The organism is Variovorax sp. (assembly GCF_035634955.1).
Taxonomy (GTDB): Bacteria; Pseudomonadota; Gammaproteobacteria; order Burkholderiales; family Burkholderiaceae_C; genus Variovorax.
Map to the genome: position 1 here is coordinate 54,258 of NZ_DASQBZ010000015.1, position 56,500 is coordinate 110,757.

The following is a 56,500-nucleotide window of genomic DNA, read 5'->3' on the forward strand; positions in this document are numbered from 1 at the left end:
GTTGAGCGCGCGCAGCGAGCCCCAGTGCATGTGGTTCGGGTCCTGGTAGTCGCCGAAGGAAAAGCTCAGGCGCGCCTGCAGCCAGTCGTTCTCCATGGCGCCGCGCTGGTGTGCGCGGCGCGTGTTCTGCTCGCCGAGGATGCGGGGCGTGGAGGCTTGCTTGTACACGGCGTCTATACAATCGTCAGTGTGCTAACAAACGGGATCCGCTGTGGCAACCAGGAAGCGTGAATCGGCGCCGGAGGCCGACGTGCAGGCGCCGGAGATCGGCATGACGACGGTCGATCCCGCGAAGGATCTGCTGTTCGCGCGGCCGGGGTTCCTGGTGCGGCGGCTGCACCAGATCCACGTGGCCATGTTCTTCGAGGAATGCCAGTCGCAGAACGTGACGCCGGTGCAGTACGCCATCCTCACGGCGCTGTCCGTCATTCCGGACCTGGACCAGACCTCGCTGGCGCAGGAAGTGGGGCTCGACCGCACCACGACGGCGGACGTGGTCAAGCGGCTCGAGGAGCGCGGCCTGGTGGTGCGCCGGCCGAACCCGAGCGACAAGCGCCTGCGCCACGTGCGCCTTACCGCCGAGGGCGAGACGGTGGTCGCATCGCTGCGCGGCGACATGGCGCGCGCGCAGGAGCGCCTGCTGGCGCCCCTGCGGCCGGCCGAGCGGACCATGCTGATGGACCTGATGCGCATCCTCGTGGAAGCGAACAACCAGTACAGCCGCACCGTCATGCGCACGATCTGAGGCGCCTTGGCTCACAGCGGGTAGACCAGGTCGTTGGCGATCACGGTGGAGTCGTAGATGGCCTGCCGCTCCTTGAGCAGCAGGCGCTCGCCCACGCGCACGAACCTGTCGTAGAAGGTGCCGGCCATGTGGATCGTGCTGGGCCCTTCGACCAGCGTCTGCAGCAGCACGAAGTTGGCCTGCGCCTCGATCTCGCCCGCTTCGGTCTCGGCGGTGACGCGGGTGTTGCTCACCAGGTGCAGCATGTAGCGCGGCGCGAACATCTGCGTGCGGGCAATGGCCACGGCGCGGTCGTGCATCATGTTGCGCCCCTCGGCATAGACCAGGCCGACCGGCATGCCGAGTTCGGCGTTCTCGCGCGCAGTCACGCGGTAGATGCCGTCCTCGGTGAAGAACTCCGGCCAGGCCTCGATGTCGCCGGTGTCGAGCACGGCGCAGTAGTCGGCGTTGAATTCCTCGATGTCGGCGCGCAGCTCGCGCGCCCGTGCGGCATCGATCCGGCGGTCGCGGTACAGCGACAGGGTTTTGGCTTTCATGCTGCTTGGAACCCCATCACTTCGCGGTAGTAGCTGTACATCGCCCGGATGGCGCTTTCCGAGATCAGCGAGCTGGACGTGCCGACGTTGCCGCTGTCGAGCTTGATGATGTTGGTGTCGGTGCTGGAGCGGCGCACGCCCTCCTGCACGAACTTCATCGCCTCGTTGTCCTCCAGCCCGAGGAAGCCCGAAGGCCCCATCAGGTTGCCCTGGCGCAGCCGGTGCTGCGTCATCTCCTCGGTGTCGTCCTCGTAGCCGAACATGGTCCATTGCATGAGCATGCTGTTCGGGCCGTTGGGAACGATCTGCCGCACGCCCAGCGTGTTCATCTCGCGCTGCACGATCAGGTTGGGCCAGATGGTCTGCATGGTCACCGACCAGGGCGAGTCGAACTCCTTGACGAACTCCAGGAACCGGTCGTCGCGCAGGCGCATGCCGTCGTGATAGGAGCGCATCTCCTTCTTGTTCTCCTCGCTCACGGCGGCGTATTTGTCCTCCTTCTTGGCCGAGGCCATGGTCCCGTGGCGGCCGTGCACCGGGTCGGCGATCATGGCGGCGTCGTTGCCCGCCACCAGCAGGCCGAACACGACCAGGAAGGAGTGCAGCAGCGTCGCGTGGTACGGGTCCTTGAGGTTCTCGTGGTACATCTTCCAGTTGCAGGGCAGTTCGTTCTTGTAGTAGCCCAGCACCTTCAGGCGCTTGCCCGGGAAGACGACGTCGAAATCCTTGAGGATCTCGGGCGTCATGTAGTCCTCGAGCGACTCCATGTCCGCGCAGTACGAGGCGAACACCACGCCGTGGCGCGTGGCCACGTGGAGCTTGCGCAAGCCGTGGTCCTCGTTGCGGAAGTCCTTGGGCATGCCGCCCTGGCGGTTGACGCCGCGCTTGAAGGGCACGCCCTGCAGGTTGCCCTTGAGGTCGTACGACCACTGGTGATAAGGGCAGACGAACTCGGTGGCGTTGCCCTGGCCGTGGCGGCAGAACTCCGCGCCGCGGTGGGCGCAGCGGTTCTCGAAGACGCTGATGGTGCCGTCCTGCGCGCGCACCACGACGACCGGGGTCGCCCCGACGTACGAGCGCTTGAAGTCGCCGACCTCGGGAATCTCGGCCTCGAGCGCCACGTAGCTCCATGAACGCCCGCGGAAGATCTTTTCCATCTCCTGGTCGTACACCGCTTCGCTGGTGTAGACCCAGTCGGGGATCGTGTGCAGGGCGTCTTCGGGCCAGCGGCAGGCGGCCAGTTCGGCGTCCTTGGCGCGTGGTGTGCGATCGATGATCGCGTGGGTGCTGTACATGGTGGCTCCGGTCAATGAAGGGCGGGGGCGGCTGCCGCGAGCGCGTCGCGCACGGCTTGCCGCAGGGAAACGGACGGATCGACGAGGCGCGAGGCATCGCAGGGCGTGCCCTGCTCGACCAGGCTGCGCAGGGGCCGCAGGTCCGCGCCGGCGTTGACGGCAATGACGCGGCGCACGCGCGCCTGCGCATCGCTGCCGATCAGGACGAACCGGGGCGCGTCGCCGTCGGCGCTCATGTCGCCGCGGCAGTCGTAGCGAAGCCCGGCGGCCGGCAGCCCGACCATCTGCACGTTGCAGCCGAACTGGTCGGTCCAGAACCAGGGCGTGGCCGCGGGCTCGGCCGGCACGCCGAGGATGGCGGCGGCGGCGATGCGGCCCTGCTCGTTCGCGTTCTGCCACGACTCGAGCCGCAGTTCGTCGCCGAGCAGGGCCTGGTGCGCGCTGGTGCAGTCGCCGGCGGCGAACACGCCCGCGGCGCTGGTGCGGCATTGCGCATCGACGCGGATGCCGCCGTTGACCGGGTGCAGCGCGATACCGCTGGCGGCGGCCAGCGCGACCTCCGGGGCCTGCCCGATGGCGACCAGCAGCAACTGCGTGCGGTGTTCGCTGCCGTCGCCAAAGGTCAGCGCGATGTGGTCGGCGTGCGGCCTGACGGCGCTGCATGGCGTGCCCAGCCGCAGCGCCACGCCTGCGCGCACTGCCCGCTCCTGCAGCCAGCGCGAGAACAGGTCCGGCACTGCGCGAGCGAGCACCCGTGGCGCCGGCTCGACGACCGTCACGTCCAGGCCCAGCGTGCGCGCGGTGGAGGCCACTTCCAGACCGAGGAAGCCGGCGCCCAGCACCGTGATTGCGGTGGCGCCCTGCAGCGCCGCGCGCAGGCCCTGCGCGTCGGCGAGTGTGCGGATGTAGTGCACCCGCGGCGTGCCGGGCGCGGCGTCGGGCAGCACGCGTGCGCTGCCGCCCGTGGCGATCAGCACCTGGCGGTAGGCAATCGATTGGCCGTCGCTGCAGTGCGCGACGGCGTTCGCGGTGTCGAGCGAGGTGACCGTGATGCCGGTGCGCAGCTCGATGCCCTTGTCTTCATGAAAGCCGGCCGGATGGATGGCCAGCCGCTCTTGCGCGGCGGCGTCGAGCAGCACGGCCTTGGATAGCGGCGGGCGCTCGTACGGCGCGCCGGGTTCGTTGCCGACCATCACGATCGGGCCGTCGTGGCCCAGGGCGCGCAGGCTGGCGGCCGCGGTGGCGCCGGCCTGCCCCGCGCCGACGATGAGGATGGGAAGCGGATGGGCCATGCGCGCCTCAGGCGTCGACGAAGACGTCGGTGCCCTCGATGCGCACCGGGTAGACGCGGATCGGCTGCGTGGCCGGCGCGCACCTGGCCTCGCCGGTTCGCAGGTCGAACTGCGCCTGGTGCAGGGGGCATTCGACGCAGCCGTCTTCCACGTAGCCGTCGGTCAGCAGGGCGTACTGATGGGTGCAGACGTTGTCCGTCACGTGGAACGCGCCGCCGCTGCGAAACAGCGCCAGCTGGGCGTCGCCGATGTTGATCGGCATCGCCTCGTCCTCCTGAAGCTGCGTGGTGGCGGCGATCTTGATCCAGGGCATGGGTCCGGCTCCTTTGAGACGTGTACTGATTCGATATCGTCAGTGTACTGAGGATAATTTGAGTTGGCGAGTGATTTTTTTGAGACGTCACGGACGGCTGCGGAATCAGGCGGTGCCGTGCGAATCAACCACCGGAAATCACCGAAACCTAGGGAAATCTCCAATGGGAGCGATGCACATTCTTCGTGCATTAGTACGCCCGTCGCGCACCCATTCGAGGCGTGCATTGCGAAGACGGTGCATTTCTTTACGTTTGAAAAAATGTCGTTGACACTCACAAATAAGCTCAGCATACTGACAAATCATGAGCCGACGCGACGCATGAGCCGGGTCGCTCATGACCCCATTGATTGACCCTCACCTCACAGGATCGAACCCATGCAACGACGCCGCTTTTTCCAGCAGACTGGGGCCGCCGCCGGCCTTGCCACGCTCGCCATCCCGGCATTGGCGCAATCGGCGCCGGCCGTGAAATGGCGCATGTCCACAAGCTGGCCCAAGAGCCTGGACACGATCTACGGTTCGGCCGATCGGATGTGCAAGCGCGTGGCCGAGCTGACGGACGGCAAGTTCGAGATCCGTCCCTTCGCCGGCGGCGAGATCGTTCCGCCGGCGCAGAACATGGAAGCGGTGAGCAACGGCACCATCGAGTGCAACCACGTGCTGGCCTCGGCTTTCATCGGCAAGGACACGGCGATCGCCTTCGACACCGGCCTGGCCTTCGGACTCAACGCCCGCCAGCACAACGCCTGGATGCACTTCGGCGGCGGCATGCCGCTGGTGCGCGAGATGTACAAGAAGTACAACGTCGTCAACTTCGTCGCCGGCAACGTCGGCGTGCAGATGGGCGGCTTCTACCGCAGCGAGATCAAGTCGGTCGCCGACCTCAACGGCCTGAAGATGCGCATCGGCGGTATCGGCGGCATGGTGCTGTCGAAGCTCGGCGCCGTGCCCCAGCAGATTCCGGCGTCGGACATCTACTCGGCGCTCGAGAAGGGCACCATCGACGCGGCCGAATGGATCGGCCCCTATGACGACCAGAAGCTCGGGCTGCACCGCGTCGCCCAGCACTACTACTCGCCCGGCTGGTGGGAAGGCAGCGCATCGATCACCTCGATGGTCAACGACAAGGCCTGGGCAGCACTGCCGGCCTCGTACAAGGCGGCGTTCGAATGCGCGGCCGCCGAGCAGACGATGGCAATGCTGGCCGACTACGACGCACGCAACCCGGATGCGCTCAAGAAGCTCATCGGCGAAGGCGCAAAGCTGGCCTACTTCCCCAAGGACGTGATGCTGGCCGCCTTCAAGGCGTCCGAGGAACTGTGGGTCGAGCTGTCGGCCAAGAACCCGGCGTTCAAGGCGATCTACCCGAAGTGGAACCAGTTCCGCCAGAACGAGGCCAGCTGGTTCCGCGTGGCCGAAAGCCCGCTGGACAACTTCACCTTTGCCGAAGTGGCGAAGCTCAAGACCTGAGCGGGACCTGCTGCCATGGAGAAACTACTGGGCGTCTCGCGCGCCATCGACGCCCTGAACCGCGGCGTGGGCCGGGCCACGTACTGGCTCGTCCTCGCTGCCGTGCTGATCAGCAGCGGCAACGCGGTCGCGCGCAAGACCTTGAGCATGAGCTCGAACGCCATGCTCGAGATCCAGTGGTATCTCTTCGCGGCGATCTTCATGCTGTGCGCCGGCTACACGCTGCTGAGCAAGGAGCACGTGCGGGTCGACCTGATCCACGCGCGCCTGTCGCGGCGCCACCAGCTCATGGTCGAGATCTTCGGCACGCTGGTGTTCATGCTGCCGGTCACGACGCTGATCCTGGTGCTTTCCTGGGCGCCCTTCGTGGATGCCTTCACCAGCGGCGAAGTCTCTCCCAACGCCGGTGGCCTGATCCGCTGGCCGGTCAAGCTGCTGATCCCCGTCGGATTCGGGCTGCTCCTGCTGCAGGGGCTGTCCGAGATCATCAAGGACGTCGCCGAGCTGCGCGCCTTGCGCCGCACGCATGACGCGCCCCGCTGAAGGCCGCGCAGCCACGACCCGGACCCCACGATGATCGAATTCCTCACGGCCTACCTGGCCCCCATCATGTTCGCCTGCCTGGTGCTGCTGCTCCTGGTCGGCTATCCCGTCGCGTTCGCCGTTGGCGCGAACGGCCTGCTGTTCGGCGCGGTCGGCGTCGCGCTGGGGCTGATCGACCTGTCGCTGTTCCAGGCCCTGCCCGAGCGCGTGTTCGGCATCATGTTCAACGAGACGCTGCTGGCGATCCCGTTCTTCACGTTCATGGGGCTGATCCTCGAGCGCAGCGGCATGGCCGAGGAACTGCTCGACACCATCGGCCAGCTGTTCGGCCCGGTGCGCGGCGGGCTGGCCTACGCGGTGATCCTGGTGGGCGCCCTGCTGGCGGCCACCACCGGCGTGGTCGCGGCCTCGGTCATTTCCATGGGCCTGATCTCGCTGCCGATCATGATGCGCTACGGCTACGACAAGCGTCTGGCCACCGGTGTCATCGCGGCATCGGGCACCCTGGCGCAGATCATTCCGCCGTCGCTGGTGCTGATCGTGCTGGCCGACCAGCTCGGCAAGTCGGTCGGCGACATGTACGCCGGCGCCCTGGTGCCCGGGCTGGTGCTGACGGGCCTGTACGCGCTCTACGTCTTCGTCTACTCGATGCTCAAGCCCGGCTCGGCACCGGCCCTGCCGCCCGAGGCGCGCACCCTGCGCGGCGCCGCGCTCGGCCTGCGCGTGCTGACCTCGCTGGTGCCGCCGCTGGTGCTGATCTTCCTGGTGCTCGGCACCATCTTCATGGGCATCGCGACGCCGACCGAGGGCGGTGCGATGGGCGCGGTCGGTGCCCTGGCGCTGGCCCTGGTGCGGCGCAAGCTGTCGATGCCGCTGCTGCGCCAGGCGATGGACAAGACGGCCAAGCTGACCTGCTTCGCCATCTTCATCCTGGTCGGCGCCACGGTGTTCGGCCTGGTCTTCCGCGGCGTCGACGGCGACATCTGGGTCGAGCACCTGCTGACCAGCCTGCCCGGCGGCCAGCTGGGCTTCCTGATCGCGGTCAACCTGCTGGTATTCGTGCTGGCCTTCTTCCTGGACTTCTTCGAGCTGGCGTTCATCATCGTGCCGCTGATCGCGCCGGTGGCGGACAAGCTGGGCATCGACCTGATCTGGCTGGGCGTGCTGCTGGCCGTGAACATGCAGACCTCGTTCATGCACCCGCCGTTCGGCTTCGCGCTGTTCTACCTGCGCTCGGTGGCCGGCAAGGAGATCGCCACCGGCGACATCTACCGCGGCGCCATTCCCTTCGTGGTGCTCCAGCTCGTCATGGTCGGCCTGGTCATTGCTTTCCCGGGCATGGTCACGGGCAACCTGCACAAGGCCAGGAAGCTCGACCTGGACACCATCAGAATCGAGGTGCCCCACGCGGGCGGGGCCGACCCGGCCGCCTACCCGGGCAGCAGCGGCGGTGGCGCCTTCGAGCCCCCATCGCCGTTCGAACAAGCCAAACCATGACCAACGAATCCAACGCACACCACGCGGCGCCCGCAGGCCAGGGCGTGGGCGCCCGCGTCCTTCGCAAGGAGGACGCGCGCCACCTGCACGGCAAGGGCAACTTCGTCGCCGACATGAGCATGCCCGGCCTTTCCGAGGTGGCCTTCCTGCGCAGCCCGCTGGCGCACGCGACGATCGTCGCGGCGCGCCTGCCGGCCCAGGACGCCGAGCGCGTCATCCTGCGCGAGGCAATGGCCGACGCCCGGGACATCGTGGCCGACTCGACGCTGCCGACCTACCAGCGCTCGGCGCAGCCGCCGCTGGCCGCCGGCAAGGTGCGCTTCGTCGGCGAGCCCGTGGCCATGGTGTATGCGCCCACGCGGGCGCAAGCCGAGGACCTGGCCGAGCTGGTGGAGGTGGAGTACGAGGAGCTGCCGGTCTATGCAGACGCCGACACCTCCCGCGCCGCCACCGGCGAGCTGATGCACCCGGGTTGGCGCGACAACACCTTCGTCACGCTGCAGGCCGACAAGGACTTCGAGGCCCACGCCAAGGGCGCGGCCCTGGTGGTCAAGCGCGAGATCTCGCTGGCCCGCCAGTGCATGGTCCCGATGGAAGGCAAGGCCGTCCTGGCCTACTGGGACCACCAGGCGGACCAGCTGGTGGTGGTCAGCGCCACGCAGGTGCCGCACATGATCCGCACCGTGCTGGCCGAATGCCTCGAGCTGGACCAGGCGCGCGTGCGCGTCATTTCGCCGGACGTCGGCGGCGCCTTCGGCTACAAGTGCGTGCTGCAGCAGGAAGAGCTCTGCGTGGCCTGGCTGGCCAAGACGCACCGCAAGCCGTTCCGCTACATAGAGGACCGGCGCGAGCACCTGATCGCGGGCGCCAACACGCGCGAGCACAAATACGAAATGACCGCCTACGCCGACGAGCGTGGGCGCCTGCTGGCACTGGACGCGCGCATCACCATCGACGGCGGCGCGTACTCGGTGTGGCCGTTCACCATCGGCCTGGAGCCGGGCCAGGCCGTGGGCAACCTGCCGGGCCCCTACGCATTCCGCGGCTACCGCTGCGTCACCGAATGCGTGGCCACCAACAAGCCCGGCTTCGTGCCCTACCGCGGCGTGGCGCGCACCGGCGTGTGCCTGGCCATGGAACTGACCATCGATGCCATTGCCCGCGCGGTCGGCCGCGAGCCCTGGGAAGTGCGCCAGGACAACCTGGTGCCGGCCAGCGCCATGCCCTACGTCAACGTGGCGAACAAGCATTTCGACGGCGGCGACTACCCGGCCAGCCTGCTCAAGGCGCGCGACATGATCGACTTCGCGTCGGTGCGCCAGCGCCAGCGCGAGACCCGCGACGACGGCAGGCTGATCGGCATCGGCTTTGCGACCTACACCGAGCAGTCCGCGCACGGCACCTCGGTCTTCGCGACCTGGGGCACGCCGGTGATTCCCGGCTTCGACCAGGCCACGGTGCGGGTCACGCCCGACGGCGGCCTGGAGATCCGCGTGGGGGTCCATTCGCATGGCCAGGGCATGGAGACCACCTTCGCCCAGATCGCGCACGAGATCCTGGGCGTGGACATCGCCCGCATCAAGATGCTGCACGGCGACACCGGGCAGACGCCCTTCTCGACCGGCACGTATGCCTCGCGCTCGCTCGTCATGTCCGGCGGCGCGGTCTCGCGCGCCTGCAAGGCCCTGGCGCCGCGACTGCTTCAAATCGGGGCGCACCTGCTGGGCGAGGCGGACGAGGCGGTACGCTTCGAAGCCGGGCACGTGGTCGGCGCGAGCGGCCGCGTGTCGGTCGCCGACGTTGCCCGCGCCTGGTTCATCGACCCGAGCCGGCTGCCGGCCGACGTCGACCCGACCGGGCTCGAGATCACCATCGGCTACAAGCCCAAGGTGGACACCGGCGCCTTCACCTATGCCAGCCACGCCGTGACGGTCGCGGTCGACCCGCAGACCGGCCACGTGGAGATCCTGGACTACGTGATCGTCGAGGACTGCGGGACCATGATCAACCCGATGGTGGTCGAGGGGCAGACCTTCGGCGGCGTTGCGCAGGGCATCGGCACCGCGCTGTACGAAGAGACGCCTTACGACCGCAACGGCCAGCCGCTGGCCTCCACGCTGGCCGACTACATGCTGCCCGGCGCCACCGAGGTGCCGCACATGCGCATCCATCATTTCGAGACGCCTTCGCCGCACACCGAGTTCGGCGCCAAGGGCATGGGCGAAGGCGGTGCGATCGCGCCGCCGGCGGCCATCCTCAATGCCGTGAACGATGCCCTGCGCCCGCTGGGCGCCGAGGTATCGCAGACCCCGCTGTCGCCGCGCCGCCTGCTGCAGGCGATTGCCGACGCGCAGGTGGTCGGCACCCGCAAGGCCGCATGAGGACCGGACGATGAAAGCAGCCTCTTTCGAGTACCACCGGCCCGCTTCCCTGGCCGACGCGCTGCGGGCGCTGGCGGCCGCCCCCGGCACCGCCAAGGTGATGGGCGGCGGCCAGTCCATGGGCCCCATGCTCAACCTGCGCCTGACGCGCCCGAGCCAGGTGATCGACCTGTCCGCCCTGCCTGAACTGCGCCAGGTGGCCAGGGACGGCGACAACATCCGCATCGGCGCGGCCGTGACGCATGCCGAGATCGAGGACGGCGTGCATCCGGCGCTGCGCGCGGGGCTGCTGCAGTCCGTGGCCGGCGGCATTGCGTACCGCGCCATCCGCAACCGCGGCACCGTGGGCGGCAGCCTGGCGCATGCCGATCCCGCGGCCGACTGGGTGCTGGCCATGTCGGCGCTGGGCGCGCAGATCGAGATCGCCTCGGCCGCAGGCACGCGCCGCGTGCCCATGGACCGCTTCATGCACGGCGCCTACACCACCGACCTGGCGGAGGGCGAAGTCATCGCCGCCGTCCGGGTGCCGGTGCTCGGCGACGCCGCGCGCTGGGGCTATCACAAGTTCTGCCGCAAGACCGGCGAGTTCGCCGAGGCCAGCTGCGCCGCGGTGTTCGACGCCGAGCGCAAGCTGGCGCGCGTGGTCGTCGGCGCCCTCGACGGCGCGCCTCAGGCCCTGCCGGCGCTCGCCGCGCAGGTGGCGCGCAGCGGCGCGCTGCCCGAGCGCGCGGCCGTCGAGGCCGCCGTGGCGACCGCCGCCGCGACCAAGGATGCGATCGATCGCAAGCTCCTGGTCGCCGCGGTGGAGCGCTGCCTTCAACAGGTCCTGAACACGGAGACCGTGCAATGACGTCGATTGCCGTCGAGATCAACGGCCGGGAAATCCGGCGCGACGTGCCCGCGCGCATGCACCTGGCGGACTTCGTCCGCGAGGAAGGCCGCCAGACCGGCACCCACCTGGGCTGCGAGCATGGCGTGTGCGGCGCCTGTACCGTGCTGGTCGACGGCCAGCCCGTGCGCTCGTGCATCACCTTTGCGGTGGCCTGCGACGGGGCCCAGGTGACCACCGTCGAAGGCTACGACGCCGACCCCGTCATGGCCCTGCTGCGGCCGGCCTTCTCGCGCCACCACGCCCTGCAGTGCGGCTACTGCACGCCGGGCATGCTGGCCACCGCGCGCGACATCGTGCTGCGCTTTCCGCAGGCCGACGAGCAGAAGGTGCGGCTGGAACTGTCGGGCAACCTGTGCCGCTGCACCGGCTACGTCGGCATCGTGGCGGCCATCCGCGACGTGCTGGCCCAGACGAGCGGCGACGCGCATCCGCAGATCGCCGCGCTGCGCGAGGCCACGCGCGCCATTCGCGGCGCAGCGGTCATCCCGATCGCCAAGGCGGCCTTCACGCCGTTCGAGGCGGCGGACACGGGCAATGCCGCCGCGCCGGCCGACAGCCCGGCCCCGGCCGCCGAGCCCGCCGCCGAGACCGGCGCCACGGCCAACGGCACGCGCATCACCGGCAACTTCACGGTGCCCTATCCGGCGGACCAGGTCTGGCAGTTCATGGCCGACCTTCCGGCGGTGGCCGCCTGCCTGCCGGGCGCGGAGCTGACCGAGCATTCCGACAACCGCGTCAAGGGCCGCGTGGCGATCAAGTTCGGGCCGATGTCGGCCAGCTTCAACGGCGCGGCGCGGCTCGAGCGCGACGAAGCCGCGCGTTCGGCCGTGCTCAAGGGCGCGGGCCAGGACACGCTGAGCCAGTCGCGCGCGAACGGCGACGTGGCCTATCGGCTGGTCGAGCTGTCGCCCGCGTCGACGCGGGTCGACGTCGACCTGCTGTACGCGCTGCAGGGCCCGCTGGCGCAGTTCTCGCGCTCGGGCCTGGTCAAGGATTTCGTCGGGCGCCTCATCCAGGAGTTCGGCAAGAACGTGGCGCGGCGCATGGACCCCGCGCGCGCGCCCGGTGCGCAACTGCCGCCCGCCCGGCTCAACGCGATGAGCCTGGGCTGGAGCGTCCTGTGGTCACGGATCCGGCGCCTGTTCGGCCGCGCCGACTGAAGAAAGAGCCGACAACCCGTCCCCCCATCCCCCTTCGCGGCGCCGGCCGGAAACCGGCGCCATCGGCGGAGCCTTGCCCATTCAATTCGTTCTGGAGGTCCAATCGTCATGACTGCATCGATCCCGAAGCTCGTCGCCCGCCTGCTGGCCGGGTGCATGGGCCTGGCCCTGGCGGCCAGCGCCGCCGCGCAGGCGCCCGAGAAACTCAAGGTCCGCCTGGACTGGACGCCCTGGGGCGTGCATGCCGCCTTCCACCTGGCGCAGCAGAAGGGCTGGTTCAAGGCGGCCGGCCTGGACGTGGAGATGGAGGACGGCAACGGCTCGGTCACCACGGTGCAGATCGTCGGCGGCGGCGAGCAGTTCGACGTCGGCCATGCCGCGCTGGCCTCGATGATGATCGCGCGGGACAAGGGGCTGCCGGTCAAGGCCGTTGCCGTGTTCGCACGCCTGAGCGACGTCGGGCTGCTGGTGCCGCAGGGCGCCGGCATCAAGGGCCCGCAGGACCTCAAGGGCAAGAAGGTGGCCTACACCGCGGGCTCGCTGGAGGCGCCCTTCATCGACGCGTTCCTCGCCGCCGGCGGCCTGAAGAAAAGCGACATCGAGCTGATCAACGTCGATGCCGCCGGCAAGGCCGCGACCTATGCCGCCGGACGCACCGATGCGGCCTTCTCGACCATTCCGTTCTTCCTGCCGGTGGTGTCGCAGACGCGGCCTTCCGAAGGCATCCGCTTTGCGGACTACAAGCTGAACATGCCCAGCTTCGGCCTGTTCGCACCCGAGTCGAAGCTCGCGACGCGCCGCGAGGCGATTTCCAAGTTTGCCAGCGTGGTCGGCGCCGCCTGGCAATACGTCTATGACGGCCACGAGGACGAGGCGGTCGATGCGATCGTGGCGCAGCGCCCGCAGGCCAAGCTCGACAAGAAGGTGCTGCGCGGACAGATCGACGCCTTGCGCGGCTTCTTCCAGCTGCCCCCGCCCGCGGGCCAGCCGCTCGGCGCGCCGGTGGCCGCTGACTGGGCCACGGCCGTCAAGACGCTGACCGACGCCGGGCTGCTCAAGACGATCAAGGACGGCAACGACTTCTTCGTGCCCGGCATGGTGCGAGCCGTGGCGCCGGCAGGCGCCACCGCCACGAAGTAGGCCATGGGAGCGGCGACGATCCGCGCCAGGGGCGTGCGCAAGGTCTATCCGGGCGAGCGCGCGCTCACGGCGCTCGACGGCATCTCGCTCGACGTGCGGCCGGGGGAGTTCATCAGCATCCTCGGGCCCAGCGGCTGCGGCAAGAGCACCTTCCTGCGCTGCGTGGCCGGGCTGGAGGACATCACCGGCGGCGAACTGCAGGTCGATGGCCGGCCGGTGGCGGGCCCGCCCGACCACGTCGGCATGGTCTTCCAGCGCGACGCGCTGCTCGAGTGGCGCAACATCGAGCGCAACATCCTCCTGCCGGTCGAGTTCGCGCGCAAGCCCGCGCAGGCCTACCGGGCGCGCATGGCGCAGCTGCTGCGGCTGACCGGGCTGTCCGAATTCGGCGACCGCTATCCGCGCGAACTGTCCGGCGGCATGCGGCAGCGCGCCGCGATCTGCCGCGCCCTGATCGACCAGCCCAGCCTGCTGCTGATGGACGAGCCTTTCGGGGCGCTCGATGCGCTCACCCGCGACCAGATGAACGTGGAGCTGCAACGCATCTGGCTGGAGACCCGCAACACGGTGATGTTCGTCACGCACGGCATCGCCGAGGCGGTGTTCCTGGCCGACCGCGTGGTGGTGCTGTCGCCGCGGCCCGGTCGGATCGCCGACATCATCGAGGTCGACCTGCCGCGCCCGCGGCGGCTGGCCGTGCGCGAGACGGCCGCCTTCGGCGCCTACACCGGCCATATCCGCCAGCTGTTCCACGAGATGGGCCTCATCAACGAGGAACCGGACGCCGCGCAGCAGGAGGTGGCCGCATGAGCACGCTCAGGCAGAAGGGGCGCCAATGGGGCCTGGGTGCCCTCACGGCGGTGGTGTTCCTGCTGGCATGGGAGGCGCTGGTGCGGCTGATGCACGTGCGGCCCATCACTTTGCCGCCGCCCAGCGCGGTGCTGCTGGAGCTGGCCCATGAATGGCGCTGGTATCTCGAGCATGCGGGCTTCACGCTGCTGACCACGCTCGGCGGCTTCGCGCTGGCGGTGATCATCGGCGTGCTGCTGGCCATGCTGCTGGTGGCGTCGCGCCGCTTCGAGCATGCGGTCTACCCGCTGATCGTGGCGCTCAACAGCGTGCCCAAGGTCGCCATCGCGCCACTGTTCGTGATCTGGCTGGGCACCGGCTCGCAGCCGAAGATCGCCATCGCCTTCCTGATCGCGGTGTTCGCCGTCATCGTCGACGCGGTGCACGGCCTGCGCTCGGTGCCGCAGGACGTGCTCGACCTGGGGCGCGTGCTCAAGGGATCCACGCTCGACTTCTTCCTCAAGGTGCGCCTGCCCTGCGCGCTGCCGTCGATCCTGACCGGCATGAAGGTCGCCATCTCGCTCGCGCTGGTCGGCGCGATCGTCGGCGAGTTCGTGGCGTCGCAGCGCGGCCTGGGCTACGTCATCCTGAGCGCGCAAGGCACTTTCGACACCACGCGTGTGTTCGCGGCGATCGTCGTGCTCGCGCTGATGGGCATCGGGTTGTACGGCGGCCTGGCCTGGACCGAGCGGCGCGTGACGCCGTGGCGGAAGGTGGATTGAGCGGGGCGCGGGGCCCGCAGAGCTACGCCTTGCGACGCGTCTTGGGCTGGGCAGTTGGCTCGGCTCGCAGCGTCTGCAGCAGCAGCTCGGCGAGCTCGGCCCGCCTTGCAGCCGACATGCGCGGCTTGATGGAGGCAATCGACACGGCGGCGAACGGCGTGGCGCCGCCGGCGAGGATGGCCGCGCCGACGCCGGCAACGCCTTCGGTCACCGTGTCCAGCATCTCCGAGTAGCCGCTGCGGCGGGTGCGGGCGACGACTTTCGAGAGGCGTTCGGCAGTGAGTCCCGCGGCCTCGAAGGCGGCCGCGTGTCGGGCCGTGATCTGCTCGATCTCCTCGTCCGGCAGCGCCGCCAGCATGGCCATGCCGCCCACGCCGATGCCGAGCGGGCGGATGTCTCCGACGCGGGTGCTGAAGATCTTCACCGGAAAGGCGCCGTCTTCCCGCTTCAGGCACATGCTGTAGTCGCCCTGCCGCACCAGCAGGAACACGGTGTCCTCGGAAATGCGGGCGAGGCGCTGCACGTGCGCCTCGTAGGTGGAGATGACCGGTGCGCGCGTCAGCGATGCGAAGCCCAGCCGCATCGCGTCGAGCCCCAGGCGGTAACGGCGCGTCAACGGATCGCGATCGGCGAATTGTTCCTCGACCAGGCAGGTCAGCAGCCGATGCGCCGTCGAGCGTTCGAGGCCCGTGGCCGACATGACCTCCGTGACGCCCATTCCCTCCCCGTGATGGCTTGCCAGCGTACGCAGCACCTGGAGCGCCCGTCGCATGTTCTGGGCCCCCGGGGTTTCCTGAGGGTTGCTCACGATATGGGAACTTGCCCTTGTTGTAGTTGCCATGTGGGAATCATCGCAGAAATGATGCGGGGCATGACTTCCTCCCTCATCCTTGTCGAGCAGTTCGGGCCGGTGCGCCGCCTGTCACTCAACCGTCCCGATGCGCGCAACGCGCAAAGCCAGCAGTTGCTGGAGGAGCTGGATGCCCAGTTCGATGCCGCCCAGGCGGATGCGCAGACGAGGGTCGTCGTCCTCGGGGCCATCGGCGCGCATTTCTCGGCGGGGCACGACCTGAAGCAGGCGCAGGCCGAGCGCGCGGAGTTCACCGTCGAGGAACGCTGGGCCTACGAGCAGAAGATCTACTTCCAGTACTGCATGCGGATCTGGGATTTCCCAAAGCCGACGATTGCCCAGGTGCAGGGCGCCTGCGTGGCCGCGGGCTTCATGCTGGCCAACATGTGCGACCTGGTGGTGGCATCGGAAGACGCCTTCTTCTCCGATCCGGTGACGCACACGATGGGCGCCGCGGCGACCGAGGTGCTCATCCATCCCTGGGTACTCGGCCTTCGCCAGGCCAAGGAACTGCTGTTCACCGGCGAAAGGATCGGCGCGGCCGAGGCCAAGGCAATGGGCATGGTCAACCGGGTGGTGGCGCGCGATGCGCTGGAGGCGCAGACGCTCGAGCTTGCGCAGCGCATTGCCAAGGCGCCGCCGTTCGCGCTGCAGGTGCTCAAGAAGTCCCTCAACCGCTCGATGGACGTGCGCGGCATGCGCGAGGCCTTGTCCGCCCACTTCGACCTGCACCAGCTCAGCCACGTGAGCGAGGAATATCGCCGCACCAAGGAGGCCGGCCTGGCCAGCGCGATCGTGCGGGGAGCCGGGGCATGAGCGGCGGCGCACACCGTCTCGACCCGCTCCTGCGGCCCGCTTCGATCGCGCTGATCGGCGCCAGCACCAATCCCGGCCGCATCGGGGGCATGCCGCTGGACCTGCTGCGCCACTTTGGCTACGAGGGCCAGGTGTATCCGGTGAACCCCAAATACGAGGAAGTGTTTGGCTGGCGCTGCTGGCCCGACATCGAGTCGTTGCCGGCCGCCCCGGACCTGGTGGTGCTGGCCATCGCGGCAGAGGACGTGACCGCGATGCTCGAGCGCTGCCATGCCAAGGGCGCGCGCGCCGCCATCGTCTATGCCGCGGGCTTTGCCGAGGCCGGCGACGCCGGTGCCGCGCTGCAGCGCGAGCTCGAAGCCTTTGCCGCGCGCAGCGGCATGGCAGTGGCCGGCCCCAACTGCATGGGCTTTGCCAATCTCAACCTGAAGGCGCACACCGCCTTCGCCTCGGTGTTCAAGACCTCGCCGGCGCAGCATGAGCGCGGACGCGTGAGCATCGTCACGCAAAGCGGCAACGTGTGCTCTGCGGTGTTCGCGCTCATCCGGCGCCTGGGTGTGCCGGTCAGCCAGTTCATCAACACGGGCAACGAGGCGTGCGTGGAGTTCTCTCAGTACCTCGAGTTCCTGGCGCAGGACGAGCAGACCGATTGCGTCGTGGGCTACGTCGAGCAGCTGCGCAACGGGCCGCGGTTCATCGACGCCGCGCTGGCGCTGGCCGAGCAAGGCAAGCCGCTGGTGATCTACAAGGCCGGCGAGACGGACAAGGGCTCCGAAGCCGTCCGCTCGCACACCTCGGCCCTGGCCGGCGACCTGGCCATCTACGGCGCGGCGTTCGACCAGCTGAACGTGATCCGCGGCACCGATTTCGCCCAGATGGCAGACCTGGCCTACCTGAGCGGCTTCCGGTGGCGCAGTGCCGGCAAGCGGGTGGCGGTGCTGACCATGTCCGGCGCGCTCGGGGCGATCCTGGCCGACAAGTTCATCGCGGCGGGGCTGGACGTGCCGACGCTGAGCGCCGACCTGCAGCAACGCCTGCGCGCGGGAATCCCGGACTACGGCATGGTGTCGAACCCGGTGGACGTGACCGGCAACGTCGTCAACGCGCCGGAGTTCGTGCGCACGATCTTCCAGGCGCTGGCGCAAAGCGATGAATTCGACACGGTCGTCGTCTACGCCCCTGGCTACCTGCTCGATCGGATGGCCGAGCCGTTGATCGAGGTGTGCGCCGCGCATCCCCGCCTGTTCGTCGCCATCGACACGGGTGCGGCGCAATCGCGCGAACGCCTGGCCGCGGCCGGCGTGCCCGTCTTCGACGACATCGGTCGTGCCAGCCAGGCGTTGGGGCCTTTCCTGCGCTGGCACGAGCGCCGCGAAGGCGTGGCACGCTGGGCAGCGCTGCGCTCGCGGGCCGCCGCATCGACCAGGCCGGTCGGCATCCCCGACAGCCCGCTGAACGAGCATCAGACCAAGCGGCTTCTGGCGGAGTGGGGCATCCCCGTGTTGGCGGAGGTCGCGGCCAGCGATGCCGATGCGGCGGTGGATGCGGCATGCCGCCTCGGCTTTCCGGTGGCGGTGAAGATCCTGAGCGCAGACATCGCGCACAAGACCGAAGCCGGCGGCGTCAGGCTCGGGCTGGCGGACGAAGACGCCGTGCGTGCCGCGTGCGGGCAGATCATGGCGTCGGTGCGCAGGCATGCGCCCCAGGCGCGCATCGACGGATTCCTGGTCCAGCGCATGGCGGGCGAAGGCGTGGCGGAACTGATCGCCGGCGTCACGCACGACCCCGTGTTCGGGCCCGCGCTCACCGTCGGGCTGGGCGGGGTGCTGACGGAGATCTACCGCGACGTGACGCACCGCCTGCTGCCGGTGGACGACGCGCTTGCCGGCGAAATGCTCAAGGGCCTGAAGGCGTGGCCGTTGCTCGACGGGTTCCGCGGCAGGCCGGTGGCCGACGTCCCGGCGGCCAGCCGGGCGGTGGCGTCCCTTTCGGCTGCGGCGCTTGCGCTGGGCCCGCATGCCGCCGAGATCGAGATCAATCCGCTGCACGTGCGCGCGGACGGCGCCGCAGCGCTCGACGCGCTGATCCTGTTCAAGCCCTGAGTCCGAATACCAACTGGAGACAAGCCAATGAAGATGCTTCGAACGCTTTGCGCAATGTTCCTCGCCAGCGCCGCAGCGCTGGCGCCCACGATCGGCGGCGCCCAGGAGGCGTGGCCCACCAAGCCGGTCCACGTGGTCCTGCCGTTTCCGCCAGGCGGCGTCACCGATCTGCTGGCCCGCGCACTCGGCGAGAAGCTGACGGTCCGGCTCGGCCAGCCCGTGATCGTGGAGAACAAGGCAGGCGCAGGCACCATCCTCGCGTCCGACTACGTCGCGCGTGCGCCTGCCGATGGGTACACCTTCCTGTTCGCCGCCTCGTCGCTGGGCACTGCGCCGCTGCTCTATGACAAGGTGTCGTACGACCCGATCAAGAGCTTCGTGCCGGTGACGCTGGTCGCGTCGGTCGTGCACGTGCTGGAAGTGGGCCCTTCCCTGCCGGTGAAATCGGTCAAGGAACTGATTGCCTATGCGAAGGCGCATCCGGAAAAGCTCAACTACGCGTCGACGGGCGCCGGCACCTCCACCCATCTCGAGGCCGAGCTGCTCAAGAGCATGGCCGGCATCCAGATGAATCACATCCCGTACAAGGGCAGCGGGCCGGCGCTGACCGACCTCGTCGGTGGCCAGGTGAATGTGATGATCGATGCGCTGGGCTCGTCGGGCCCGTTCATCCGCGACGGAAAGCTGCGCGCGCTGGCAGTCACCACGGCCAGGCGCTCGGCCGCCGTGCCCGACCTTCCGACGGTGGCCGAATCCGGCCTGCCCGGCTACGAGGCGATGCCATGGCTGGGTCTGGTGGCACCGGCCGGCACGCCCAAGGCCGTGGTGGACCGGATGCATCGCGAGGTGGTCAAGGTGCTGGCCGAGCCGGAACTGCGCGAGCGCCTCAAGGGCTGGGGCCTCGACCCGATCGGCAACACCCCGGAAGAGTTTTCCGCATTCATCGCGGATGACGTGAAGAAATGGGATCGCGTCATTCGCGAGGCCAGCATCAAGCTGAACTAGGCCCATGCAGTTCGCATTGACGCAAGACCAGGCGCTCATCGCCGAAAGTGCGCGGGACTGGCTCGCGGGGCATTACGACTTTCGCGCGCGGGAACAAGGCGTGCATCGCGACGGCGGCAGCGCGGCCGTCTGGGCGGCCTGGGGAGAACTCGGCTGGCTGGCGCTGCCGCTGCCGGCCGTTCATGGCGGCATCGAGGGCGGGCCGCTCGAGGCCGGCCTGCTGATGCAGGCGCTGGGCCGACACCTGGCGGTCGAGCCCTACGTGTCCGGCGTGCTGCAGGCTGCGCGCCTGTTGTCGCTCGCCGGCAGCGCGGCGCAGCAGGACAAGTGGCTGCCGCCGGCCGCCTCGGGACGTGCCCGGCTGGCGCTGGCGCACGACGAGACGCAGATGCGGTCGCCGTGGGATCTGCCCGGCTGCACCTTGCAGAGCAATGGCGGGCAATGGGTGCTGTCTGGCAGCAAGGCCAGCGCGAGCGGCGCCGCGGGCGCCGACGCGTGGCTGGTGAGCGCCGTGGAGCCGGCCACGGGCCGGCTGAGAATCGCCGTGGTGCCTGCCGGCGTTTCCGGTGCGCGCGTCGAGGCGCACGACACCACGGACGGCGCACGCGCCGCCGACCTGCACTTCGACGCGGTGTCGCTTGGCCAGGACGCCGTGCTTGGCGAACAGGACCAGGATGCGCGCGCGTCGCTGGAGCGTGTGGTTGCCGAGGGCATCGTCGCGCACTGCTGGGAGGCCACCGGCGTGATGCAGGCTTCGATGGAGCAGACGGCCCGGTACGTGCGCGAGCGCCGCCAGTTCGGCAAGGCGCTGGCGGAGTTCCAGGTGATCCAGCACCGCCTGGCCGAGATGCTGGTGCAATGCACCGAGGCCCAGGCGGCCTGCGAGCTGGCCGCCATGCGGCTCGCACGAGACGGCAATGTGCAGGATGTCGCGGCCGCCGCGCGCAGCAAGGTCACGCGGGCCGCAAGATACGTGGCGCAGGAGTGCGTGCAGCTGCACGGCGCCATGGGTGTTTGCGAAGAACTGCCGATCGCAAGCGCGTTCCGGTCCATGCTGGCCTTGTGCGCGCGGGGCGGCAACGGCAAGACCCACGCGCAGCGCCTGGGGGAGCGCCTGCTGTCGACCGGCAGCCATGAACACAGCGTGACATTGGGGGCGGCTGCATGAACCTGGCACTTTCGACGGCCGACATGGCGTTTCGCGACGAGGTTCGCCAGTTCCTGGACGAGCACCTCACCGACGAACTGCGGCAAGGGCAGCGGCGCACCACCGCCATGTACCCGGAGCCCGAAATCTCCGGTCCGTGGCAGAAGATCCTGCATCGGCGCGGATGGCTGGTGCCCCTGTGGCCGACGGAATGGGGCGGCACGGGCTGGACGGCCCTGCAGCGCTTCATCTTCGAGACGGAATGCGCGCTGGCCGGTGCGCCGCTGGTGCACCCGATGGGCGTGCGCCTGCTGGGCCCGGTTCTGCTGCGATTCGGCACACAGGCGCAGAAGCACGAACACCTTCCGCGCATCCTGTCGGGCGAAGACTACTGGTGCCAGGGCTTCTCGGAGCCGGGCGCGGGGTCCGACCTTGCCGCATTGTCCCTGCGGGCTCGCAAGGACGGGCAGGACTACGTGCTCGACGGCAGCAAGATCTGGACGACCCACGCCCACCATGCCAACCGCATGTTCGCCCTCGTGCGCACCAGCGACGATGGCAAGCGCCAACAGGGCATCAGCTTCCTGCTCATCGACATGGGCACGCCCGGCATCACCGTGCGTCCCATCCGCACCATCGGCGGGGACCATGACGTCAACGAAGTGCACTTCGACAGCGTGCGTGTGCCGCAGTCCAACCGGGTGGGCGAGGAGAACGCCGGCTGGGAATGCGCCAAGTACCTGCTCGAGTTCGAACGCGGTGCGGGCATCTTCAGTCCGCGGCTGCGTGCGCAGCTGATCAAGGTGGCCCAGGCCCTGAAGGCGGGAGCCGCCCACGCGGACGCGCACCTGATGCGCAGCTTCGGCGAGGTGTGCGCCGATCTGGACACCTTCGAATGGCTGGAGATGCGCACCATGGCGTCCCTGGCGCCGGGCGAGCGACCGGGACCCGCCGCGTCGGTGCTCAAGCTGCGCGCGAGCCGGCTCAAGCAGGCGATCGGCGCACTCGGCGTGGAGGCGCTGGGGCTCGATGCCGTGCGCTGGCGGGAAGAGCCCGCGTCGCCGCGGGCGGAAGCGGCGCAAGAGGGCCTTCCATCGTTGCTGGTGCCCGAATACTGCAACAGCCGCGCCTTCACCATCTTCGGCGGTGCGCAGGAGATCCAGCTCGGGCTGATCGCGCGGCAGTTGCTGGACTGAGGCACGCCAGGCCGCGGCGGCCTCTTACAGATAAGTCCAGAGCATCTTCGTCGCCAGCACGTAGAGCAGGCAGGCGAAGACCCGGCGGAGGATGCCGACCGGCAGGCGATGGGCGGCCCGGGCGCCCATCGGGGCGGTCAGCACGCTGCCGGCCACGATGCCGGCCAGCGCGGGGCCATGCACGAACCCCACGGCCAGCGGAGGAAGACCCGCGACGTTCCAGCCGCTGAACACGTAGCCGAGCGTGCCCATCACCGCCACCGGCACGCCGAGCGCCGCGCCCGTGCCGATCGCGGTGGTCATGGCGACGCCGCAGAACAGCATGAACGGCACGGTGAGGAACGCGCCGCCGGCGGAGACCAGGCCGCAGACGACGCCGATGACGAGCCCGATCGCGACCAGGGCCGGCGTGCCGGGCAGTGTCCGCGCGGCCGATGGCTTGCGCCCGATCAGGATCTGCGTTGCGCCCGCATAGACGATCGCGCTGAAGGCCAGCGCGAGCGCACGCTGCGGAACCCACGCCGACAGCGCTGTGGACAGCAGCGTGCCGATGACCATGGCCGGCCCCACGCGGCGCACCAGGGACCAGTCCACGCCCCCGAGCCGATGATGCGCGCGCACGCTGGCGCTGGAGGTGAACACGATGGACGCCATACCGGTGCCCAGGGCGAGATGCACGACGTGGTCCGGCGCGAAATGCTGCGCGGTGAACAACGACGCCAGCACCGGCACGAGCGTCATGCCGCCGCCGATACCGAGGAGGCCGGCAAGAAAGCCCACCAGGGCACCAGCGGCGAAGTAGAGCGCGATCCAGGTCATGCGCGCGAGTATGTCGCGTGTCGACGATGCCCGCCTTCGGGCGCCGCCTCCTACCCGCCGCGTTGCGGATGGATCGTCTCGCCCCGCTCCAGCATGGCTACGAACTCCGCGATCTTCCGCTTGCGCCCTGCATCGGTGCGCATGTTGCGCGTGCGGAACGCCAGCGCAAAGCGGTTCTGCGCCGACAGCCTGTCCAGCATCGCCCTGGCTTTTGGGTTCGCGTCGATTGCGGCCTGGAGGTCGGGGGGAATCGTCATGTCCTTGCCGCTCTTGTAGGCCTGCGTCCAGCGCCCGTTGGCCTTGGCGGCCGCGACTTCGCGCAGTCCGTGCTCGGTCATGCGGCCTTGCGCGACAAGGCGCGCGACGTTGTCGACGTTGATCTGGCTCCAGATGCTTGTCTTGCCGCGCGGCGAGTAGCGCTGCAGGAAGCTCTTGTCGTCGAATCCCTTGCGCACGCCGTCGATCCAACCCCAGCACAGGACGGCGTCGACCGCCTGCGCGGGCGTGATCGAGGGCAGGCCCGACGCGACCTTGTGGATCTTGATCCACACCTCAGGCTCCTTGTCGTGATGCCGGGCGAGCCAGCGGTAGAAGGCTTCGCCGTCCGCGAATTCGTGGACGCGCGACGGATCGATCTCGCGAGCGGCGGTCATCCTGCAAGTATCGCCGCCGGCGCCGTGCGCTCAGGCGGCGCGCAGGCGTGCGGGGCTTCTGGCGAGGCTCGCGGCGGCGCCGGCCAGCGCGGCCAGGGCCGCCAGTGCCATGCCCCAGTGCACCGCGTCGTGGGGAGGCAGCAGCTCGAACATCAAGCCCATCATCAGGCTGCCGAGGGTCAATCCGGCAAGTCTGGCGGTGCCTTGCGCGCCGCCGGCCGCGCCGCTGCGTTCCTTCGGCGCCGAAAGCAGCATGTTCTGGTTGTTCGGCGTCTGGAAGAAGCCGAAGCCCAGGCCGGCGATCGCCGTGAAGATGGCGATGGGCAATGCCGGGTCGCCGTCGAGCGGCCACAGGGCGCACAGGGCCAGGCCGGCGGCGAAGCACGCGCTCCCGGCCGCGCACAGCCAGGCGCCGGGCACGCGCTGGACCAGTCGCGCCGACAGGGGCGCCGCCAGCATCACCGCAAGCGGCCAGGGGGTGATCAACAGGCCCGCGGTCAGCGCAGTCTGGCCGAGCTCGTGCTGGATGTAGAACGGCAGTGCCACGAGGCCCGCCATCTGGCCGGTGAAGCAGCAAACGGAAGCAACGATCGAGGCCCGGAACGAAGGCACGCGCAACAGATCGAGCGGAATCAACGGCGCGGCCTTCGGCCGCTCGCGCCGCACCAGCAGCACCGCGCACACGACCGACAGCGCGAGCAACGCGCCGCCGTGCAGGGGATGCGCCACCAGGCGGTCGCTGCCCAGCACCAGGGCGGCGAACATGGCCGCGTTGAGCCCGATGCTCCAGATGTCGATGCCGCGCACCGAGCGTGCCGGCTTCGGCAGCCCCGCGCAGGCGGCCAGCACCAGCAGGCCGATCGGCAGGTTCACCGCGAAGAGCCACGGCCAGCTCGCCACAGACAGGATGAATGCGCCGAGCGTGGGGCCGGACGCCGAGGCGGCCGCGACGGCGAGCGCGTTCCAGGCGATGGACCGGGCCAGCAGGCGGCGCGGATAGGTGAAGCGCAGCAACGCCAGTCCGAGCGGCATGACGGCTGCGCTGCCCAGGCCCTGGAGACATCTGGCGACCAGCAGCCATGGCAGCGAGGTGGCCAGCGCGCACAGCAGCGACGCCGCGGTGAACAGCGCGACACCGCCGGCGAAGACCCGCCGGTACCCGAACCTTTCGCCGACCGCGGCAGCCGGCAACAGGAACATGGCAACGGCCAGCTGGTAGGCCGTGACGATCCAGACCGCATCGGCTGGCGCCGCCTGCAACTGCAGCGCGATGCCCGGCAGCGCGATGTTGGCGATGGCGCCGTCGAGCACGACCAGCACGCCGGCACCGAGGATTGCGAAGACGGCGGCACAGCGCCGCGGCAGGGGCAGGCCGTCCGAGTCGATCGCCTCGGGGGCGTCTGCGGCGCGGGCCATGGTGAACGAGACGTTCGGTTGCAGCGGAGAGGAGGACATGATGGACGGCTTGGAAGACACGCTCGATCGCGCCAGGCCAGCTTAGGATTGCGCGCCCGGCTTGCACAGCGCGCGGCGCGCAACTTGTTCCTGCATGCGGCGCCTGTCGAGATCCTCGCGACCGTGCTAGCTTCCGGCCATGCCGACAGAAAGCGACCTGAATCTGCTGTTCGCGTTGAATGCGCTGCTCGCCGAGGGCAGCGTCGCCAAGGCCGCCGAGCGCCTGGGACTGAGCGAATCGGCGATGAGCCGGCAGCTTGCGCGGCTGCGGGAATCAACCGGGGATCAGCTCCTGGTGCGCGCGGGTCGCGCCATGGTGCTCACGCCGCATGCGCTGGCGCTGCGCGACCGAGTGAGGGAGCTGCTGCAGGACTCGCGCGCGGTGCTTCAACCGGCCGGCTCAAGTGTCGACCCCCGCATGCTCCGCCAGATGTTCACCATACGGGCCAACGACGGATTCATCGAAGCCTTCGCGCACCAGTTGGTCGCGCTGGCCGCGCGCGAAGCGCCCGGCGTTCGCCTGCGATTCGCGCCCAAGCCGGACAAGGACGTTCGCCCGCTGCGCGAAGGGCTGCTCGACCTGGACGTCGGGGTGCTCGGCGAAGCGGGGCCCGAGGTGCGCGTGCAGGCCCTCTACCGCGACCGGTTCGTCGCGGTCGTGCGCCAGGGCCATCCGCTGCTTGCCGGCCCCGATGTCACCGCCGAGCGCTACGCCGCCTGCGACCATGTGGTCACCTCGCGCCACGGCCGCACGGAAGGCCCCGTGGACGACGCGCTTGCTGCCGCGGGCCTGGCGCGCAACGTCGCGGTCGTGGTGCCGAGCTTCGGCACCGCCTTGTCGATTGCGGCCGCCACCGACCTGGTTGCGCTCATCCCGTCCTCGTACTTCGAACACCTCCGGGAACGGGGCACGCTGCACGCGTTCGAGCTGCCCTTGCCCACGCGGCAGATTACCGTGTCGCAGATGTGGCATCCGCGCCTGGACCGGGACCCTGCGCATCGATGGCTGCGTGCGCTGGTGCGCGAAGTTTGCCCGCCGCTGGACGAGGAAAGAGGATGACCCGGGTGGCTCAGCATCGCCTCATTCCGGCTTGATGCCCTGTTCCTGGATGATGGCGCGCCAGCGCGACAGATCCTGGCGGATGTACTGGCTCACCTGCTCGGGACCGGCGGCGTCCACGCTGACGCCGAAGTCCTCGAACTTCCGGCGCACCTCCTGATCGGCCAGCGCGGTTCCGAGCGCCTTGCGCATTTCGGCCAGCGGCGCTTCGGGCATGCCCGAGCGCGCCATCAGCGCGAACCACGAATACACGACGAAGCCGGGTACCGCGTTGCGCGCCACGTCGGTCCCGGGATACTGCGGCGACGGTTCCTCCGACGTGACCGCGATGAGCTTGATGCGACCGCTGGAGATGTAGCCGCGCATGGTCGACGTGGGCGTCGTCAGCAGCATCTGTACTTCGCCGCTGAGCAATGCGGTGAGCGTGGGCGCCTGCCCCTTGTATGCGACATGCGTCATCTTGAGCCCCGCCTCCTTGGCCAGCAGCTCGCTGGCCAGGTGCCCCAGCGAACCCACGCCGGCACTGGCGAAGTTCAGCTTGCCCGGGTTGGCGCGCGCATAGGCCAGGAAGCTCTTCATGTCGGTGGCCGGCACATCCGTGCTCACCGCCAGCAGCATGGTGGCGCGCGCGATCATGCCTACCGGAACGAAGTCCTTGACCGGGTCGAAGCCCGCGTTCTCGCGCAGCAGCAGCGGCGTTACCGCGCTGGGGCCGTTGTTGCCCAGGAAGAAGCTGTTGCCGTCGGCCGGCGCGCGGACCACGGCCTGGGCACCGATGGCGCCACCCGCGCCAGGCACGTTGTCGACCACGACGGTGGCACCCACCGAGTCCTGCAGCAGGGGCTGAAGCACCCGTGCCATGGCGTCGGTAGGCCCGCCTGCCGCATAGGGCACGACGAGCCGGATCGTGCGGCGGAGGGCGGCCAGGGCCACCTGCGGGGCAGAGATGGCCAGCGGCAAGGCCGCGGCGGCGGCGAGGATGTTGCGTCGTTTCATGGGTGTCTCCTGCCGCAAGGATCGACGATGGCCGGCGCAGGGCCAAGGCACGTGGGCGCACAGCAGATGTGAACGCTCGTCATGCTTCGCGTCCGCGCTCCCGCCGCCTCCCCCGGCGCGCCTTGCCCCGCCGGCATAGATGCTGTGCGCCCACGTGCCTTGTCGTGCCTGCCCGATGCCCGGAACATCTCCCTGCAATCCAGCAATTCCATTCCTCAAGCTATCGGAGAGCAAGCAATGTCCCGTTACGACAAATACCAGGATCTCAGGATCGAGGTGGCCAACAAGGTCGCCACCGTCACCCTCAACCGCCCCGACGCGCGCAACGCCATCAACCAGCGGCTGATCCGCGAGCTGCGCACCATCTGGGACGACCTGGCGGACGACCAGGCCGTCAATGCCGTGCTGGTCACCGGCGCCGGCGACTTCTTCAGCGTGGGCGGGGACGTCAAGGCCATGTCCGACCGCCCGGGAGGCGACGTCCTGGAAGAAGGCGAGGTGCACGACCCCATGATCAGCCGCCGCCTGGTCAACCGCCTGCTCGAATGCGACAAGCCCATCGTCGCGGCCGTCAATGGCGACTGCATCGGCCTGGCGGCCACCATCGCCCTGCTGTGCGACGTGACGGTGATGTCCGACCAGGCCCGCATCGGCGACACGCACGTCAGCCGTGTCGGCCTGGTGGCGGGCGACGGCGGAACGGTCATCTGGCCGCTGCTGGTGGGGGTGAACAAGGCCAAGGAGTTCCTGATGCGCGGCACCCTGCTCAAGGGCAAGGAGGCAGAGCGGATCGGCCTGGTGAACCACGTGGTGGCCAAGCCCGAGGTGCTGGACACCGCCCGCATGATCGCGCAGGAACTGGCCGACGGACCGACCTGGGCCATCCGCTGGACGAAGCTGTCGGTCAACCAGATCGTCAAGGAACGGGTCAACCACCTGCTGGAAGCCTCCATGGCGCTGGAACAGGTGACCTTCGAGACTGCCGACCACAAGGAAGCCACGCTCTCGTTCAAGGAAAAGCGCAAGCCCCGGTTCGGCGGCGCCTGAAGCGATTCGCCGTCGCGCCAAGGGGCGCAACACCTTCCAGCCCGGAAGCGTGTTGCGCCCCTTGTGCTTTTCCGGCGCGGCTAGCTAGCGCGGCAGGCCCAGGCCGCGCTGCGCGATCAGGCTGCGCTGGATCTCGTTGGTGCCGATGCTGATCACCCACATGAGCGAGTGGCGCAGCTGCTGCTCGAAGCGGCCGTCGGCGATCGCGCCGGGCGCACCCTGCGACAGCGCCGCGGACGGGCCGAGGATCTCCAGTGACGCCTCCGCCCAGCGCTCCATCAGTTCGGCGGAAAAGACCTTGCTGATCGCGCCCAGGTGCGGCGGCGTGGTGCCGTCGGCAGCCAGCTCGGCGCAATGGATCATCAGGCGCCGGCCCACCTCGATCTGCGCAGCAAGCTGGCCGATGCTGTCGCGCACCACCGGGTCGTCGCGCAGTCTGGGCTCCCGCCGCACCTCCTCGCACAGCCGGTCGAAGCCGGCCGCAACGCGCAGGACGATGCCGCCGCCGACCAGGCCGCGCTCGTTGGCCAGCGCATCGGTCAGTACCTTCCAGCCGCCGTTGAGTCGGCCGACGATGTTCTCCGCCGGAATGCGCACGTCGTCGTAGAAGATGTTGGCGAAGCTGCCGTCGTACATCGTCGTGGCCTGCTTGACGGTGATGCCTGGCGTGTCCATCGGCACGATGAACATGCTGATGCCGGCATGCTGCGGCTGCGCGTCGCGATCGGTGCGTGCGGCCAGGAACATGTACTTGCCCCACCAGGTGGTGGTCCAGATCTTCTGGCCATTGATGACCCATTGGTCGCCGTCGCGTACCGCGGACGTTCTAAGCGACGCGAGGTCCGATCCGCTGTCGGGTTCGCTGTAGCCCATGCCGTGCATGGCCTCCCCGCGCAGGATCTCCGGCAGGTACCGCGCCTGCTGCTCGGGCGTGCCGTGCATGATCAGCGCGTTGGCCTGCACCGAGGCGCCGAAGCGCGGGGGTGCGTCGCCGCGCTCCATGACTTCGATGAAGGCCAGTTGCTCCAGGGGAGTGCGGGCCTGGCCGCCATGCGCGCGCGGCCAGTTCAGCCCCAGCCAGCCGGTGCGGCCGAGCTGCAGGGCAAAGCCGGCATCGAACTCGCGGTCATGAAAGGGCTGGGCGTCGTATGCCGCCTTGCGTTCGCCGACCCAGTAGTCGGCCAGCCACGCACGCACCTCCTCGCGGAAGGCGTTGCCGGCTTCGCCCATGTCGTATTCGGGTATCCGCCCCGCGTCGTGGTCGAGCAGGGCCGCGGCCAATGCCTCGCGCGCCGGCCGCGCGCCTCCCAGCACGAGCGTGTCCAGGTGCACGCGGCGGAAGTGCCGCGGCGCCTCGTGCTCCTCGGCGTAGCCGATCGCACCGAAGGCGTGCTGCGTCTCCAATGCCACGCCGCGCAGGGCGCCGCCGCCGAATGCCAGCGCAGCGTTGACGAAATAGCGCCGGTCCGCCAGCGCGAAGTCGTGGCTGTGCGCCGCATGCTCGACAGCGAGGCGAACGCCTTCGAGCGCGATCAGGTTGTTGGCCAGCTTGTGCGCCACGGCCTGGAAGCGGCCGATGGGCTGGCCGAACTGGCGGCGGTCCTTGGCGTAGTCCACGACCAACTCGAAAGCACGCGCCGCGGCGCCGTAGGCGCGGGCGAGCAGCAACAGGCGCGCCGCATCGCACAGCGTCGCCAACTGCTCGGGCTGCAGGTCGATCAGCCGGGCCGGAACGGCCGCGAGCCGCAGCTCGCACCAGCCATCCATGCCCAGCGCGCGCGTGGGCACGACCGCCACGCCTTCGTGCTGCAGATCGATGGCGGCCAGGCCCTCCGGCGTGGCGACCAGGAGGTCCGTCGCGAACTCGGCGCCGTCGACGAAGCGCAGCACGCCGTCGAGCGTGTCGCCCTGCCAGCGCAGGTCGGTAGCCGCCGGCTCGGGATCGAGTTCGCCCAGCGAGATGGCCAGGCGGGCGTCCCCGCCATGCAGGCGATCGGCAATGGCCGCGGCAACCCCGGCCGGCGGCTCGGCGCCGATGGCCAGGTTGAACAGCGCTGCCCCCAGCAGCGGCGCGGGGGCGGCGGCGCGCCCCAGTTCTTCCATGGCCAGCACGAGCTCGCGCCAGCCCCCGGCCTCCCGCTCGCTCCCGAGCGAAGCCAGGCCCTGCCCTGCAAGGCCCTCCCACAGCTGCACGCAAGCGGCCCGGTTGCGCAGACGTTCGACAGCGCCGCCGGCAGGCCAATGCTGCGCGAGGTAGCCGCGCAGCGAGTCACGCAGCATGCCGCGTTCCTCGTCGCTGGGCAGCGTGGTCGAGTCGATGGCGCTCATGGCTGCGCCCTCCCAAGTACGCCCTTGTTCATCAGCTCGTCGATCCGGGCCGGCGACAGGCCCAGTTCGCTGCGCAGGACTTCCTGGCCGTGTTCGCCGAGCTGCGCGAGCAGCGGTCTTGCGGACATCGGCGTGGCCGAGAGCCGGTACGGCGGATTGGCGACCAGGAAGCTGTCGCTCCCGTCGCCCAGCCGCTTCATGGTGCCGCGCGCGGTCACCTGCGGGTCGGCCATGGCCTCGGCGACGCTGCGGTAGCGCGAGCACGGTACGCCGGCCTTCATGAGGATCTGTTCGCATTCCTCGCCGCTGCGCTGAAGGGTCCAGTGCTCGATGAGCGCCAGCAGCGCCGGCCAGTTGGCCTCCTTGTCGGCCATGGTGGCAAAGCGCGGGTCGTTCTTGCCCTGCGGGTATCCGATGACCTCGAACAGCACATCCAGGTTCTTCTGCGTGACGGCGGCCACCATGACGAAGCCGTCGCTGGCGCGCACCGGCTCGTACACCTGCCGCGGACGCTCCGGTGGAAACTGCGCCGCCTGCATCTCGTAGATGAGCATGCCCAGCACCGAATCCATCAGCGAGACGTCGATGTACTGGCCCCGCCCGCTGCGCTCGCGTTCGTACAGCGCCAGCTGGATCGCACCGAAGGCATGCGACGCGCCCAGCACGTCGGCGATGAAGATGCCGTTGTTGGCCGGGCGCTCCGCGCCGCGCTGGTACTCGGAATAGGCGGCCTCGTAGCCCGAGGCCGCGTGGATCACCGGCGCATAGGCCGGCGCCTGCGCGCGCGGCCCGCTCTGGCCGAAGCCCGAGATCGAGGCGTAGATTGCGCGCGGGTTGGCCGCAGAGACGGCCTCGTAGTCCAGCCCCAGGCGCTTCATCACGCCGGGGCGGAAGTTCTCCACGACGACGTCTGCCTTCGATGCGAGGTCGAAGGCCAGCGCGCGGCCCTCGGGCGTCTGCATGTCCAGCACGATGCTGCGCTTGCCGCAGTTCATGGAGGCGTAGTAGGTGCTCATGCCACCGCGCACGGGTGGCCGCTGCCGCACCACGTCGCCGTCGGGCGGCTCGATCTTGACGACGTCCGCGCCGGCGTCTGCCAGCATGCGGGTGCACATGGGGCCGGACATGACGATGGTGAAGTCCACCACCTTCAGGCCGGAAAGGGCGTCTTGCCTGGTTTGGGATTGCATGCCCGGAGCTTCGTCCCACGCAGGGCCCGGAACAACGTACGGGCGGGAAGAGTAGCTGTGCCGTGCAGGCACAGCTCGCCTAGGCCTTGCCCAGGCCGTGCTCGACGTGTTCGAGGAAGGCGCGCACGCGCACGCTCAGGTGCCGGCGGCTCGGATAGACGGCGTAGATGGGCTCGGGGGCGCCCTCGAACGCGTCCAGCACCGTGACGAGTTGGCCCGACTTCAACGCCTCGTCCATGTGATAGTCGGCCAGCCGTGCCAGGCCCATGCCCGCCACGGCCAGGGTGCAGAGCATGTCGCCGTTGTTGGCCGTCACGGCGCCGCCGGAAACGTCGGGCGCGGTCTGGGGCGCCGCCTGCCGGCCGTCGTGAGGCTGCCGCTCGAGCGGCCATTGGCTGCGGTACGAGCCGGGAAGGAAGTTCAGGCAGCAATGGGCGGCCAGTTCGGCCGGCGTGGCCGGCGTGCCTGCGCGCGCCAGGTAGGTCGGCGATGCACACACCCGCCAGCGCGCGTGGGCCACGCGGCGCGCCACCTGGGTCGAGTCCGGGATCGCGCCGCCCTGGAACGACAGGTCGATGTGCTGCTCGAACAGATCGGGCAGGTTGCCCGCGAGCACGAACTCCACCTTGAGCGCCGGGTACTTGCGCACGAACTCCGGCATGAGCGGCGCGAGCCGGGCGCGGGCGAAAGCCGGGGTGCTGCTCACCCGCAGCGTGCCGCTGGCCTCTTCCAATGCCGGGTTGAGCGCTTCCTCGGCCTCCTCCAGCGCCTGGATCACCTTCTGCGCCGACGCCAGGAACCGTTCGCCTTCCTGGGTCAGCCGCAGCACGCGCGAGGTGCGATGGAACAGCCGCACGCCCAGCCTGTTCTCCAGCCGCTGCACCACCTTGCTGATGGTGGAAGGGTCGAGATTCAGGCTGCGCGCGGCAGCCGAGAAGCTGGCCTCTTCGGACGCGCGAAGGAAGAAGGCCAGCTCCCGGACGTTTTCATAGACGGTCATGCGGTCTCGTGCCCGTGCAGGGCATCAGTTGGCGCTGATGTTGTTCTCGCGCACGACCGGCGTCCAGCGCGCGACGTCCTCGGTGATCATCGCGCCCAGTGCCTTGGGCGTCGCTGTCGCTGCAATCAGGCCGAAGCCGAAGAAGCGCTTCTCGATGTCCGGCGTCTGCACCACCTCGTTGATGCTCCTGTTGAGCTGGTCCACGATCTGCGCTGGCGTGCCCGCTGGCGCGAGAATGCCGAACCAGGTCTCGGCCTTGTACCCCTTGAGCACGCTGCCCACCGCGGGCGCGCCGGGTGCCAGGGGCGATGGCTGCGCCGAGGTCACTCCGAGAAGGTGCAGCCGCCCATTCGCGATGAACTCGTTCATGGTGCTCGAAGCCGTGGTGATGAGCATCTGCACCTCGCCGCTGATGACGGCATTGGTGGTGGGCGCCTGGCCCTTGTAGGGCACGTGTGTCATCTTCAGCCCCGCCGTCTTGGCGAACAGCTCGCTCGACAGGTGCCCGAACGAGCCGACGCCGGCCGACGCATAGCTCAGGGGCGACGGCTGCTTCTTCGCGTAGTCGATGAAGGTCTGCAGGTCCTTGGCGGGGACCTGCCCGTTGATCACCACGAACAGCGGTGCGGTGGAGACCAACGCCACGGGCGCAAAATCCTTCTCGCCGTCGAAGCCGGCGTTCTCCATGACCTTCGGCGTGACCGAGACGATGCCGCCGTTGACGAAGAAGAGCGTGTAGCCGTCCGCCGGCGCCCGGGCCACTTCGCGCGCGGCCAGCACGCCGGCCGCGCCGGGCTTGTTGTCGACGATCACCGGCTGGCCGAGCTTTTCCTGCAGCGGCGCCTGGATCGCCCGCGCCATGATGTCGGTGGTCCCGCCGGCCGGGTAAGGCACCACCAGGCGGATCGGCTTGTTCGGAAACGCGGGGGCGGCCTGAGCCCATGCGGCGGGCACCTGGACGCACATGGCCAGCAAGGTGGCCGCGGCCGCCGACGCAGCCCTGATCATCTTCTTCATTGCGTTGTCTCCTTCTTCCGTTGTCGTGTGCGTCTCAGGCGGCCAGCAGTTGCTTGGCGATCACCACGCGCTGGATCTGGTTGGTGCCTTCGAAGATCTGCGCCAGCTTGGCGTCGCGCATCATCCGCTCGACCGGATAGTCCTGCGTGTAGCCGTACCCGCCGAAGACCTGGACCGCATCGGTGGTGACCTTCATGGCCATGTCGCTGCCGAAGCACTTGGCCATGCTGGCCAGCAGATTCAGGCGTTCCCAGTCGCCGGTGTCGCCGGCGCGCGCGCATTCGTAGACGAGCGCCCGCGCGGCCTCGATCTGTATGGCCATGTCCGCCAGCATGAACTGCACGCCCTGGAACTCGGCAATGCTGCGCTTGAACTGCTGGCGCTCGCGCGCGTACTGCAGCGATGCATCCAGCGCGCCTTGCGCGAGGCCGACGCACTGGGCGCCGATGGTCGGGCGGTTGAGGTCCAGGGCACGCATCGAGGCCTTGAATCCCTTGCCCTCCTCGCCGATCAGGTTCTCGGCTGGCACGCGCACGTTGTCCAGGAAGATGGGCGTGTTGGGCGCGCCGCGCCAGCCCATCTTGCGTTCGTGCCGGCCGAAACTGACACCCTTCATCTTGCGCGGCTCCACCACGAAGGCGCTGATACCCTCGGCGCCCGACTCGCCACTGGTGCGCGCCATGACCACGATGTATTCGGCTTCCACGCCGTAGCTGCACCATTGCTTGCGGCCGTTGAGCACGTAGCTGTCGCTGTCGCGTACCGCGCGCGTCTTCATCGCGCCGACGTCGGAACCCGCCTGCGGCTCCGAGATGGCGATGGCGGTGACCACGCCGCCTTCGGCCACGCGCGGCAGGAAGCGGCGGCGCTGCTCCTCGGTGCCGAAGTGCAGCAGCGGCATGATGAACATGGTGTTGAGGCCGGCAATGGAGCCGCAAGCCGGCGACACGCGCGAGATCTCCTCGCGGGCAATGCACATCATGGTCAGGTTGCCGTCGGGGCCGCCGTAGGCCTCCGGCACCCACAGCTGCATCAATCCCATCTCGCCATACAGCTTGACCAGCTCGGTGGGGAAGCGATCGGTCTCGTCGATCTCCGCTGCGATCGGGGTCACGTGCTTGGCGACCATGCGGCGAATGCTGTCGCGAAAGGCCAGTTGCTCTTCGGTGAAATTCATCAGGCGCGTCCTTGGAAGGGAGGTGGGAAGTGACCGGAAGGGGTGATAAAGGGCTACCATTGAATGGTAGGTCCATTTATATTGAGACCAAAATCGCCATGCGTCAACCCGGGGTGCCCTCATGTACGCTCGGAAACCCTTTTCCCGGTCCACCGCTCCGATGCCAAATCCGCCATGAGCCTCTCCCCGTCTTCGCCTTCGCCCGTCGCCTTCGAGCCCATCCAGAGCCGGCGAACCTTCGAGGAAATCTGCGACCGCATCCGAGCGCGCATCGAGGCCGGTGACTTGCGCCCGGGCGACAAGCTGCCAGCTGAACGCGAGCTGGCGGTCCAGCTCGGCGTGGGGCGGAACGCGGTGCGCGAGGCGCTGCGCAGTCTGGAGATCGCGGGCATCCTTCAGCTGCGCAAGGGTGTCAAGGGCGGCGCATTCATTCGCAGCGGCGACCCGGCACGCATGGATGCGGTGGTGCGCGACATGTTCAGCCTGGGGTCCATCACCATCGACGAGCTCGCCGAGGCGCGCGAACACGTGCAGGACCTGACGGTGCGCCTGGTTTGCGAGCGCGCCACCAGGCAACAGATCGACGCGCTGGCCGCGAACATCGACCGGACGGAAAAGATGACGCAGACGGGCAACTACCTCGATCGCGTCGAATGCTCGCGGGAGTTCTATCGTCTGCTTGGCGCAGCCACCGGCAATGCCGTGCTGGCGATGATGGTCCAGTCCGTCACCGAGATCCTGATGCAGTTCGTCTACGCCCGCGTGGCGGCCGGAGGCCCGCCCCAACCCCGGCTCGTCGCAACCCGTCGCAAGTTTCTAGCGGCCGTAGAGGCGCGGGACGCCGACACCGCGGTGCGTCTCATGCGCACACACCTGCAATCGGTGCATCGGATGCTGCGCGACTCCCTGGAGGGTTCGCGCGCCACCGAAAGGGACCGGGGCGAGCGCCACCCGGGCGGCCCGACGGCCGCAGCAGCCGGGCGTCGGTAGCGGCCTCGTCCGACTACGGTTCAAGCTCCTTTGGAAGCCGCTCCGCGCAGATCGGAAAGGACCTCACAACAAAAGAGTTCAGCGCGTCCTTGCCTGGCTGTGCGGCGGCGCAAATCCATAGGGCGTCAGCCTGCTTTGGTTCTCGTCGATGTCCAGCGCCCGGCCGACATAGGGAAATGCCCGCTGCGGGCAGCGTTCGCGCTCGCAAACCTTGCAGCCCATGCCGATCGAGAAGGTCCTGCGTGGCGATTCGTAACCGCCCTGGCCGCGTGAAATGGAGCGCGCCACCCACAGATAGCGCCGTCCATCGGGCATGCTGGAAAGCTGGGCGAGGATCCGGTCCGGCTGGGCGAAGGCCTCGTACACGTTCCATAGCGGGCAGGTGCCGCCGGTGCGGCTGAAATGGAAATGCGTGGCGGACTGGCGCTTGGAGATGTTCCCTGCGCGGTCGACGCGCACGAAGAAGAACGGAACGCCCGGTGCGTCCAGGCGCTGCAGCGTGCTCAGGCGGTGGCAGACAGTCTCGAAGCCGACGCCGAAGCGCTGCTCGAGCAGTTCGATGTCGTAGCGCAGCGACTCGGCGGCCGACCGGAACGGCTCGTAGGGCAGCAGCAGCGCGCCGGCGAAGTAGTTGGCAAGGCCGATGCGCGCAAGCTTGCGCGAGGCGGCATCGCCGGACAACTGCGGCACGTCGATCAAACGATCGATGGTGTCGGCCTGCTCCAGCAGCGCCAGCTGCGTTCCCAGCTGAAACGCCTGCTGCGACGCATCCAGTTCGGGCGCAAGCTGCAGCGTCTTGCGCTGGGGAGAGAAACTGCGCTTGGCCTGCTGTGCGCTGTCCGTCCAGTCGACGCGAATGCCGTGTCGTCCGAGCCGCTGGACCAGCCAGTCGGTCAGGCGCCCGCCATGGGCATCCGCCTCGGCCGCCAGCGACTCGGCGGATCGGTCCAGCACGTCGAAGTAGTTCTTGTGCGCGAAGAAGAAATCCCGCACCACCTCGAACGGCATGGCGACCGGCGTGGCGGCGTCCGAGCGGCCGTCTCCCAGGCGCAACGACAGCATCTCGATGCGCTCCATGGCCTCGAGGTGGCGACGATGCAGCGCCAGCACGGCTCGTCCGAGCGCCGGCATCTGCGCCGCGACCTCCTGCAGCTCGGGCAAGGCGACGGGCTCGGCGGCGTCGGCCAGCGCCTGCTTGAGCCCGGCCATCAGCCGCGACTCCTCGTCTTCGGAGAACTCCTGGATATCGACGCCGAGCGCGCGATTGATCTTGAGAAGCACCGAGACCGTGAGCGGCCGCTGGTTCTGTTCGAGCTGGTTCAGGTAGCTGGGCGAGAGCCCCAGCGCATGCGCCAGCGCGATCTGCGACATGCCGCGCTCGGCGCGCAGCTTGCGCAGCTTCACCCCCATGAACGTCTTCTTCATGGCGCGCTTTCCAGGCCCGGTTGATTCGCAATATTCGCAATCATGTGCATCCTGTTCGCAAGAATTCGCCTTTTCAGTACTGTCGGCAGGTTCGCATTCTGCGTAAATTGCGAATCATGACAACACCCCAAGGAGCCGGCAGCTGGCGCTGGCGGGGCCGCCCGACCCCCATCGACCGTCCCTGCCTGAATCCGGAGACCCAACGATGAGCACCACCACCGCGGACGCCCGCCCCGTCGCCACTTTCAAACCCAAGAAATCCGTCGCCCTGTCGGGCGTCACGGCCGGCAACACGGCCCTGTGCACCGTCGGCAAGACCGGCAACGACCTGCACTACCGCGGCTACGACATCCTGGACATCGCCGAGGTCTGCGAGTTCGAGGAAATCGCCCACCTGCTGGTGCACGGCAAGCTGCCCACGCGCGCCGAGCTCAAGGCGTACAAGGCCAGGCTGAAGGCCCTGCGCGGCCTGCCCGACGCCGTGGTCGGCGCGCTCGAGGCGCTCCCGGCGGCCGCGCACCCGATGGACGTGATGCGCACCGGCGTCTCCGTGCTGGGCTGCGTCCTGCCCGAGAAGGAAGACCACAACCTGCCCGGGGCCCGCGACATCGCGGACCGGCTCATGGCCTCGCTGGGCTCCATGCTGCTGTACTGGTACCACTTCAGCCACAACGGCAAGCGCATCGACGTGGAGACCGACGACGACTCCATCGGCGGCCATTTCCTGCACCTGCTGCACGGCGAGACGCCCGGCGAAGGCTGGGTGCGCGCCATGCACACCTCGCTGAACCTGTACGCCGAGCACGAGTTCAATGCGTCCACCTTCACCTCCCGCGTGATTGCCGGGACAGGCAGCGACATGCATTCGGCCATCGCCGGCGCCATCGGCGCGTTGCGCGGCCCCAAGCACGGCGGCGCCAACGAGGTGGCCTTCGAGATACAGAAGCGCTACGACAGTCCCGACGAGGCCGAGGCCGACATCCGCCGCCGTGTGGAGGCCAGAGAGGTCGTCATCGGCTTCGGCCACCCGGTCTACACCGTGAGCGACCCGCGCAACGTGGTCATCAAGGGTGTGGCCCGGCGCCTGTCTCAGGATGCCGGCTCGACCAGGATGTTCGACATTGCCGAGCGGCTGGAAACCGTCATGTGGGAAGCGAAGAAAATGTTCCCCAACCTCGACTGGTTCAGCGCCGTGAGCTACCACATGATGGGGGTGCCGACCGCGATGTTCACGCCGCTGTTCGTGATCGCACGCACCAGCGGCTGGGCCGCGCACGTGATCGAGCAGCGGCTGGACAACAAGATCATCCGCCCGAGCGCGAACTACACCGGCCCGGAAGACCAGGCGTTCGTACCGATCGACTCGCGCAGCTGACCGGCCGCCCCGCAGCGGGCCTTTCCAGCCGCCGACAATGCCGTGCAGGCGGGCTCGGCGGGCCGCCTTTTCCTGACTCGCCCCATGAACAGAAAACATCGCAAGCCCTTGCCCGGCACGGAGCTGGACTACTTCGACGCGCGTGAAGCGGTCGACGCCATCGAGCCTGGCGCCTGGGACAGGCTGCCCTACACCGCGCGCGTGCACGCCGAGAACCTCGTGCGCCGCGCAGATGCCGCGCAGCTGGACGACTACCTGCGCCAGCTGGTCGGGCGCAAGCGCGAGCTCGACTTTCCCTGGTTCCCCGTGCGCGTGGTCTGCCACGACATCCTCGGGCAGACGGCGCTGGTGGACCTGGCCGGCCTGCGCGATGCCATTGCCAAGGCAGGCGGCGATCCGGCGGCCGTGAATCCGGTGGTGCCGGTGCAACTGATCGTGGACCACTCGCTGGCCGTCGAGTGCGGTGGCTTCGACCCCGATGCCTTCGCCAAGAACCGCGCGATCGAGGACCGGCGCAACGAAGACCGCTTCCACTTCATCGAGTGGACGAAGAAGGCCTTCGCCAACGTGGACGTGATCCCCGCGGGCAACGGGATCATGCACCAGATCAACCTGGAGAAGATGTCGCCGGTCGTGTACGTGCAGGACGGCGTGGCCTTCCCCGACACCTGCGTGGGCACCGACAGCCACACGCCGCACGTCGACGCGCTGGGCGTCATCGCCGTCGGCGTGGGCGGGTTGGAGGCAGAGAACGCGATGCTGGGCCGCGCCTCGTGGATGCGCCTGCCCGACATCGTGGGCGTGGAGCTCACGGGCCGGCGCCAGGGCGGCATCACCGCCACCGACATCGTGCTGGCGCTGACCGAATTCCTGCGCAAGGAAAAGGTGGTGGGTGCGTATGTCGAGTTCCACGGCGAGGGCGCCGACAGCCTGTCCGTCGGGGACCGCGCGACCATATCCAACATGTGCCCCGAGTACGGCGCCACCGCCGCGCTGTTCGCCGTCGACGGCCAGACGCTGGACTACCTGCGCCTGACGGGCCGCGACGAGCAGCAGGTGCAACTGGTCGAGACCTACGCGCGGACGGCCGGCTTCTGGGCCGACAGCCTGCGCGGCGCGCAATACGAGCGCGTGCTGACGTTCGACCTCTCGACCGTCGTGCGCAACATGGCGGGTCCATCGAACCCGCACCGCCGACTGCCCACCTCGGCGCTGGCCGAGCGCGGCATCGCCAGCGCCGCCAGGCTCGAGCTGGCCCGCGCCGAGGAAGCCCGGGGCCTGATGCCCGACGGCGCGGTCATCATCGCGGCCATCACGAGCTGCACCAACACCAGCAACCCGCGCAACGTGATCGCCGCCGCCCTGCTGGCGCGCAACGCGAACCGGCTGGGCCTGTCGCGCAAGCCCTGGGTCAAGACCTCGCTGGCCCCGGGTTCCAAGGCCGTGGAGCTGTACCTGGAGGAAGCCGGGCTGCTGCGCGACCTGGAGAAGCTGGGCTTCGGCATCGTTGCCTTCGCCTGCACCACCTGCAACGGCATGAGCGGCGCACTCGATCCGGCGATCCAGCAGGAGATCATCGAGCGCGACCTGTACGCCACGGCGGTGCTGTCGGGCAACCGCAACTTCGACGGGCGCATCCACCCCTATGCGAAGCAGGCGTTCCTGGCCTCGCCGCCGCTGGTGGTGGCCTATGCCATCGCCGGCACGGTGCGCTTCGACATCGAGAACGACGTGCTCACCGTGGCGGACGGCAAGGAGATTCGCCTCAAGGACATCTGGCCGAGCGACGAGGAGATCGACGCCATCGTCCAGGCCGCCGTCAAGCCCGAGATGTTCCGCAAGGTGTACGGGCCCATGTTCGCCATCCGCCGGGACGACGGGGAGAAGGTTGCGCCGCAATACGACTGGCGCCCCATGTCGACCTACATCCGCCGCCCGCCGTACTGGGACACGGAAGGCGTCGGCGCGCTGGCCGCCTTCCCGCGTACGCTCAAGGGCATGCGCCCGCTGGCCTTGCTGCCCGACAACATCACGACCGACCACCTCTCGCCTTCCAACGCCATCCTGGCGAGCAGCGCGGCTGGCGAGTACCTTGCGAAGATGGGCCTGCCGGAAGAAGACTTCAACTCCTACGCCACGCACCGGGGCGACCACCTCACGGCGATGCGCGCCACTTTCGCCAACCCGCAGCTGGTCAACGAGATGGCCGTGGTCGACGGCCAGGTGCGGAAGGGCTCGTTCGCCCGCGTCGAGCCCGAAGGCCCGGTCATGCGCATGTGGGAAGCCATCGAGACCTACCTGGACCGTCGCCAGCCCTTGATCATCGTCGCCGGCGCAGACTACGGCCAGGGCTCCAGCCGTGACTGGGCCGCCAAGGGCGTGCGCCTGGCCGGCGTCGAGACCGTGGTGGCCGAAGGCTTCGAGCGCATCCACCGCACCAACCTGATCGGCATGGGCGTGCTGCCGCTGGAGTTCAAGGCGGGCGTGAACCGCCTCACGCTGGGCCTGGACGGCACGGAAACCTACGACGTGACCGGCGAACGCACCCCGCGTGCCGACCTCGTGCTGGTCATCCACCGCCGCAACGGCGAGGCAATGCAGGTGCCCGTGACCTGCCGGCTCGACACAGCCGAGGAAGTCTCGGTCTACGAAGCCGGCGGCGTGCTGCAGCGCTTCGCCCAGGACTTTCTCGCGAGCAACCAAGGAGCCTGAATGGCCTTCGCACCGCAGATCAGGATTCCCGCCACCTACATGCGCGGCGGCACCAGCAAGGGCGTGTTCTTCCGCCTGCAGGATTTGCCCGAATCGGCGCAGCGGCCCGGCGCCGCGCGCGACATGCTGCTGCTGCGCGTCATCGGCAGCCCCGACGCCTACGGCAAGCAGATCGACGGCATGGGCGCCGCCACGTCGAGCACCAGCAAGGCGGTGATCCTCTCGAAGAGCACGCGGCCCGGCCACGACGTGGACTACCTGTTCGGCCAGGTGTCCATCGACAGTCCCTTCGTGGACTGGAGCGGCAATTGCGGCAACCTCTCGGCCGCCGTGGGGCCCTTCGCCATCGCCAGCGGGCTGATCGCCAGGGAGCGCATTCCCGAAGACGGCACATGCACCGTGCGCATCTGGCAGGCCAACATCGGCAAGACCATCGTGGCCCATGTGCCCATCGCCCGGGGGCAGGTGCAGGAAACCGGCGACTTCGAACTGGACGGCGTGACCTTCCCGGCCGCGGAGGTGCCGCTCGAATTCCTCGACCCGGCGGATGAATGCGACGGGGGCGGCGCGATGTTCCCCACCGGCCGCGTGGTCGACGACCTGGAAGTGCCCGGCGTCGGAACCTTCCGCGCGACGCTCATCAACGCGGGGATTCCCACCATCTTCCTGAACGCCCGGGACATCGGCTACACCGGCACGGAGTTGCAGGGCGACATCAACGAGGACAAGGCCGCATTGGCGCGCTTCGAGACCATCCGCGCCTGGGGTGCGGTGAAGATGGGGCTCATCACCGACGTGGCCGAGGCTGCCACGCGCCAGCACACGCCGAAGGTTGCCTTCGTCGCACCGCCCGCGGACTACGTGGCTTCCAGCGGCAAGGCCGTGCAGGCGGGCGACGTCGACCTGCTGGTGCGAGCCTTGTCGATGGGCAAGCTGCACCATGCCATGATGGGCACAGCGGCCGTGGCCATCGGCACGGCGGCGGCGGTGCCCGGTACGCTGGTCAACCTGGCCGTCGGTGGCGGGACACGCAACGCGGTCCGCTTCGGGCACCCCTCCGGCCTGCTGCGCGTGGGCGCGGAGGCCAGGCAGGACAACGGCCAGTGGACGGTCACCAAGGCACTCATGAGCCGCAGCGCCCGCGTGCTCATGGAAGGCTGGGTGCGCGTCCCGGGCTGACCCCTTTCAGTCATATTCGGAGCTAGACATGTCCACCCGCAAGCAACTCAAGCAACTCGTCGAGGCCCGCAGCGGCCTCATCGTGCCCGGCGCATTCAACGCGCTTTCCGCCAGGGTGATCGCCGACCTCGGCTTCAAGGCCATCTACGTCACCGGCGCCGGCGTGACCAACATGTGGTTCGGCATGCCCGACCAGGGCTTCATGGGCCTGGCCGAGATCGCGGACCACACGGCGCGCATCCGCGACGCGGTGGACGTGCCGCTGCTCGTCGATGCGGACACGGGCTTCGGAAACGCGCTCAACGTGGTCCACACCGTGCGCACGCTCGAGCGTGCCGGCGCCGACTGCATCCAGCTCGAAGATCAGGTCGCACCCAAGCGCTGCGGCCACTTCTCGGGCAAGGAGGTCATCAGTACCGAGGAAGCCGTCAGCAAGATCAAGGCTGCCGTCGACGCGCGCCGCGACCCCGATCTCCTCATCATGGCCCGCACCGACGCCGCCGCCACGCACGGCTTCGAGGCCGCCGTGGAGCGCGCTCAGAGATTCGCGGAGGCAGGCGCGGACATCCTGTTCGTCGAGGCCGTGACCAAGGCCGATGAGGTGCGCGCGCTCCCGCAGCGCCTGGCCAAGCCGCAGCTGATGAACATGGTGATCGGCGGCAAGACGCCCATCTTCAACGCCGACCAGCTGGCCGGGCTGGGCTTCGGCATCGTGCTGTACGCCAACGCCGCGCTGCAGGGCGCGGTGGCGGGCATGCAAAAGGCCCTGACCGCGTTGCGCGACGAGAAGGAGGTACAGGAGTCCAGCGGCCTCGTCACCCCGTTCGCCGAACGCCAGCGCCTGGTCGGCAAGCCCGAATGGGACGCGCTGGAAAAGCGCTACACCTGATCCTTCCGGGCTGAACCCCCGGCACCCGGAGCCCGTCTGCGCTTTGCCGGGACGGGGGCGACCGGATGGCGGGCGAGTTCGACGAAGGCCCGGACATAGTCGATGTCCGTGTCGGCTTCGCGCGCGCCCAGGAAGATCTGCTTGGCGATGCCGCGCGCCCCGAGCCGCACGGGCACCACGTCGTGCTTGTCGGCGTACTCCTGCACCAGCCAGCGCGGCAGCGCCGCCACGCCGCGGCCGCTGGCCACCATCTGCAGCATGATGTCCGTGGTCTCGATCGTCTTGTGGCGCCTGGGCGTGACGCCCGCTGGCAGCAGGAACTGGTTGTAGATGTCCAACCGCTCGACGTCGACCGGGTAGGTGATCAGCACTTCCCTGGTGAGCTGCGGCGGCTTGACGTAGGCGGCGCCGGCCAGGGCGTGGTTCTTGGCAACGACCAGCACCTGTTCGTAGTCGAAGACGGGCTCGAACTTCAGTCCTGGCTTGAACAGCGGGTCGGGCGTGACCAGCACGTCGATGTCGTAGCCGAACAGCGCGCCGATACCGCCGAACTGGAACTTCTGCTTCACGTCCACGTCCACGTCGGGCCAGGCGGCAAGATACGGCGAGACGATCTTCAGCAGCCACTGGTAGCAGGGATGGCATTCCATGCCGATGCGCAGCGTGCCGCGCTCGCCCTGCGCGAACTGGCGCAGCCGCTCCTCGGCCAGTTGGAGCTGGGGCAGCACCCGGTTGGCCACGGCCAGCAGGTACTGCCCCGCCTGTGTCAGCCGCAGGCTGCGACCCTCGCGCAGCCAGATGTCGGTGCCCAACTGCTGCTCCAGCTTCTTCATGCTGTGGCTGAGCGCGGACTGTGTGACGTGCAGCACTTCCGCCGCGGCGGTCAGCGACCCCTGCTTCTCGACCTCCTGCACGACGGACAGATGGATGCGTTCCAGCATGATGAATGAGCAAAACTCATGAATACGTGAGAAAGAACCATTTTACTTCATTGATTGGTCTGCCTAGCATCCGCGCTTTCCTCTTCTCCTGTTTTCTGAGAGCGGCACATGACCACGATCCACAACCTCGGCTTTCCCCGCATTGGCGCCAGGCGCGAACTGAAGTTCGCACTGGAGTCGTACTGGAAAGGCGAATCCTCGCGCGACGAGCTCAGGGCGCTGGGCGCCCAGCTGCGTCAGCGCCACTGGGAAGACCAGGCCGGCCTGGACCTGGTGCCGGTGGGCGACTTCTCGTTCTACGACCAGGTGCTGGACATGAGCTTCACGCTGGGCAACCTGCCCGAGCGCGTGCAGGGGTTCCACGGCGACGCACTGGACAACTATTTCCGGGTGGCGCGCGGCCGCTCGGCCAAGGGCGCGGACGGCCATGCGGCCTGCTGCGCGGGGGTGGCCGCTGGGGAGATGACCAAGTGGTTCGATACGAACTACCACTACATCGTCCCCGAGTTCACCGCGGCGACGCAGTTCAAGCTCGATGCCACGCGCCTGCTGGAACAGCTGGCCGAAGCCAGGGCACGGGGCGTGAACGCCAAGCCCGTGATCGTCGGCCCGGTCACGTACCTGGCGATTGGCAAGGCCAAGGACGATTCGAACAAGCTGGCCTTGCTCGAACGGCTGCTGCCCGTGTACGCCGAGCTGCTCGACACGCTGGCCGCGCAAGGCGTGGCATGGGTGCAGATCGACGAACCCATCCTGGTGACCGAACTTGCGCCTGACTGGCAGCATGCGTTCAACACGGCCTATCACCAGATCAAGGGCGCCAAGGTCAAGCTGCTGGTGGCGACGTACTTCGGCCATTTGCAGGAGAACGCCTATCTCGCGGCCAACCTGCCGGTGGCCGGCCTGCACGTCGACGCCGTCAACGACCGCACGGGCGTGCAGCCGCTGATCAACCTGCTGCCGACGCACAAGGTGCTGTCGCTGGGCGTCATCAACGGCCGCAACATCTGGAAGACCGACCTCACGGCAGTTCTTGACTGGATCGAGCCGCTGGCCGAGCGCCTGGGCGAACGCCTGTGGATCGCGCCCTCGTGCTCGCTGCTGCACGTGCCCGTGGACCTGAACAGCGAACGCAAGCTCGACGGCGAGGTGAAGTCGTGGCTGGCGTTCGCGCTCCAGAAGCTCGACGAACTGCGTGTCCTCGGCAAGGCGCTGCGCGAAGGCCGTGACGCCGTGAAGGAAGCGCTTGCCGCCAACCAGGCCGCGCTGGCCTCGCGCCGTGCCTCGCCACGCGTGAAGAATCCGGTCGTGCAGGCGGCCGTGGCGCGCATCACTGCCCATATGGGCGAGCGAGAAAGCACCTATGCCAGGCGCGCGGCCAAGCAGGCCGCCTTGCTGAAGCTTCCGAAATTCCCGACCACCACCATCGGCTCCTTCCCGCAGACCCCCGAGATCCGCCACGCTCGCGGCGAGTTCAAGGCCGGCCGCCTGGACCATCCGGGCTACTTGGCGGCGATGCGCGCCGAGATCGAGCGCAGCGTGCGCGAGCAGGAAAAGCTCGAGCTGGACGTGCTGGTGCACGGCGAGGCCGAGCGCAACGACATGGTCGAGTACTTCGGCGAGCAGCTCGACGGCTACGCGTTCAGCCAGTTCGGCTGGGTGCAGTCCTACGGTTCGCGCTGCGTGAAGCCGCCGATCCTGTTCGGCGACATCAGCCGCCCGCGTCCGATGACCGTGGAGTGGACCACGTACGCCCAGTCGCTCACCCGCAAGCCCATGAAGGGCATGCTGACCGGCCCGGTGACGATCCTCAACTGGTCCTTCGTGCGCGATGACCAGCCGCGTTCGGCCTCGTGCAGGCAGCTCGCGCTGGCCATCCGCGACGAGGTGCAGGACCTGGAGAAGGCCGGCGTGCAGGTGATCCAGATCGACGAGGCCGCACTGCGCGAAGGCCTGCCGCTGCGCAAGTCGCAGTGGAACGAGTACCTCGACTGGGCGGTGGAATCGTTCCGCATCACGGCCAACGGCGTGCGCGACGAGACCCAGATCCACACGCACATGTGCTATTCGGAGTTCAACGACATCATCGCGTCGATCGCCGACATGGACGCCGACGTGATCACGATCGAGACCAGCCGGTCCGACATGGAGTTGCTGGCCGCGTTCGAGAACTTCCAGTACCCCAATGAAATCGGCCCCGGCGTGTACGACATCCACTCGCCCAACATTCCGACGCAGGAACACATCGTGCAGTTGATGAAGAAGGCGGCAGAGCGGGTGCCGGCCGAGCGCTTGTGGGTCAACCCCGATTGCGGCCTCAAGACCCGCCAATGGGGCGAGGTGATCCCGGCGCTGACCGCCATGGTCGGAGCAGCCAAGACGTTGCGCGCGAAGGGCGGCGCTCAGTGGCAGTCGCCAGCTATCGAATCGTGAGCTTCAGCACGTAGTTGACGGGGGACACGGCCTTCATGGTCTGGAACACGCTTACTTCGTAGGTCTTCCTGGTGCTTCGAAACTGAAGACTGTCGCGGCCGTCCGCAACGCCGTCGACGGTGAACGCGACGGCGTTGCCCGCGGAGCTGACGGACAGTTGAACGTTCTGGCCATCGCCGGTGCTGAAGCGCAGGCAATCCACCCCGTCCGCAGGGGCGGTGCCGCGAACATCGGCCGAGCTCGCGCCGCGTTCGAACTTGATGGTCCGGCATTTCTCCTGCGCCGCGGCCGATGCCGCGCCGAGGGCGAACGCCAAGGCGGCGGCCATTGGGACGAACGTCGTGGCGAGGCGCCGAATCATTCAGGTCTCCTTGCCGGGCAGCAGCCAGAGCGGCGCGGAGGACTTTCCTGTCCTTGCCACTTCGCCGCAGTAGTCGGTCTTGGAGAACTTGCCCTTCGCGCGGGCCGAGGGCACCGACGTCCACTTGACGTTGAGGGACTCCTGAAGCGTACCGTCCTTCGAGATGCTGGTCGCGGAATCGTCGCGTTCGCCGAATCCCGTCGTGACGGCACCATTGGCCTTGTGCGCATCGTCCACGGGCCACGAACACACCATCAGGTACCGCGGCGCCTGCTCGCCCGTCATCGGCGGCTTCGGCGTCTCGAACTTGCGCCTGACGGTCGAAAGGCTTTGCGTGGGCTGATACTCGGTGCGACCGATGAACGTGACATTGCCGGCATCGTCCACACCGAAGGCCGCCGCGCCGCCCGGGTTCTGTGGATTGCCTGGAACGATGACGCTTGCGTGCAGTATGTACCGCTGGCCCTTGCTCTTTCCCCTGTAGACGGTCGTTCCCATCACCCATGCGGAAATCGGTGGGTCTGCCGGCGCGGGGGCTTGGGAAAACGCGGGGGCCGAGCTGGCGGCCACGGCTGCGGCCAATGCCAGCCTGGCAATGCGGCCGGGTCGGTCGCCGGCTGCGGACATACGCTCGATGGCATGCATGGCGCTTCCTCGTTGTGCACCCGCCCGAGGGCCGTCCGGGAACGAGTGACTTCGCGCGAGCCTAGCGCAGATGCGCGACGCGTGAAACTGGCCAGATGGGCGATGAGCTTCAGGCACGATCGCTCACTTCCGTTAGGTCAAGCGCGAATTCCCGAGTGGGCTGGAGACCAGATACTCATTGATAATGCGACCCATTCGTAATTGTTGACTCGGCTCTCAGCCTCTCTTGCAGTCGCTCCCTGCAGAGTGCGCCAGCCGCCATGGGACGTGCCTTGCTGGAGCGCTATTACCGCGAACTGCTGAACTTTCTGCACCGCCAAGTCGATGACCGCGACACGGCGGCTGACCTGGCGCAGGAGAGCTACGCCCGCGTGCTGGCCGTCGAACACGCCGGACGCGGCATCCACAATGCGCGCGCCTTGCTCTACCGGACCGCTCGCAATCTGCTGGTCGACCAGCACCGGCGCGCCGAGGTACGTCGGCACGATGATCTGGACGCGATGCCGGAGGCCGAGCAACCGACCGCGCCACGGCATCTGCAGCCCGACGCCGCCCTGGCGTCGCAGCAGTTCGTGCGTGCTTATGTCGGCGCTATCGAAGGCCTGCCCCCTCGCTGCCGGGAGGCGTTCGTCCTGCACATCTTTGACGAACTGACCTATGCGCAAGTCGCCCAGCGAATGGGCATCTCCGTCAGCATGGTGGAAAAGCACATCGTGCGAGGCATGCTGGCCTGCAGGCAGTGCGAGCGCGACGTCGATACAAGGTGAGATATCGACACCCCTCGTGCGTCTACAGTCTCAAGTGCTGCCGCTGTCCCCGCCCCGCATGAACTCGCCTACCCAAGCTCACGATGCTGCCGACCACGACGCGGGCGCGGACGCTCGCGCGTTGGAAATGTTCGCGCAGGACCATGACCCGATCGAGCTGGCCGCTGCCACCTGGGCGGCGCGGCGGCACAACGGTCTGAGTGCCGAGGCCCAGATCGAGTGGCAGGCGTGGCTGTCTGCCGACCCCAGGCATGCCGTGGCCTATGAGGGCATCACGGCGACTATGGGGCGCGTTCGCTTGATGCCCGCTGAAGACGTCACCGCACTCAAGTCCGGCCTGACGGGGGCCCCGAGAAAGCGCATTGCGACGCCGCTTGCGCCGCCATTCCGCAAGACCGCAAGTCAACCCGCGGAACGCGGGAAATGGCGCCGCGGCCGCGGCCCGTTGTTCGCGCCGGCCGCCGTTGCCGTCCTGGTGGTGGCGGTCGTCGGAACGAGCTGGCTGGGCTTGGACAGGTGGCGAAGCTTGCCGATCTACGAGCACGCGTTTGCCACCGAGCGCGGCCAACAGATCGTGGCCACCCTGCCTGACGATCCGACGCACGGGAGCACGGTGCAGCTGGACACCGCCACCCGGTTGGACGTGCGCCTTTTTCACAGCCGTCGCGAGGTCCATCTGACCGAAGGCCAGGCGCTGTTCTCCGTCAGCTCGGACAAGGCGCGGCCGTTTCACGTGCGTGCCGGGAATCTGCTTGTCACGGTGGTCGGCACGCGCTTTTCCGTCCGGCATACGCATTCGGGGCTGGATGCCGGACGGACGGTGGTATCGGTAGAAGAGGGGAGCGTCCGAGTGAGCCGAGCGGCACCACCCGCACAAGGCCGCGACGGCGGGGTGGAGAGCAGCGAGGCGATCGACAAGCCCGTGGACCTTGCGGCCGGCCAGATGGTGGTGGGCGACGACAGCGGCATCGGACCGGTGACGCCGGTGTCTCCGGCGGCCAGCGCTTCATGGCGCTCCGGGCGTATCAGCTTCGACAGCACGCCGCTGGCACTGGCCCTGGCCGAGTTCGAGCGCTATCGCAGCACGGGCCTGGTCATCAACGATCCCGCTGTTGCCAAGCTCAAGGTGGGAGGCAGCTACAACGTCCAGCAGCTTTCGCGCTTCACCGATGCCTTGCCTCATGTGCTGCCGGTTCGCCTGGTGCCCCACGGCGACGTCACCGAAATCGCGCTTCGGAAGCCTTGAATTCTTCTCGATTTGTGGTGTCGCGACCTGAGGGTTCGCTCGGGCTGATGCGTCTTCAGCGGTAGGAGCAGGCGGAACTCCTCGAGGCCGCCTGAAAAAAGACCATCTACCGAGGAGATACCGATCCATGCGCGCCGCGCGTTTCAACCCTGCCCCGCTGACCCTGGCGGCTGCCATTGCCGCGACCTTCGCCGCAGGCATCACGCCCGCCGCACATGCCCAGACCGGCGTCGCAACTCCGGGCGCCACAGCGCTCTCGATTCCTGCGCAGTCGCTCGCGCAGGCGCTCAACGAGCTGGCTCGACAGGCCAACTTGCAGATGAGCTTCCCGGCAGCCCTGGTAGCCGGAAAGACCGCGCCGGCCGTGTCGGGTCGCCTGACAGCGACCCAGGCGCTGGAGCGGCTGCTGGCCGGCAGCGGCCTGGAGGCGACAGTCGACGGTTCGGCCGTGCTGGTCAGGCAGGCCCCGACCGGCCAGACGAGCGCACCCAGCCTTCCGGTGGTCCAGGTGACGGACTCGGCCACCCGGCTGCCTGACGCCTACCCCGGTGGGCAAGTGGCGTACGGCGGCCGCATTGGGCTACTGGGCGACAAGGACATGCTGGACACCCCGTTCAACTCGACGCAGTACACCTCGCAGCTGATCGACGACCAGCAGGCGCAGAACCTGGGTGATGTCCTGCTCAACGACCCCACGGTTCGGAACACCTACTCACGCGGGTCCGGGCGCGACGAATTCAATATCCGCGGATTCACGCTGTTCAACTACGACGTCTCCTTCAACGGGCTGTACGGCCTCTCTCCGCGCAATTCCAGCTCGATGATCGGCATCGAGCGCGTGGAGGTCCTGCGCGGTCCCAACGCCTTGCTCAACGGCATGGCGCCTGCGGGTTCTGTCGGTGGCGCCATCAACCTCGTGCCCAAGCGGGCCGGCGCAGAAAATCTCAACCGGCTGGCACTCTCCTATATCGATGACGGTCAGTTCGGCACCCAGTTCGACGTCGCGCGTCGCTTCGGCGCGAACAGGGAATTGGGGGTGCGCGCCAACGCCCTCTACCGGTCGGGCGACACGCCCATCGACCACTCCAGCGAAAGCGTGGACGCCTTCGCCCTCGGCGTCGACTACCAGGGCGATCGCGTGCGGCTGGAGGCCGACCTAACCTACCAGAACCGACTGACGTATGCGCGCAGCGGCCTGTTGTTCCCGCCCGAGGCGGGCATACCCATCGGCCCGGCCCCCGATGCCAAGACCAACTTCCTGCCTGAGTGGACGTACTGGAAGACCAAGGAACTCTCGGGCATGGTGCGCGCAGAGGTAGACGTGGCGCCCGGTGTGACGGCCTGGGGAGCCATCGGCGCGCAGCAGTACGACTTCAGAAGCCTGCAGACCAGTTGGCTGATGCTGGACACCCAAGGCGAGATCGCCGGACGTCCCGCGCGGCTGAACGAGGACATTGAAACCAGGACGGCCGAGGCCGGTCTGCGCGGCAAATTCGAGACGGGCCCGCTGCACCATGAGCCCGTGATGAGTGTCAGCACCTACGCTTCGGAACAGGGGACGCGCCGCCAGAACGGCGACATCATCTTTTCCAGTCTCTACGCGCCCGTCGACATTCCAGAGCCGAGCATCGCGATCGCCGCCGGCACACCGAAGGTGGCCGACACGCGGCTGCGCAGCCTCGCGCTGGCGGACACGATCTTCTCCAGCGATCGGCGCATCCAGGTGACGCTCGGCGCACGCAACCAGCAGGTCGAGACGTCCGGCTTCAACCCCGTCAGCGGCGCCCAGATCGCGCATTACGACGAATCTGCCGTGACGCCGATGGCGGCAATGGTGTTCAAGGCCACCGACGCGTTGTCGGTGTATGGGAACTACATCGAAGGCCTGAGCCAGGGCCCCGTCGCGCCCGATGGCGCCGCCAACGCGGGTCAGGTGTTCCCGCCAATCAAGACCAGGCAACTGGAGCTCGGCACGAAGTACGACTTTGGCACTTTTGCTGCCACGTTCAGTGTGTTCCAGATCGAGCGCCCGAGCAGCTTTCTGGACCCTTTGAGCCTTCTCTTCAGAGCGGACGGCGAACAGCGCAATCGCGGCGCCGAACTCATCACCCAGGGCGAGCTCGCCCGGGGCGTGCGCCTGCTGGCGGGGGCCGCCTACACCGATGGCACCTTGCTGAAGACGGAAGGCGGCGTCAACGACGGCCGCACCGCGCCTGCGACGCCGAAGTTCCAGCTGAACGTCGCCGGCGAATGGGACACGCCCTTCTTGCCTGGCTTCACGTTGACGGCGCGCGCATTGCGCACCAGCGGACAGTACGTGGATGTCGGCAACACACAACAGCTTCCAGGCTGGACGCGCTACGACATCGGCGCCCGGTATCGCTTCATGACCGGCAACATACCGGTCACGATTCGCGGCGCCATCGAAAATGTGCTGGACAAGAGCTACTGGCAGTCGGCAGCGCGCGAAGGTCTGACGGTCGGGGCACCACGCACGTTCCTGTTGTCGGTCTCGGCGGATTTCTGAACTGTGGATTGCGAGGCGGCCGACGGTCGCGGCAGCACCTGAAACCGTCCCATGACTTCCGCGCACTGGAATGTGTTCTCGCGATGCCTGGCGGCCGTGCTCGGCGGCTACGCGCTTGCCAGCACATTGCCCGTGGCCATCGTGGCGGCCTGCTGGGGCGGCGCAGCGCGTTCCGATGCCGTGCTGATCGCCATGCAAATGAGCTTTGCTGTCTACGCCGGCGCCATCATGTGGGCGTTCTCGGCGGGCAGTGCGCGGTCTGCATGGGCAGGGCTTGGCGTGCTGGTGTTGTTGAGCAGCCTCGTGGCATGGGCGCTCCTGTGAAATGAGGTGGTTGCGGCCATGAAGGACCGTTTCCGACAATCCATGGCGTGGCTGCACACCTGGCTGGGCCTGCTGTTCGGCTGGCTGCTGTACTTCATCTTCATCACAGGCACGCTCGGCTATCTGGACACGGAGATCGATCGCTGGATGCGCCCCGAACTGCCGGTCGCGTCCTATCCGCCTTCTCAGAAGATGGCGATCGACCGCGCGCAAGCCTTCCTGCAATCGCATGCGGCCCATGGTCAACGCTGGACCCTCACACTGCCGATCGACCGCAACGAGCCCTATCTGCACGTGTCGTGGCAAGCAGCGCGTGCGGGCGCGCCCGCTGCGTCGGGCACCGCCTATCTCGATCCTGGCTCAGGCCGACAGATCGAGACACGGGACACGGGCGGCGGTCAGGCGCTCTATCAGATGCACTGGCGGCTGCACTATCTGCCGCCACTGGGCAGTCTCTGGATCGTGGGCATCGCCACGCTCGCGTTGCTGCTTGCCCTGGTCACCGGCATCGTCGTGCACAGGAAGATCCTTGCGGACTTCTTTACCTTCCGACCGCGCAAGGGCCAGCGCTCCTGGCTCGATGCGCACAATGTGGCGAGCGTGGTGTCGCTGCCGTTCCAGCTGATGATCACGTACTCAGGTCTGATCTTCCTGATGTTCTCGTTCATGCCCCTGGTCGCCGCCGCCTGGTACGGGCCCGGCCAGGCGAGTCAGGATGTCTTCCTGGACGAGGTGTTCCCGCCGCTGGCATCGGCGCCAGCCGCTGGCCGGTCGGCCATGCTCCTGCCGCTTGATCGGCTATGGCGCGACGCGCAAGACCGCTGGGGCCCGAATGCCGTCGCCGCGCTGGAGGTGCAGGATCCAAATGACGCGCATGCCCGCGTCCACGTCATCGGGAACTTTGCCGCCGGCCCGCTTCGCGCGACGAGCATCCTCACCTACGACGGTGTGAGTGGCGAACGGTTGGCGGAGCGGCAGGCCTGGCAATCCGGCCCGAAGGCGTTGCGGGACGCGATGCTGGGCCTGCACGAAGGCATGTTTGCACCGCCTGCTCTGCGCGCCATCTATGTGCTGTCAGGCCTGCTGGGCGCCGTCATGATCGCCACGGGGATGGTGCTGTGGTGCGTCAAGCGCCGCCAGCGTGCGGAAAGGGGCCGAGACATGGCACACGCGGGACTGCGCCTGGCGGAACGACTGAACGTTGCCGTGTTCATCGGCCTGCCGGTAGCGATCGGTGCCTACTTCTGGGCGAATCGGCTCCTGCCCACCGGTATGGCGCACCGCGCCGAACTGGAGATGCACGCCTTGTTCGCTGCCTGGCTGCTGATGTTCATCCTTGCCGCGCTGCGCCCGGCGCTTTGCGCATGGAAGGAACAGGCAATCTTCGCCGCGGTGGCGTTTGGCTTGCTGCCCGTTCTGAATGCGGCAACGACCTCGCGGCACCTCCTGCAATCAGTGCCGGATGCCGACTGGGTCATGGCCGGATTCGATCTGGCCTCGCTTGCAATCGGTGCCGCGTTCGCCGGCCTCGCCTGGAAGGTGAAGCGGCACCAGGCACGGCGCACATTGTGCTGATCGCAGTCGCGCTGCTCAGTCTGTCCGTGCCGGGGATGGCCGCCCTGGCGTTCGCCATGGAGCGACACCAAACATGGCTAGCGCCCCGCTGGCGTGGCCGCAACGCGCGGTTGGCATTGCGCGCGGCCGGCATCACGCTGCTGGCGTCGGCGCTGGCATGCGCGGTGGTCGCCATTGGCTGGTCCTTCGGCGTGCTGCTCTGGCTCGGCTTGCTGACTCCTTCGGCCCTGGCGATTGTTGGAGTTCTTGCGCTTGGCCAGAAGTGCTCAGAAAGGTGAGAACGCCAAATCGCCCTCACTTCATCTGGTCACGCAGAAGCTTCCTGTTCACTTTGCCCACGGCGGTCTTGGGAATTGCCTGCGCGAAGACGATGCGCTGAGGCTTCTTGTATGACGCCAGCGATTGCGCAACATATGAGATCAAGTCCTGCTCTCCGACGGCTTGGCCCGCACGCAGGACCACCACCGCTGTGACCACTTCAACCCACTTGTCGTCCGGGGCGCCGACCACTGCACATTCGGCAATCGCAGGGTGACCAAGCAGCACGTCCTCTACCTCGCGCGGGTAGACGTTGTAGCCGCCCGAGATGATCATGTCAGACGTACGGTCCTTCAAATACAGGAAGCCGTTGGCATCAAATACGCCTACGTCGCGGGTTTTGACCCAGCCGTCGCTGGTGAACGTGTTCGCGTTCAGCTCGGGCGCGTTGTAGTAGCCGCGGACGGCCGAAGGCGCACGAACCACGATCTCTCCAGGCTCTCCCTGGGCCGCCTCGTTGCCGGACTCGTCCACCAGCTTGAGCTCGACATCGACCGAGGGCTGTCCGCACGCGCCAAGGCGCTCGCCCTCGTGGTCTTCAGGGCGCAGCACCGCCAAGCACAACGGAACCTCGGTTTGCCCGTAGTACTGATAGAAACGCTCACGCCCCCACAGAGCCATCGCTCGCTCGATCGTGGCGCGCGGCATTGGCGAGGCGCCGTAGATGACTTGTTTGAGCGACGAAACATCGGCCGCCGCAATGTCTGGCAGTTCGCACAGCATCTGAAGCATGGTCGGCACGAGGTTGATCGCCGTAATTGCGTTGTCTCTGATGGCTTGCAGGAAGCCGCGCGGTTCGAAGCCCGGCAGAACCACCGTGCGGGCACCCCTGAGCCAGAACGGCAGGACGAACACACCGCTCGCATGGATGAGCGAGGCCGCGTGCAGCATCGCGTCGTTTCGGTCCGGCGAAATGAGGTTGAGCAGGACGTTCTTGCAAATGGCCGCGTAAGACGCCTGTGTGTGCTGGGCTGCCTTCAAGGTACCGGTGGTGCCTGACGTGAACAAGGTCAGCACCACATCGTCGGGCTCGGGTACGTAGTCCAGAGGCGCGTCCGCCGAGGACTCCGCGAGCGCCAGCAGATCCGCAGCGCCGTGGTCCGCCCCCTCCAAGTGGCTGCCGAGCCCGAGAAGACGAAGGCCGGGAACGGCAGCCGCAATCTCGGCTGCGCGCGCTTGAAGGTCGGGCCCGAAGACGAGCGCCTGGACAGCCGTTTCCTGAACCATTCGCACGTGCTCGGCTGCCGAGAGCCTGCTGTTGAGCGGAACTCGATTGAGGCCCGCCTTCACACAGGCAAAGTCCAGTGGAACACTCAAGATGCTGTTGTTGACCAGGAGCGCAACGCGCTGCCTGGACCCAATGCCACATCCGCGCAGCGCGTTGCCCAACCGGTTACTCAGCAGGTCAACCTCAGAGAAGGTCAGGGATTGGCCTGCGAAGGAAATCGCGACGCGCGGGCCGTGCTGGCGGGCACCGCGTTTGATAATGTCCAGGTAGGTCGCACCTGTGGCATGCGAGTTGGTCATGCTTGTCTCCTTGCGTTGTTGGTTCTTCATGCCGCTTCCGGCGCGTCAAAACTGCCGTGACGACCCGCTCCTTGAGCGAACCGGCTCGCGCCATGCACTCCTTCGGCCAGGACCATTGGCGTGCCAATGCGTCCCTCGTTGCGCAGTGCCTCGGCGAGTTCCAGATTCCATTGCTCATAGGCAGAACGTCGATCGGCCAGCATGCATTCCTGAGGAAACGAGAGGATCTGCTGGGCCAGTTCCAAGCTCGCCTCAAGCGCTTGGCCTTGAGGGACTACCCGGTTGACCAGTCCCATGGCCAGCGCTTCGTCTGCCTTGACCGGCCGACCGGTCATGATGAGGTCGAGCGCGCGGCCCATGCCAACAATTCTGGGAAGGCGGACCGTCCCTCCGTCGATGAGCGGTACGCCCCAGCGTCTGCAAAAGACACCAAGGACGGCGCTGTGCGCAGCCACCCTCATGTCGGCCAACAAGGCCAGTTCCAGGCCGCCTGCCACCGCATAGCCTTCGATGGCGGCAATCAGGGGTTTTGACAGCATCATGCGGGTGGGGCCCATAGGGCCGGGACCT

The 56,500-nt window shown here is 68.2% G+C and carries 50 protein-coding genes (2 of these 50 only partly in view); 29 read left to right on the forward strand and 21 right to left on the reverse strand.

The annotated features are described in order from the left end of the window. On the reverse strand, positions 1-168 hold the 5' portion of the coding sequence (locus VES41_RS05260) for a pirin family protein (RefSeq protein ID WP_324813897.1). Its footprint begins 567 nt before the window's first position; the window shows 168 of its 735 coding nt (coding positions 1-168); the start codon lies at positions 166-168; the stop codon falls past the left edge of the window. Between the two features lie 103 nt (positions 169-271). On the opposite strand from VES41_RS05260, the gene VES41_RS05265 reads away from it, so the two are divergent. Then, on the forward strand, positions 272-745 hold the full coding sequence (locus VES41_RS05265; protein WP_324814975.1) for a MarR family transcriptional regulator: 474 nt from the start codon (positions 272-274) through the stop codon (positions 743-745). Between the two features lie 11 nt (positions 746-756). Here VES41_RS05265 and VES41_RS05270 read toward each other — a convergent pair whose 3' ends face one another. Genes VES41_RS05270 through VES41_RS05285 form a run of 4 tightly spaced genes read right to left on the reverse strand, consistent with a single transcriptional unit; the run spans position 757 to position 4,181 of the window. Beyond that, positions 757-1,281 (reverse strand): aromatic-ring-hydroxylating dioxygenase subunit beta, encoded by a 525-nt coding sequence (locus tag VES41_RS05270; RefSeq protein ID WP_324813899.1) that lies wholly within the window; start codon positions 1,279-1,281, stop codon positions 757-759. Next, entirely contained in the window at positions 1,278-2,576 is a 1,299-nt protein-coding gene (locus tag VES41_RS05275; protein ID WP_324813901.1) for an aromatic ring-hydroxylating dioxygenase subunit alpha, read from the reverse strand. Before VES41_RS05275 ends, VES41_RS05270 begins: the two co-directional genes overlap by 4 nt. 11 nt (positions 2,577-2,587) lie before the next feature. Further along, positions 2,588-3,868, reverse strand: coding sequence for an NAD(P)/FAD-dependent oxidoreductase (locus tag VES41_RS05280; RefSeq protein ID WP_324813903.1), 1,281 nt, complete (start codon positions 3,866-3,868; stop codon positions 2,588-2,590). Positions 3,869-3,875: 7 nt separating this feature from the next. After that, complete coding sequence (locus VES41_RS05285; protein ID WP_324813905.1) at positions 3,876-4,181, reverse strand: non-heme iron oxygenase ferredoxin subunit; 306 nt, start codon at positions 4,179-4,181, stop codon at positions 3,876-3,878. 378 nt (positions 4,182-4,559) lie between these two features. Between VES41_RS05285 and VES41_RS05290 the strand changes: the two genes are divergently transcribed. The 9 genes from VES41_RS05290 to VES41_RS05330 all read left to right on the forward strand — a co-directional run bounded on the left by VES41_RS05290 (position 4,560) and on the right by VES41_RS05330 (position 14,838). Then, positions 4,560-5,654, forward strand: coding sequence for a TRAP transporter substrate-binding protein (locus VES41_RS05290; protein WP_324813907.1), 1,095 nt, complete (start codon positions 4,560-4,562; stop codon positions 5,652-5,654). Between the two features lie 15 nt (positions 5,655-5,669). Continuing rightward, complete coding sequence (locus VES41_RS05295) at positions 5,670-6,197, forward strand: TRAP transporter small permease subunit (protein WP_324813909.1); 528 nt, start codon at positions 5,670-5,672, stop codon at positions 6,195-6,197. A gap of 30 nt (positions 6,198-6,227) precedes the next feature. Beyond that, on the forward strand, positions 6,228-7,694 hold the full coding sequence (locus VES41_RS05300) for a TRAP transporter large permease subunit (RefSeq protein ID WP_324813911.1): 1,467 nt from the start codon (positions 6,228-6,230) through the stop codon (positions 7,692-7,694). Beyond that, positions 7,691-10,075, forward strand: coding sequence for a xanthine dehydrogenase family protein molybdopterin-binding subunit (locus tag VES41_RS05305; protein ID WP_324813913.1), 2,385 nt, complete (start codon positions 7,691-7,693; stop codon positions 10,073-10,075). Before VES41_RS05300 ends, VES41_RS05305 begins: the two co-directional genes overlap by 4 nt. A gap of 10 nt (positions 10,076-10,085) precedes the next feature. Beyond that, positions 10,086-10,925: an FAD binding domain-containing protein gene (locus VES41_RS05310; RefSeq protein WP_324813915.1), complete on the forward strand. Its 840-nt coding sequence runs from the start codon at positions 10,086-10,088 to the stop codon at positions 10,923-10,925. Continuing rightward, positions 10,922-12,127 carry a xanthine dehydrogenase family Fe-S subunit gene (locus VES41_RS05315; protein ID WP_324813917.1) on the forward strand — a complete coding sequence of 402 codons (1,206 nt, stop codon included), beginning with the start codon at positions 10,922-10,924 and terminating at the stop codon, positions 12,125-12,127. Before VES41_RS05310 ends, VES41_RS05315 begins: the two co-directional genes overlap by 4 nt. A 108-nt stretch (positions 12,128-12,235) precedes the next feature. Continuing rightward, complete coding sequence (locus VES41_RS05320) at positions 12,236-13,267, forward strand: ABC transporter substrate-binding protein (protein WP_324813919.1); 1,032 nt, start codon at positions 12,236-12,238, stop codon at positions 13,265-13,267. Positions 13,268-13,270: 3 nt separating this feature from the next. Continuing rightward, a complete protein-coding gene (locus VES41_RS05325) occupies positions 13,271-14,077 on the forward strand; it encodes an ABC transporter ATP-binding protein (RefSeq protein ID WP_324813921.1) in 807 nt (268 codons plus the stop codon). After that, positions 14,074-14,838: an ABC transporter permease gene (locus VES41_RS05330; protein ID WP_324813923.1), complete on the forward strand. Its 765-nt coding sequence runs from the start codon at positions 14,074-14,076 to the stop codon at positions 14,836-14,838. The genes VES41_RS05325 and VES41_RS05330 overlap by 4 nt, the downstream gene beginning before the upstream one ends. A 22-nt stretch (positions 14,839-14,860) precedes the next feature. On the opposite strand, the gene VES41_RS05335 is transcribed toward VES41_RS05330, so the two are convergent. Then, the gene (locus VES41_RS05335) at positions 14,861-15,646 is read right to left on the reverse strand and encodes an IclR family transcriptional regulator (protein ID WP_324813926.1); all 786 of its coding nucleotides are present in this window, start codon (positions 15,644-15,646) and stop codon (positions 14,861-14,863) included. Between the two features lie 63 nt (positions 15,647-15,709). Between VES41_RS05335 and VES41_RS05340 the strand changes: the two genes are divergently transcribed. Genes VES41_RS05340 through VES41_RS05360 form a run of 5 tightly spaced genes read left to right on the forward strand, consistent with a single transcriptional unit; the run spans position 15,710 to position 21,954 of the window. Next, positions 15,710-16,504: an enoyl-CoA hydratase gene (locus tag VES41_RS05340; protein ID WP_324813929.1), complete on the forward strand. Its 795-nt coding sequence runs from the start codon at positions 15,710-15,712 to the stop codon at positions 16,502-16,504. Continuing rightward, positions 16,501-18,606, forward strand: coding sequence for an acetate--CoA ligase family protein (locus VES41_RS05345; RefSeq protein WP_324813932.1), 2,106 nt, complete (start codon positions 16,501-16,503; stop codon positions 18,604-18,606). The genes VES41_RS05340 and VES41_RS05345 overlap by 4 nt, the downstream gene beginning before the upstream one ends. Before the next feature lie 33 nt (positions 18,607-18,639). Next, positions 18,640-19,611 (forward strand): tripartite tricarboxylate transporter substrate binding protein, encoded by a 972-nt coding sequence (locus tag VES41_RS05350; protein ID WP_324814978.1) that lies wholly within the window; start codon positions 18,640-18,642, stop codon positions 19,609-19,611. A gap of 4 nt (positions 19,612-19,615) precedes the next feature. Next, on the forward strand, positions 19,616-20,779 hold the full coding sequence (locus VES41_RS05355; protein WP_324813937.1) for an acyl-CoA dehydrogenase: 1,164 nt from the start codon (positions 19,616-19,618) through the stop codon (positions 20,777-20,779). Next, complete coding sequence (locus VES41_RS05360; protein ID WP_324813939.1) at positions 20,776-21,954, forward strand: acyl-CoA dehydrogenase family protein; 1,179 nt, start codon at positions 20,776-20,778, stop codon at positions 21,952-21,954. The genes VES41_RS05355 and VES41_RS05360 overlap by 4 nt, the downstream gene beginning before the upstream one ends. Positions 21,955-21,978: 24 nt before the next feature. On the opposite strand, the gene VES41_RS05365 is transcribed toward VES41_RS05360, so the two are convergent. The 3 genes from VES41_RS05365 to VES41_RS05375 are packed head-to-tail and all read right to left on the reverse strand — an operon-like array spanning position 21,979 to position 24,881. Beyond that, a complete protein-coding gene (locus VES41_RS05365; protein ID WP_324813941.1) occupies positions 21,979-22,773 on the reverse strand; it encodes a sulfite exporter TauE/SafE family protein in 795 nt (264 codons plus the stop codon). Positions 22,774-22,823: 50 nt separating this feature from the next. Then, entirely contained in the window at positions 22,824-23,426 is a 603-nt protein-coding gene (locus VES41_RS05370; protein ID WP_324813946.1) for a YdeI/OmpD-associated family protein, read from the reverse strand. Positions 23,427-23,456: 30 nt separating this feature from the next. Next, the gene (locus tag VES41_RS05375; RefSeq protein ID WP_324813948.1) at positions 23,457-24,881 is read right to left on the reverse strand and encodes an MFS transporter; all 1,425 of its coding nucleotides are present in this window, start codon (positions 24,879-24,881) and stop codon (positions 23,457-23,459) included. 139 nt (positions 24,882-25,020) lie between these two features. Between VES41_RS05375 and VES41_RS05380 the strand changes: the two genes are divergently transcribed. Then, positions 25,021-25,941, forward strand: a complete 921-nt coding sequence (locus tag VES41_RS05380; RefSeq protein WP_324813951.1) for a LysR family transcriptional regulator — start codon at positions 25,021-25,023, stop codon at positions 25,939-25,941. A 21-nt stretch (positions 25,942-25,962) separates the two neighbouring features. On the opposite strand, the gene VES41_RS05385 is transcribed toward VES41_RS05380, so the two are convergent. Beyond that, on the reverse strand, positions 25,963-26,937 hold the full coding sequence (locus VES41_RS05385; protein ID WP_324813953.1) for a tripartite tricarboxylate transporter substrate binding protein: 975 nt from the start codon (positions 26,935-26,937) through the stop codon (positions 25,963-25,965). A gap of 237 nt (positions 26,938-27,174) precedes the next feature. Here VES41_RS05385 and VES41_RS05390 point away from each other — a divergent pair, with 237 nt between their 5' ends. Beyond that, on the forward strand, positions 27,175-27,984 hold the full coding sequence (locus tag VES41_RS05390) for an enoyl-CoA hydratase/isomerase family protein (protein ID WP_324813955.1): 810 nt from the start codon (positions 27,175-27,177) through the stop codon (positions 27,982-27,984). 84 nt (positions 27,985-28,068) lie between these two features. Here VES41_RS05390 and VES41_RS05395 read toward each other — a convergent pair whose 3' ends face one another. From VES41_RS05395 to VES41_RS05415, 5 genes are all read right to left on the reverse strand, one after another. Next, positions 28,069-30,312 (reverse strand): acyl-CoA dehydrogenase, encoded by a 2,244-nt coding sequence (locus VES41_RS05395; protein WP_324813958.1) that lies wholly within the window; start codon positions 30,310-30,312, stop codon positions 28,069-28,071. Next, on the reverse strand, positions 30,309-31,502 hold the full coding sequence (locus VES41_RS05400) for a CaiB/BaiF CoA-transferase family protein (RefSeq protein WP_324813960.1): 1,194 nt from the start codon (positions 31,500-31,502) through the stop codon (positions 30,309-30,311). Before VES41_RS05400 ends, VES41_RS05395 begins: the two co-directional genes overlap by 4 nt. Before the next feature lie 79 nt (positions 31,503-31,581). Then, entirely contained in the window at positions 31,582-32,502 is a 921-nt protein-coding gene (locus VES41_RS05405; RefSeq protein ID WP_324813963.1) for a LysR family transcriptional regulator, read from the reverse strand. Between the two features lie 24 nt (positions 32,503-32,526). Further along, positions 32,527-33,519: a tripartite tricarboxylate transporter substrate binding protein gene (locus VES41_RS05410; protein WP_324813966.1), complete on the reverse strand. Its 993-nt coding sequence runs from the start codon at positions 33,517-33,519 to the stop codon at positions 32,527-32,529. A gap of 34 nt (positions 33,520-33,553) precedes the next feature. Beyond that, positions 33,554-34,696 carry an acyl-CoA dehydrogenase family protein gene (locus VES41_RS05415; protein WP_324813968.1) on the reverse strand — a complete coding sequence of 381 codons (1,143 nt, stop codon included), beginning with the start codon at positions 34,694-34,696 and terminating at the stop codon, positions 33,554-33,556. 174 nt (positions 34,697-34,870) lie between these two features. Between VES41_RS05415 and VES41_RS05420 the strand changes: the two genes are divergently transcribed. Continuing rightward, a complete protein-coding gene (locus VES41_RS05420) occupies positions 34,871-35,686 on the forward strand; it encodes a FadR/GntR family transcriptional regulator (protein ID WP_324813970.1) in 816 nt (271 codons plus the stop codon). A gap of 78 nt (positions 35,687-35,764) precedes the next feature. Here VES41_RS05420 and VES41_RS05425 read toward each other — a convergent pair whose 3' ends face one another. Beyond that, positions 35,765-37,111 carry a short-chain fatty acyl-CoA regulator family protein gene (locus VES41_RS05425; RefSeq protein ID WP_324813972.1) on the reverse strand — a complete coding sequence of 449 codons (1,347 nt, stop codon included), beginning with the start codon at positions 37,109-37,111 and terminating at the stop codon, positions 35,765-35,767. 205 nt (positions 37,112-37,316) lie between these two features. Here VES41_RS05425 and prpC point away from each other — a divergent pair, with 205 nt between their 5' ends. The 4 genes from prpC to VES41_RS05445 all read left to right on the forward strand — a co-directional run bounded on the left by prpC (position 37,317) and on the right by VES41_RS05445 (position 43,266). After that, on the forward strand, positions 37,317-38,486 hold the full coding sequence (prpC, locus tag VES41_RS05430; RefSeq protein WP_324813974.1) for a bifunctional 2-methylcitrate synthase/citrate synthase: 1,170 nt from the start codon (positions 37,317-37,319) through the stop codon (positions 38,484-38,486). 84 nt (positions 38,487-38,570) lie between these two features. Continuing rightward, positions 38,571-41,198 carry a Fe/S-dependent 2-methylisocitrate dehydratase AcnD gene (gene acnD, locus VES41_RS05435; RefSeq protein ID WP_324813976.1) on the forward strand — a complete coding sequence of 876 codons (2,628 nt, stop codon included), beginning with the start codon at positions 38,571-38,573 and terminating at the stop codon, positions 41,196-41,198. Further along, on the forward strand, positions 41,199-42,377 hold the full coding sequence (gene prpF / locus VES41_RS05440) for a 2-methylaconitate cis-trans isomerase PrpF (protein ID WP_324813979.1): 1,179 nt from the start codon (positions 41,199-41,201) through the stop codon (positions 42,375-42,377). Positions 42,378-42,405: 28 nt separating this feature from the next. Further along, positions 42,406-43,266 (forward strand): isocitrate lyase/PEP mutase family protein, encoded by an 861-nt coding sequence (locus VES41_RS05445; RefSeq protein WP_324813981.1) that lies wholly within the window; start codon positions 42,406-42,408, stop codon positions 43,264-43,266. Here the strand turns inward: VES41_RS05445 and VES41_RS05450 are convergent. Further along, a complete protein-coding gene (locus VES41_RS05450; RefSeq protein WP_324813984.1) occupies positions 43,257-44,207 on the reverse strand; it encodes a LysR family transcriptional regulator in 951 nt (316 codons plus the stop codon). The two genes, VES41_RS05445 and VES41_RS05450, sit on opposite strands and share 10 nt — an antisense overlap. 108 nt (positions 44,208-44,315) lie before the next feature. On the opposite strand from VES41_RS05450, the gene metE reads away from it, so the two are divergent. Further along, complete coding sequence (gene metE, locus VES41_RS05455; RefSeq protein ID WP_324813986.1) at positions 44,316-46,640, forward strand: 5-methyltetrahydropteroyltriglutamate--homocysteine S-methyltransferase; 2,325 nt, start codon at positions 44,316-44,318, stop codon at positions 46,638-46,640. Here metE and VES41_RS05460 read toward each other — a convergent pair. Together VES41_RS05460 and VES41_RS05465 are read right to left on the reverse strand one after the other, a co-directional pair. Continuing rightward, the gene (locus VES41_RS05460) at positions 46,627-47,001 is read right to left on the reverse strand and encodes a hypothetical protein (protein ID WP_324813988.1); all 375 of its coding nucleotides are present in this window, start codon (positions 46,999-47,001) and stop codon (positions 46,627-46,629) included. The genes metE and VES41_RS05460 overlap by 14 nt on opposite strands. Beyond that, a complete protein-coding gene (locus tag VES41_RS05465; RefSeq protein ID WP_324813990.1) occupies positions 47,002-47,646 on the reverse strand; it encodes a hypothetical protein in 645 nt (214 codons plus the stop codon). Positions 47,647-47,918: 272 nt separating this feature from the next. On the opposite strand from VES41_RS05465, the gene VES41_RS05470 reads away from it, so the two are divergent. The 6 genes from VES41_RS05470 (at position 47,919) to VES41_RS05495 (ending at position 54,363) form a co-directional block, all read left to right on the forward strand. After that, entirely contained in the window at positions 47,919-48,413 is a 495-nt protein-coding gene (locus tag VES41_RS05470) for a sigma-70 family RNA polymerase sigma factor (protein WP_324813993.1), read from the forward strand. 58 nt (positions 48,414-48,471) lie between these two features. After that, a complete protein-coding gene (locus VES41_RS05475; RefSeq protein WP_324813995.1) occupies positions 48,472-49,659 on the forward strand; it encodes a FecR family protein in 1,188 nt (395 codons plus the stop codon). Between the two features lie 127 nt (positions 49,660-49,786). Further along, positions 49,787-52,186 (forward strand): TonB-dependent receptor, encoded by a 2,400-nt coding sequence (locus VES41_RS05480; RefSeq protein WP_324813997.1) that lies wholly within the window; start codon positions 49,787-49,789, stop codon positions 52,184-52,186. Positions 52,187-52,237: 51 nt separating this feature from the next. Further along, the gene (locus VES41_RS05485) at positions 52,238-52,510 is read left to right on the forward strand and encodes a hypothetical protein (protein WP_324813999.1); all 273 of its coding nucleotides are present in this window, start codon (positions 52,238-52,240) and stop codon (positions 52,508-52,510) included. An 18-nt stretch (positions 52,511-52,528) separates the two neighbouring features. Then, positions 52,529-54,085: a PepSY-associated TM helix domain-containing protein gene (locus VES41_RS05490; protein WP_324814001.1), complete on the forward strand. Its 1,557-nt coding sequence runs from the start codon at positions 52,529-52,531 to the stop codon at positions 54,083-54,085. Then, positions 54,079-54,363 (forward strand): DUF3325 domain-containing protein, encoded by a 285-nt coding sequence (locus VES41_RS05495; protein WP_324814003.1) that lies wholly within the window; start codon positions 54,079-54,081, stop codon positions 54,361-54,363. Before VES41_RS05490 ends, VES41_RS05495 begins: the two co-directional genes overlap by 7 nt. A 16-nt stretch (positions 54,364-54,379) precedes the next feature. On the opposite strand, the gene VES41_RS05500 is transcribed toward VES41_RS05495, so the two are convergent. Together VES41_RS05500 and VES41_RS05505 are read right to left on the reverse strand one after the other, a co-directional pair. Beyond that, positions 54,380-55,960 carry a class I adenylate-forming enzyme family protein gene (locus VES41_RS05500; RefSeq protein WP_324814005.1) on the reverse strand — a complete coding sequence of 527 codons (1,581 nt, stop codon included), beginning with the start codon at positions 55,958-55,960 and terminating at the stop codon, positions 54,380-54,382. Continuing rightward, positions 55,957-56,500, reverse strand: the 3' portion of a protein-coding gene (locus tag VES41_RS05505; protein WP_324814008.1) for a crotonase/enoyl-CoA hydratase family protein. Its footprint extends 266 nt past the window's final position; only the last 544 of its 810 coding nucleotides appear in the window; its start codon lies off the right edge, out of view — the gene reads right to left on this strand; its stop codon occupies positions 55,957-55,959. Before VES41_RS05505 ends, VES41_RS05500 begins: the two co-directional genes overlap by 4 nt.

Excerpts from the sequence above, each read along its gene's own strand:
- VES41_RS05310 (WP_324813915.1), top strand. The coding sequence starts at position 10,086 with ATGAAAGCAGCCTCTTTCGAGTACCACCGGCCCGCTTCCCTGGCCGAC.
- VES41_RS05345 (WP_324813932.1), top strand. The coding sequence starts at position 16,501 with ATGAGCGGCGGCGCACACCGTCTCGACCCGCTCCTGCGGCCCGCTTCG.
- VES41_RS05290 (WP_324813907.1), top strand. The coding sequence starts at position 4,560 with ATGCAACGACGCCGCTTTTTCCAGCAGACTGGGGCCGCCGCCGGCCTT.
- metE (WP_324813986.1), top strand. The coding sequence starts at position 44,316 with ATGACCACGATCCACAACCTCGGCTTTCCCCGCATTGGCGCCAGGCGC.
- VES41_RS05480 (WP_324813997.1), top strand. The coding sequence starts at position 49,787 with ATGCGCGCCGCGCGTTTCAACCCTGCCCCGCTGACCCTGGCGGCTGCC.
- VES41_RS05280 (WP_324813903.1), bottom strand. The coding sequence starts at position 3,868 with ATGGCCCATCCGCTTCCCATCCTCATCGTCGGCGCGGGGCAGGCCGGC.
- VES41_RS05275 (WP_324813901.1), bottom strand. The coding sequence starts at position 2,576 with ATGTACAGCACCCACGCGATCATCGATCGCACACCACGCGCCAAGGAC.
- VES41_RS05395 (WP_324813958.1), bottom strand. The coding sequence starts at position 30,312 with ATGAGCGCCATCGACTCGACCACGCTGCCCAGCGACGAGGAACGCGGC.
- VES41_RS05410 (WP_324813966.1), bottom strand. The coding sequence starts at position 33,519 with ATGAAGAAGATGATCAGGGCTGCGTCGGCGGCCGCGGCCACCTTGCTG.
- VES41_RS05315 (WP_324813917.1), top strand. The coding sequence starts at position 10,922 with ATGACGTCGATTGCCGTCGAGATCAACGGCCGGGAAATCCGGCGCGAC.
- VES41_RS05295 (WP_324813909.1), top strand. The coding sequence starts at position 5,670 with ATGGAGAAACTACTGGGCGTCTCGCGCGCCATCGACGCCCTGAACCGC.
- VES41_RS05415 (WP_324813968.1), bottom strand. The coding sequence starts at position 34,696 with ATGAATTTCACCGAAGAGCAACTGGCCTTTCGCGACAGCATTCGCCGC.
- VES41_RS05450 (WP_324813984.1), bottom strand. The coding sequence starts at position 44,207 with ATGCTGGAACGCATCCATCTGTCCGTCGTGCAGGAGGTCGAGAAGCAG.
- prpC (WP_324813974.1), top strand. The coding sequence starts at position 37,317 with ATGAGCACCACCACCGCGGACGCCCGCCCCGTCGCCACTTTCAAACCC.
- VES41_RS05490 (WP_324814001.1), top strand. The coding sequence starts at position 52,529 with ATGAAGGACCGTTTCCGACAATCCATGGCGTGGCTGCACACCTGGCTG.
- VES41_RS05465 (WP_324813990.1), bottom strand. The coding sequence starts at position 47,646 with ATGCATGCCATCGAGCGTATGTCCGCAGCCGGCGACCGACCCGGCCGC.
- VES41_RS05385 (WP_324813953.1), bottom strand. The coding sequence starts at position 26,937 with ATGAAACGACGCAACATCCTCGCCGCCGCCGCGGCCTTGCCGCTGGCC.
- VES41_RS05300 (WP_324813911.1), top strand. The coding sequence starts at position 6,228 with ATGATCGAATTCCTCACGGCCTACCTGGCCCCCATCATGTTCGCCTGC.
- VES41_RS05475 (WP_324813995.1), top strand. The coding sequence starts at position 48,472 with ATGAACTCGCCTACCCAAGCTCACGATGCTGCCGACCACGACGCGGGC.
- VES41_RS05360 (WP_324813939.1), top strand. The coding sequence starts at position 20,776 with ATGAACCTGGCACTTTCGACGGCCGACATGGCGTTTCGCGACGAGGTT.
- VES41_RS05425 (WP_324813972.1), bottom strand. The coding sequence starts at position 37,111 with ATGAAGAAGACGTTCATGGGGGTGAAGCTGCGCAAGCTGCGCGCCGAG.
- VES41_RS05355 (WP_324813937.1), top strand. The coding sequence starts at position 19,616 with ATGCAGTTCGCATTGACGCAAGACCAGGCGCTCATCGCCGAAAGTGCG.
- VES41_RS05340 (WP_324813929.1), top strand. The coding sequence starts at position 15,710 with ATGACTTCCTCCCTCATCCTTGTCGAGCAGTTCGGGCCGGTGCGCCGC.
- VES41_RS05365 (WP_324813941.1), bottom strand. The coding sequence starts at position 22,773 with ATGACCTGGATCGCGCTCTACTTCGCCGCTGGTGCCCTGGTGGGCTTT.
- VES41_RS05420 (WP_324813970.1), top strand. The coding sequence starts at position 34,871 with ATGAGCCTCTCCCCGTCTTCGCCTTCGCCCGTCGCCTTCGAGCCCATC.
- VES41_RS05500 (WP_324814005.1), bottom strand. The coding sequence starts at position 55,960 with ATGAAGAACCAACAACGCAAGGAGACAAGCATGACCAACTCGCATGCC.
- VES41_RS05485 (WP_324813999.1), top strand. The coding sequence starts at position 52,238 with ATGACTTCCGCGCACTGGAATGTGTTCTCGCGATGCCTGGCGGCCGTG.
- prpF (WP_324813979.1), top strand. The coding sequence starts at position 41,199 with ATGGCCTTCGCACCGCAGATCAGGATTCCCGCCACCTACATGCGCGGC.
- VES41_RS05380 (WP_324813951.1), top strand. The coding sequence starts at position 25,021 with ATGCCGACAGAAAGCGACCTGAATCTGCTGTTCGCGTTGAATGCGCTG.
- VES41_RS05305 (WP_324813913.1), top strand. The coding sequence starts at position 7,691 with ATGACCAACGAATCCAACGCACACCACGCGGCGCCCGCAGGCCAGGGC.
- VES41_RS05400 (WP_324813960.1), bottom strand. The coding sequence starts at position 31,502 with ATGCAATCCCAAACCAGGCAAGACGCCCTTTCCGGCCTGAAGGTGGTG.
- VES41_RS05405 (WP_324813963.1), bottom strand. The coding sequence starts at position 32,502 with ATGACCGTCTATGAAAACGTCCGGGAGCTGGCCTTCTTCCTTCGCGCG.
- VES41_RS05265 (WP_324814975.1), top strand. The coding sequence starts at position 272 with ATGACGACGGTCGATCCCGCGAAGGATCTGCTGTTCGCGCGGCCGGGG.
- acnD (WP_324813976.1), top strand. The coding sequence starts at position 38,571 with ATGAACAGAAAACATCGCAAGCCCTTGCCCGGCACGGAGCTGGACTAC.
- VES41_RS05270 (WP_324813899.1), bottom strand. The coding sequence starts at position 1,281 with ATGAAAGCCAAAACCCTGTCGCTGTACCGCGACCGCCGGATCGATGCC.
- VES41_RS05285 (WP_324813905.1), bottom strand. The coding sequence starts at position 4,181 with ATGCCCTGGATCAAGATCGCCGCCACCACGCAGCTTCAGGAGGACGAG.
- VES41_RS05390 (WP_324813955.1), top strand. The coding sequence starts at position 27,175 with ATGTCCCGTTACGACAAATACCAGGATCTCAGGATCGAGGTGGCCAAC.
- VES41_RS05445 (WP_324813981.1), top strand. The coding sequence starts at position 42,406 with ATGTCCACCCGCAAGCAACTCAAGCAACTCGTCGAGGCCCGCAGCGGC.
- VES41_RS05375 (WP_324813948.1), bottom strand. The coding sequence starts at position 24,881 with ATGTCCTCCTCTCCGCTGCAACCGAACGTCTCGTTCACCATGGCCCGC.
- VES41_RS05370 (WP_324813946.1), bottom strand. The coding sequence starts at position 23,426 with ATGACCGCCGCTCGCGAGATCGATCCGTCGCGCGTCCACGAATTCGCG.
- VES41_RS05460 (WP_324813988.1), bottom strand. The coding sequence starts at position 47,001 with ATGATTCGGCGCCTCGCCACGACGTTCGTCCCAATGGCCGCCGCCTTG.
- VES41_RS05320 (WP_324813919.1), top strand. The coding sequence starts at position 12,236 with ATGACTGCATCGATCCCGAAGCTCGTCGCCCGCCTGCTGGCCGGGTGC.
- VES41_RS05325 (WP_324813921.1), top strand. The coding sequence starts at position 13,271 with ATGGGAGCGGCGACGATCCGCGCCAGGGGCGTGCGCAAGGTCTATCCG.
- VES41_RS05330 (WP_324813923.1), top strand. The coding sequence starts at position 14,074 with ATGAGCACGCTCAGGCAGAAGGGGCGCCAATGGGGCCTGGGTGCCCTC.
- VES41_RS05350 (WP_324814978.1), top strand. The coding sequence starts at position 18,640 with ATGCTTCGAACGCTTTGCGCAATGTTCCTCGCCAGCGCCGCAGCGCTG.